Genomic DNA, 57,671 nt, shown 5'->3' with positions numbered 1-57,671 from the left:
CCTCGGCCTCACCGCCCACTTGCCCTACCTGATCAGCATGGCGTTGATGGTTTCCGGCGTAGGCACCTTCATCCAGGCACGCAGGCCGTTTGGCATCGGTGCCGGCATGATCTGCCTGCAAGGCACCAGCTTTGCGTTTCTCGGCGCCGTATTGTCAGCAGGCTTTCTGGTGAAGCAACGCGGTGGCAGCCCGGAAGACATTCTGGCGATGATTTTCGGCGTGTGCTTCTTCGGCGCGGCGGTGCAGATTGTATTGAGCCGCTTTATCAGCCAGTTGCGCCGCGTGATCACTCCCCTGGTGACCGGCATCGTAATTACGCTGATCGGCATCAGCCTGATCAAAGTAGGCATCACCGACCTCGGCGGTGGTTTCAATGCACCGGACTTCGGCGCTCCCGCCAACTTGGCGCTGGGCCTGTTCGTTGTATTGACGATCATCCTGCTCAACCGCTCGAACACGCCCTGGGTACGCTTGTCGGCCATCATCATCGGCCTGGCCCTGGGCAGCCTCGCGGCGTGGTTCAGCGGCAAACTGACTCCCCAGGCGTTGCCTGACCTGCCATTGGTCAGCCTGCCTAGACCATTCCGCTTTGGTTTCAACTTCGACTGGAGCGCCTTCCTGCCGATTGCGCTGATTTATCTGATCAGCAGCATCGAAACCGTCGGCGATCTCACCGCCAATTGCATGATTGCCCGCCAGCCCATCAGCGGCCCTTCTTATATAAGCCGGCTCAAGGGCGGCGTGCTCGGCGATGGGGTGAGCTGCATGATCGCCGCCACCTTCAGCGCCTTCCCCAACACCACGTTTGCGCAGAACAATGGCGTGATCCAACTCACCGGCGTGGCCAGCCGTTACGTCGGTTTGTACATCGGCGTGTTGCTGTTCTGTCTGGGCCTGTTTCCATTGATCGGCGCCGTGCTGCAGCAAATCCCCAAGCCGGTGCTGGGCGGCGCCACCCTGGTGATGTTCGGCAGTGTGGCCGCGGCCGGCGTGCGCATTCTCGCCCAGGCACCGCTGGATCGACGCAGCATGCTGATCATCGCCACCTCGTTCGGTGTTGGCCTGGGTATCGCCGCGCAACCTAACCTGCTGCACCTGATGCCGACACTGGTGCAGAACCTGTTCGACTCCGCCATCACCAGCGGCGGTATCACCGCCATCCTGCTGTGCCTGTTACTGCCGGAGGCCAAGGCAAGTACCGCCGCCGCAAACCACAGCCCGGAACGCGACAGCCTGGAGCCGCTTTGACGGTTTTATTGCATCAGGACTTGTCTGAGGCTTGAGGGTGGGTTATCTGTGCACACGTCGTCTCTATCGATCAGCACGGAAACCTCCATGAGCCTCGAAGTTCCTGCCCACAGCAACCACGGCGGTAAACCCGCCAGCCGCATTCGGCAAAAGAATGAACAAGCGATTCTCCAGGCTGCTGAAGATGAATTCGCGCGCCATGGCTACAAAGGCACCAGCATGAACACCATCGCTGCCAGTGCCGGGCTGCCCAAGGCCAACTTGCACTACTACTTCACCAACAAGCTGGGCCTGTACGTCGCGGTACTGAGCAATATCCTCGAACTGTGGGACAGCACCTTCAACGCGCTGACCGCCGAGGACGACCCGGCCGTGGCGCTCGCTCGCTACATCCGCACCAAGATGGAATTCTCGCGCCGCCAACCCCAGGCTTCGCGGATCTTCGCCATGGAGATCATCAGCGGTGGCGAATGCCTCACTGAATATTTCGGCCAGGACTATCGGGCCTGGTTCAGTGGCCGTGCCGCAGTGTTCCAGGCGTGGATCGACGCCGGCAAAATGGACCCCGTCGACCCTGTGCACCTGATCTTCCTGCTGTGGGGCAGCACCCAGCACTACGCTGACTTCGCCACCCAGATCTGCCGTGTTACCGGTCGCACCAAGCTGACCAAGCAGGACATGGAAGATGCTGGCACCAACCTGATCCATATCATTCTCAAAGGCTGCGGCATCAAGCCAGCCCTATAAACGAAGCGATTTATGTCTTTTACGCTCACCGGCTTTTGCGAGTTTCGTGAAGAAATACGCAAAAGTCGCTTTATCACCTTGGCGGCGCCGATTACCAGCCCGCAGGACGCCCAGGCGTTTTTCGAGCAACACAGCGACCTCAACGCCACGCACAACTGCTGGGCCTGGAAGCTGGGCGATCAATACCGCAGCAGCGATGACGGCGAACCCGGAGGCACCGCCGGGCGCCCGATTCTTGCAGCCATCGAGGCCCAGGGCTTTGATCAGGTGGCCGTCTTGGTGATCCGCTGGTACGGCGGCATTCAACTGGGCACGGGTGGATTGGCCCGCGCCTATGGCGGCGGGGCCAATAAATGCCTGCAAAATGCCGAGCGCATCGAGCTGATCAGCCGCGTCCCCCTGCGTTGCGCCTGTGGCTTCTCCGAACTGAACCTGGTGAAGCTGCGTGTCGCTGAACTCGGCGGGCTTGTGGTGGAAGAAACCTTTACCGCCAACGGCGTAGAACTGCAACTCGCCCTGGGGGAGGCGCACATTGACACCCTGCAAACCCAGCTCGCCGACCTGAGCCGTGGGCGCATCCTGCTCGAACGCTGAAACTGCTACTGTTATGCGCTGAACTCCCTGAACCGCGATTTCAAAGGAAGCCTTTCATGTCTACGCCAAAAACCGCACTGATCATCGGCGCCTCGCGCGGGCTGGGCCTTGGCCTGGTCAAGCAACTGCTCCAGGACGGCTGGGACGTGACCGCCACCGTGCGCGATCCGAACAAGGCCGATGCGTTGAAAGCCGTGGGGCCGGTGCAGATCGAGAAGTTGGACATGGACGATCAGCAAGCCGTGATCGCCCTGGCCCAACGCCTGAAAGATCGCACCTTTGACCTGCTGTTCGTCAACGCCGGCGTCAAAGGCCCGGCCAATCAGGAGCCCGGCCACGCGACCCTGGCGGAAGTCGGCCAGTTGTTCTTTACCAACGCCGTGGCGCCGATCAACCTGGCCCAGCGTTTTGTCGGGCAGATCCGCAAAGACACCGGCGTGCTGGCCTTCATGAGTTCAGTACTGGGCAGCGTGACCATTCCCGACGGCTCGGACCTGGCGCTGTACAAAGCCAGCAAGGCCGCCCTCAATTCGATGACCAACAGCTTTATCACGCAACTGGGCGAGCCCAAACCGACGGTGCTGTCGCTGCATCCAGGCTGGGTGAAGACCGACATGGGCGGCGAAAACGCCCACATCGACGTCGAGACCAGCGTGCGCGGCCTGGTGGACCAGGTAAATGCCTACACCGGCAAAGGCGGCCATCACTTCGTCGACTACAAAGGCGACACCATCGCCTGGTAAGTGGCAAAGGGTCGTTATCGACCAATTGCCGTCGATAACGATCCACGCGTAAACTGCCCTCCTCGCCCTCCCCGGCGACCCTGGATCAGCAGACAGGGCAACACTGAGCTGGCAAACCTGAACCCATCATTCAGAGGAGCCGGCCAATGCCTGCGACCCGTATCTGGTTAAAAAACCCCCTCGCGATTTTCACCGCCAATGGCCTCGATGCCCGTGGCGGCCTGGTGCTGCAAGACGGTGTCATCACCGAAGTGCTGGCCCAAGGGCAAGCGCCTGCGCAGCCTTGCGCGCAGGTGTTCGATGCCCGCGAGCATGTGGTGCTGCCTGGGCTGATCAACACCCACCACCACTTCTATCAAACCCTGACCCGTGCCTGGGGCCCGGTGGTCAACCAGCCGCTGTTTCCCTGGCTGAAAACCCTGTACCCGGTATGGGCGCGACTCACCCCGGAAAAACTCGCCCTGGCCAGCAAAGTCGCCCTGGCCGAATTGCTGCTCTCGGGCTGCACCACGGCGGCCGACCACCACTACCTGTTCCCCGATGGTTTGGAAAACGCCATTGATGTGCAGGTAGACAGCGTGCGTGAACTGGGGATGCGCGCCATGCTCACCCGCGGTTCCATGAGCCTGGGCGAAGCCGATGGCGGCCTGCCGCCGCAGCAAACGGTGCAGCAAGGCCAAGTGATTCTCGAAGACAGCCAGCGCCTGATCCGCGAATATCACCAGCGCGGTGACGGTGCGCAGATCCAGATCGCCCTGGCGCCGTGCTCGCCGTTTTCCGTCACCCCCGAAATCATGCAAGCCAGCGCCGAGCTGGCCAACCAGTTGGACGTGCGCCTGCACACCCATTTGGCGGAAACCCTTGATGAGGAAGATTTCTGCCTGCAACGCTTCGGGCTGCGTACCGTGGATTACCTCGACAGCGTCGGCTGGCTTGGCCCGCGCACCTGGCTGGCCCACGGCATTCACTTCAACCCGGACGAAATCGAGCGCCTGGGCGCAGCCGGCACCGGCATCTGCCATTGCCCAAGCTCGAATATGCGCCTGGCCTCCGGCATTTGCCCGACCCTGGACCTGCTCGCCGCCGGCGCCCCCATCGGCTTGGGCGTTGATGGTTCCGCCTCCAACGACGCTTCGAACATGATCCTTGAAGCCCGCCAGGCCCTGTACATCCAGCGCCTGCGCTACGGCGCGGAAAAGATCACCCCCGAAGGTGTGCTCGGCTGGGCCACCAAGGGCTCGGCGCAGTTGCTGGGGCGTACGGATATTGGCGAGTTGGCCGTCGGCAAGCAGGCGGATCTGGCACTGTTCAAGCTCGATGAGCTGCGCTTCTCCGGCAGCCATGACCCCATTTCCGCGCTGCTGTTGTGCGGTGCGGACCGGGCAGACCGGGTGATGATCGCAGGTCAATGGCGGGTGATCGACGGCCAAGTCGAAGGGCTGGATCTGAAAGGCTTGATCGCGGATCACAGCCAGGCAGCGCGCCAGTTGATCGCAGGCACCTAAGCCAGGCACCAATCAAAATGTGGGAGCGGGCTTGCTCGCGAATGCGCTGTGTCAGTCAGTACATCTGTGACTGAACCACCGCATTCGCGAGCAAGCCCGCTCCCACATTGGGTCTGCGGCGCCGTTCAAGTCGGGTTACAGCCCCAACAGCGACAGCATGATAAAGGTCGCAAACAACACAAAATGCGTCATCCCTTCTATCGCATTGGTTTCACCATCGTTGAGGTTGATCGCGCTGACGATCAGGGTGATAAACACCATCACCGTTTGCACCGGCGTCATCGCCATCTGGAACGGCTGCCCGGTGTAGAGCGCCATGGCTTCCATCACCGGCACCGTCAGGATCACCGTAGACAACGAAGCCCCCAGCGCGATGTTGACCACCGATTGCATGCGGTTGGCCAACGCGGCGCGCAGTGCCGTGAGGATCTCCGGCGCGGCCGAGATAGCCGCCACCACAATCGCGGTAATCACCGGCGGTGCGCCGGTCCCTTCCAGGCCCAGGTCGAGGGTCTTTGACATCACCTCGGCCAGCGCCCCAATCACGATCACCCCAAACACCAGGGTCGCAATGGAAAACGTCAGGCTGACAGACGGCGCGTGCTCGTCTTCCGGCTGTTTCTTACGGCGTTTTTCCGGATAGCTGTAGCTGAAGAAATAACTGTGCGGCCCCACCTGCATGCGCAGGAACAAGGTGTAAAGCACCACCATCGCGCCAATGGTGAAGGCCGAGTAAATTTTCCAGTCCGCTTCGGGGATAAATTCCGGCACCACCATCGACACACCCATGGCAGTAAGAATCATCACACTGTAGGTGCGCGCCGAGTCATCGTTGTAGGACTGTTCGCCATGCTTGATGCCGCCCATCAGCGCGGCCAGGCCGAGGATGCCGTTGATATCGAGCATCACCGCTGAGTAAATGGTGTCGCGCACCAGCGTCGGCGATGGCTCGTTGCTCATCATGATCGCCAGGATCACCACCTCCACCAATACCGCGGCGAGGGTCAGGATCATGGTGCCGTAGGGGTCACCGACTTTTTCCGCCAACTGCTCGGCGTGATGAGCCACGCGCATCGATGCCATCACGATAAACGCGATCAGCGCGAAGCCGGCCAGCAGCGCGACCAGTTGGCCGCTGTGGAGCATCCAGTGTTCCAGCGGGTAGGCGGCGATGGCGGCAATCAGCGCCAGCAGCATGAATTTTTCTTGCTTGAGGGATGTGAGCATTCCGGGCCTTTTCATACAGCGAATCAGTCATTGATGGGGTACAGACTGCGCCGAGCCACTAACGTTTCGTTACACCTTAGTTCAGGCCGCCCTTGCGTGAGTGACAGAAATACTCTCCTGCTGGTCAGGTTTTGCCGATTATTTCAGCCATGGCCTGTAGAATGCCGCCATTGCACCTGATGAGAATTTAAAAATGTACGATTGGCTCAACGCCCTGCCCAAGGCTGAATTGCACCTGCACCTGGAAGGCTCGCTGGAGCCTGAGCTGCTGTTCGCCCTGGCCGAGCGCAACAAGATTGCGCTGCCATGGAACGACGTCGAAACCCTGCGCAAGGCCTACGCCTTCAACAACCTGCAAGAGTTTCTCGACCTGTATTACAAGGGCGCCGATGTGCTGCGCACGTCCCAGGATTTCTACGACCTGACCTGGGCCTACCTGCTGCGCTGCAAGGCCCAGAACGTGATTCACACTGAACCGTTCTTCGACCCGCAAACCCACACCGACCGTGGCGTGCCGTTCGAAGTGGTGCTCAACGGCATCGCCGCCGCACTCAAAGACGGCGAGCAGCAACTGGGCATCACCAGCGGTTTGATCCTCAGCTTCCTGCGCCACCTGAGCGAAGACGAAGCGCAGAAAACCCTCGACCAGGCGCTGCCATTCCGTGACGCGTTCGTGGCCGTGGGCCTGGACAGCTCGGAAATGGGCCACCCACCGAGCAAGTTCCAGCGCGTGTTCGACCGTGCCCGTCACGAAGGCTTCCTGACCGTGGCCCACGCCGGTGAAGAAGGCCCGCCCGAGTACATCTGGGAAGCCCTCGACCTGTTGAAAATCCAACGCATCGACCATGGCGTGCGCGCCATCGAAGACGAGCGCTTGATGCAGCGCATCATCGACGAGCAGATCCCGTTGACCGTGTGCCCGCTGTCCAACACCAAGCTCTGCGTGTTCGACGACATGGCCCAGCACAACATCCTCGACATGCTCGAACGTGGCGTAAAGGTCACCGTGAACTCGGATGACCCGGCGTACTTCGGCGGTTACGTCACTGAGAACTTCCATGCGCTGCACACCAGCCTGGGCATGACTCAGGACCAGGCCAAACGCCTGGCGCAGAACAGCCTGGATGCGCGGCTCGTGAAGCCATAACTGAATAGACCTGGACTCAACCTGTGGGAGCTGGCTTGCCTGCGATAGCGGTGCATCAGCCAGCCTCTTATTACCTGACCTACCGCTATCGCGGGCAAGCCCGGCTCCCACATTGACCCCATCAGCTTCAAGCCTGTGTGAGTTCTTCCAGGGTCTTGCCCTTGGTCTCCATCCCAAACAGCCACACCACCAGCGCCGCCACCGCAAAGCACAGCGCACCCAAGGCAAATACCCCGCCCTGCCCGGTTATCGGGAATACCAGTCCGGTTACCAACGGCCCCAGCAACGAGCCCACGCGCCCAATCGCCGACGCAAACCCCGAGCCGGTCGCACGTGCCGAGGTGGGATACAACTCCGGCGTGTAGGTGTACAGCACCGCCCACATGCCAAACAGGAAGAACTGCATCAACAACCCCGAGGTGATCAGCAGGCTTACGTTGCCGCCAAACACTGCGCTCTGCCCATACACAAACGCCATCACCCCGCCGCCCAGCAAGGTCACCACGCACACGGGCTTGCGCCCCCAGCGCTCGACCAACCACGCGGCCATCAAAAAGCCTGGGATTCCGCCCAGGGAAATGATCACCGTGTAATACACCGACTGAGTCACAGCAAAACCCGATTGCTGTAACAACGCACTCAACCACGACGTCAGCCCGTAGAACCCAAGCAGGGCGAAGAACCACACACTCCAGATCATCATCGTGCGTTGGCGGTACTGCGCGGACCACAGCTGCTGGAACGCGGAGAAAAACGTCCCCGGCGCACTCTCGATCCGTGGCAGGGCAATCGGCTCCGGCAAGTCGGCGCGGCCCAGGGAATCGCGCACCTTCTGCTCGATGCCAAGCAAGACCTTGTCCGCCGCCTCATGGCGCCCAGCCTGTTCCAGCCAACGCGGCGACTCCGGAATAAAGAAACGGATGGCCAGCACAAACACCGACGGTATCGCCAACACCAGAAAGATGTCGCGCCAGCCAATCACCGGCAACAAGAAGTAAGACAACACGCCCGCGGCCACAAAACCCAACGGCCAGAAGCCATCCATCAAGGCGATGTAACGGCCGCGTCGCTTGGCGGGGATCAGCTCCGACAGCATCGACTGGGCAATGGGAAACTCCATGCCCATGCCAATGCCCAGCAGGATCCGGAACAACGTCAGCGTCTCCACCGTCTGCGCCATGGAACACAGGTAGCTCGCCAGGCCCCAGAGTACGATGCTCCACTGGAACACCGGCTTGCGCCCGAAGCGATCAGCAAGCATCCCGGACAGCGAAGCGCCCACCACCATGCCGAAAAAACTCGAACTGGCCAGCAACCCGGCCTGGGCCGTGCTCAGGCCAAACTCGGCTTTGATCGAGCCCAGCAGGAAGGTCATCATCGCCAGGTCCATGGAGTCGAAGAAAAACGCCAGGGCGATGATGATGAAAATGACTCGGTGGTAACCGCTGATGGGCAACCGTTCCAAGCGCTCCGCCGCGCTATAACCCTGCCTACCCATGCCGCACCCCTCGTATGAAAAAATCCCCTTGGCGAGTGTGCGGCATCGTTTACGCCGGCTATTGCTGAATGCGACCTGACGACAGCTGAGAGCGACGCCAGCACCTGTAGGAGCGAGCTTGCTCGCGAAGAACGTTAACGATAACGCGGGGCATCTGGATAAAACGCGGCGCCCTCAAGTTTTTCACGAGCAAGCTCGCTCCTACAGCTTGGCAACGCGACCTATGTGCTCAAGCCCCCCGTCATTGACCGACAGGGCCCGTGACTCGTTGATCACGCTGATCCAGTTCGCCTGCAAAAACAGCTGCATCAAGCCCGCCCCCAACGCACCGCCCAGATGGGGTTGTTGCTGGCTCCAGTCGAAACAGTCGCAGGCCAGCGGCGATGCCAATGCCTGGGTAAAAATGCCCAGTTCCGCCAACGCTTGCACGCCCTTGGGCGTCACCTCGGTACGCTGCTCATGGCGCTCGATCCATCCGGCCTCAAGCATCCGTTGATACAGCTGCGCCGCCAGTTCACCGCCGAGGTGGCCGTGGCACCAGCGGGCGCGGCGCAGCAACGGCGGCGCTCGCAGCGCCGGTGGCAAAACATCCGGGGTGCTGCGGGCCGCGCTGGCCATGGTGGTGCTGGCCAATGCATCAATGGCGGTGCTGACATCAGCGGCCGCTAGCCTAAACAGGCGCTGGCCTCGCCGTGCCTCGATCCGCAACAGGCCGCTGCCGGTCAGCCGCGCCAAGTGTGCATTGGCTGACGCCGGCGACAAACCGGCCAGCGCTGCCAGCTCGTCTGAAGATTTCGCCGAACCGTCCATCAAGGCCCAGAGCATGGCCGTGCGTTTAGGCTCGGCGAGCAAGCTGGCGATCTGGCTGATGCAAGGTGCTGCTCCCATGTATTCACTCCCTGTTAAACCATTTTTTCTGCTGCGGTTGACGCCCAAGTATAGGTGCGCGGGCAGTAGGTTCCGCGGCGTCTGACAGTGCAGATCAGGACAGGATACGAGTGAAACTTCCGAGCGTGGCGCAGGCTATTGACGGGAAACCATGCGTCCCGGTCGCTGCGCCGTCAATGTCGCACAGCGGGACACGAGCATGTCCCGCAGCAGATTGATGGGTTTACTCAATTGCGCACGGTGGGCGCACAGCAGGTTGAGCGGGGTGCGCTCGCCCTGCAGTTCCGGCAGGATCAAACGCAAGCGCCCGGCCAGCACATCGGTGCTCACATCCAGCCAAGACTTGTAGGCGATGCCCATGCCCGCCACCGCCCAGCGGCGCACCACATCAGCGTCATCGCTGAAGCGATCGCCGCTGACCGTCAGGCTTACGTGGCGCTTGCCATCGTAAAAACCCCAGTGGTCGTGGACGCGGCTGCCGAGCATGTACAGCAGGCAATTGTGCTGGGCCAATTGTTCCAGATGCCGCGGCTCGCCATGCCGGACGAGGTAACTGGGGGCGGCGCAGAGTACGCGAATATTGTCCGCAGCAATGGGCAGCGCAATCAGGCTGGAGTCTTCGGGTTCGCCGTAACGCAGGGCAATGTCCACGGGCTGACGGAACAAGTCAGCAATGCGATCACCGAGCAACAGGCGCACGTTCAGTTGCGGATGCTCCTGCTGGAACGCATCCAGCCACGGCAACAGTTGGTTGCGGCCAAAATCCGAGGGTGCCGACAATTGCAGCACACCACTGACGTGATCCTGGCCACTGGCCAATAGGCGCCGCCCTTCATCCAGCGCACTCAGTGACGCCCGTGCGTACTCCAGAAAGCCCTCACCTTCGGCCGTCAGCCGAAGGCTGCGGGTAGAGCGCACCAGCAAGCGCGTGCCCAGTTGCTGTTCGATACGCTTGAGTGCAGCACTGGCCACCGCCGGTGACAGGTCCATGACCCGCGCCGCGGCCGACAGGCTGCCTAAGTCCGCTGCCCGCACAAACAACTGCAAATCATCAAAACGCAGCATGCATACCCGCTCATTATCAATATTTGGTTGAAACAGCCTGCTGTTTTAGCCGCTTTTATCGGCGTGGGAAATAGCCAATCATCTGCCCATCCCGTTAGCCCGTGCCAGGAGTCGACTATGTCCACCGCTTTTAATGTCATCGCCACGCTGATCGCCAAACCCGGCCAGCACGCCACCCTGGAAACCCTGCTGCGCGGCCTGCTGGAACCGACCCGCCTGGAAGCCGGTTGCGAGCAGTACGACCTGCACCAGGACCTGCAACACCCCGAGACCTTCTACATGCTCGAGCGCTGGAGCGACGACGCTGCGCTGGCCGACCACGACCAGAGCGCGCATATCCAGAGCTTTCGCGCCAAGGCCGCCGATGTGATCGAACACTTCGAACTCAAGCGCCTGAAATTTCTCGCCTGATCCCGCCTTTTTTTAGGAGCGAGCTTGTTCGCGAAAACCCCAAGGACGGCGCGCGAAACCAGAAACACCGCGTCATCGTTAACGATCTTCGCGAGCAAGCTCGCTCCTACCTTGACCGTATTCACTTGGAGTCATCATGAAAGCCATTGCCTACTACGCCTCACTGCCGATCAACGATCCAGAATCCCTGCAAGACATCGAATTACCAGCCCCCGTTGCCGGCCCCCGTGACCTGTTGGTGGAAGTCAAAGCCATCTCGGTCAACCCGGTGGACACCAAGGTGCGCCAGAACGTCGCCCCGGAAAATGGCGCCGCCAAGGTGCTGGGTTGGGACGTGGCGGGTGTGGTCAAGGCGGTCGGCAGTGACGTGACGTTATTCAAAGTCGGCGACAAGGTGTACTACGCCGGTTCCCTGGTACGCCCAGGCGGCAACAGCGAACTGCACACCGTGGATGAACGCATCGTCGGCCATATGCCCCGAAGCCTGGGGTTTGCCGAAGCGGCCGCATTGCCGCTGACCGCTATCACTGCGTGGGAGCTGTTGTTCGAACGCTTGCAGGTCGCTGAAGGCAAAGACGATCAAGGCCAGAGCCTGCTGATCGTCGGCGCTGCCGGTGGCGTGGGGTCGATCCTGACTCAACTGGCTAACCAGCTCACGGCGCTGAAGGTCATCGGCACTGCCTCTCGCCCCGAGACTCACGCATGGGCCAAGGCCCTGGGAGCGCATGTGGTGATCGACCACAGCCAGCCGCTGAGCGAAGTGTTGAAACAGGCCGGGCACGGGCAAGTCACCCACGTTGCCAGCCTGACCCAGACCGAGCATCACTTGGACCAACTGGTCGAAGCGCTGCAACCCCAAGGCAAGCTGGCGTTGATCGACGATCCCAAGGCCCTGGATGTGAGCAAGCTCAAGCGCAAGAGCCTGTCGCTGCACTGGGAGTTCATGTACACCCGTTCGATGTTCGAGACCCCAGACATGATCGAACAGCACAACCTGCTCAACCGCGTGGCCGAACTGATCGACGCCGGCACCCTGAAAACCACGGTGGGCGAGCACTTCGGCGTGATCAATGCGGCGAACCTGCGCCGCGCCCACGCCCTGCTGGAAAGCGGCAAGGCCAAGGGCAAGATCGTGCTGGAAGGGTTCTGAAAAAACGGCTGTCAGTGTCGTCCGTTATCCACGTAGGTAATGGACGACACCATTAGTCCGAGAGTTGATCCTTGTCATATTTATGAGCCCGTTCAGGTTTATATTGGCCGCCTTTGCCACGATTCTTTTACGTGAGGAAGTCAGCAATGAAAATCCTGATAAAAGCGTTAGCAAAATCCCCCGGCAGCCAATGGCAAGTTCGTCTCGACGGCGAGGCCATCACCTTTCGCAGTGAAGCCGAGGCCCGCGCCTTCGCCGACACGCTGCAGGCCCGGATCCAGGCTCCCCACCGCTTCCCCCTCAACCAGCAACGTTCCGCTGGCTGAACCGAACGTCAGACCTGCGCCTGTACGGCCCTTGCCCGTTGCAGGCGCTGGGTCGCCATGGCGATGGTCACCGCCAGCACCCCGCAGAGGCAGATGACCATGGCCATCGGCATCGCCGTGCCGTCGTGCAACACACCGACCAACGACGCCGCGCCTGCCGCCACACCAAACTGAATGCAACCGAGCAACGCCGACGCGCTGCCGGCCCGAGCCCCCTGCCCGCTCATGGCGCAGGCCGAGGTATTCGGCAAAATGCAGCCCAGGCTGGCGATGCAGATAAACAGCGGCACCAGCAACGGCCATAGCGCCTCGGTGCGCAACGCGGCAATTCCCAACAGCGTCAACGCCGCCGCCACGTACACCCACACGGTGCGCGACAGCAAAAACGCGGGGCCGCGCTTGGCGAGCAATCTTGCGTTCAGTTGCGCCACCAGGATAAAGCCCGCGGCGTTGGAGCCGAACAACCAGCCGTAATGCTCGGCCGGCACGCCATAGAGCTTGATAAATACGAAGGGGGAGCCGGCGATGTAGGCAAACATCCCGGCAATCGAGATGCCGCCGGTCAAGGCATAGCCCAGGTACACCCGGTCTGACAGTAGCGAGCCGTAGCGGCGCAACGAGCCCGACAACGGCTGACGCGGCTGATCGGCCGGGAAGGTTTCCGGCAACCCGACCGCCACGGCGATGGCCGCCATCACGCTGAACAACGACAACGCCAGGAAAATCGACTGCCAGCCCCACACGCCGACCATCAGGCCACCGGCCAATGGCGCCAGGATCGGGGCCAGGCCGGTCACCAGCATCAGTTGCGAATACACCTTGGCCGAGCCCACGGCATCGCATTTGTCACTGACCACCGCCCGGGAAATCACCATGCCCGCACACCCGCCAAGGGCCTGCACGAAGCGTGCACCAATCAACCATTCCAGGGACGGCGCATACGCACAGGCGAAGGACGCGAGGGTAAACAGGGTGACGCCGCTGAGCAGCGGCACACGCCGGCCAAAGCGGTCGGCCAGCGGCCCGTAGATCAATTGGCCAATAGCCAGGCCCGCGAAATACACCGCCAGGGTCAGCTGGATATGTTTTTCATCAGTGGCGAAGGCCGTGGCCATTGCCGGAAAGCCCGGCAGGTAAAAGTCGATCGCCAACGGCGCGAAGGCGCTCAAGGCGCCCAGAATCAGGATTATGCGAAGGTTCATCAGACACCCAAGTGAGTCGGCAGCTCAACAGTCTAGCCGCGCTTGGGTGCCATGAACATTACGTTAGGTGGCTAACGATCAGAAAAATCACGCCAGCTTGGCGCTGTAGCCTTCTTCGGTTATCAGGCCGATCACGTCATCTGCAGATAAGCGGCTTTCCACACCCACTTCTTTCGCTGCCAAATCCACCTTTACACTCGCCGCCGGATCCTTGCTCTGTACCGCCTGGGTCACCGCTTTAACGCAGTGGCCGCAGGTCATTCCTTCAACGCTGAATATTTGCATGACATGACTCCTTTGATGAGGTTGAGCCCAGTGTCGAGCTTGCCATGATGGCAAGGTCAAGTTCTCAGTATTTCTGCCGGGCTGGTATTCGGCGGCGACGTCGGCCAAGCTTCAACCTTCCTAGCTGTGAACCACGGAGCATTCGCCATGCGCTGGTCGTTTTTTGCCCTTGCCGGCCTGATGAGTTTGCCTGCCGCTGCGCCCCAGGCCCTCGCTGCTGAAGATTATGCGGTGCTGATTATTTCCCGCGAACGCCTGGAAGTGCCGACCCACTGCGAGATCGGCCTGTATATCCAGGACCAACTGGCCGGGCGTCTGTTCCAGGAACAGGCCACCGCCTTCAACCTTCCCCCTGGCGATGTGTCGTTGCGCCTGAAAGTGTTGCCGAGCCAGGCCCCCGGCTGTCTGCCAGGCATGCTCGCGCCACCCGCGCAGAACATCACCTTGAAAGCCGGTGACGTACGCAAATTACGCATTGCCCAGGGCCCGGACGGCATGTACCTCAAAGCCGCGGCATTGGAATACTGAAGGGGCTTGACCTTCCCCACAGGTTAAGGTTGATCCTAGTGGCAACTTCTTCTGGAGGACTGCCCCATGAATGGATCCACCACCTTTGACCTGCCCATCGGCGGCATGACCTGTGCCAGCTGTGCCGGGCGGGTCGAACGCGCGCTGGGCAAAGTGCCGGGCGTGCAACGTGTCAGCGTCAACCTGGCCAATGAGCGCGCGCACATCGAAGTACAGGGCCAGATGGACCCCAGCGTGCTGATCGCCGCTGTCGACAAAGCCGGCTACACCGCCACCCTGCCCCAAAGCGAAACCGCCACCGACGCCGATCAAGCCCGACGCCTACGCCGCGAGCGCTGGTCGCTGGTGGCGGGCATTCTGCTGGCGTTGCCCTTGGTGCTGCCGATGCTGGTAGAACCCTTTGGCCTGCACTGGATGCTCCCCGCCTGGATACAGTTTGCCCTGGCCACACCGGTGCAATTCATCCTGGGCGCGCGCTTTTATGTCGCCGCGTGGAAAGCCGTGCGCGCCGGCGCCGGCAATATGGACCTGCTGGTGGCGATCGGCACCAGTGCCGGCTACGGCCTGAGTATCTATGAATGGCTCACCGCCGCCCCAGGCGTGACGCCGCACCTGTACTTCGAAGCCTCGGCGGTGGTGATCGCTCTGGTGCTGCTGGGCAAATACCTGGAAAGCCGCGCCAAGCGCCAGACCGCCAGCGCCATCCGCGCCCTTGAAGCCTTGCGGCCGGAACGGGCGATCCGCGTGCAGGACGGCCGCGAAGAAGACGTCGCCATCAGTGCGTTGAAGCACGGTGACCTGGTGCTGGTCAAACCCGGCGAACGCTTCCCGGTGGACGGTGAAGTGGTGGAAGGCCTGAGCCATGCCGATGAAGCGCTGATCAGTGGCGAAAGCCTGCCGGTGCCCAAACAACCCGGCGACGCGGTCACCGGTGGCGCCATCAACGGTGAAGGCCGTTTGCTGGTGCGCACCCTGGCCCTGGGCGCAGAAAGCGTGCTGGCGCGCATCATCCGCCTGGTCGAAGACGCCCAGGCCGCCAAGGCACCGATTCAGAAACTGGTGGATAAAGTCAGCCAGGTGTTCGTGCCGGCCGTGCTGGTATTGGCGCTGATTACCGTCGTGGGCTGGTGGCTATACGGCGCCTCCCTGGAAACCGCCATCATCAATGCGGTCGCCGTATTGGTGATCGCCTGCCCTTGTGCCTTGGGCCTGGCCACGCCGACCGCGATCATGGCCGGCACCGGCGTCGCCGCGCGCCATGGCATTTTGATCAAGGATGCCGAAGCTCTGGAACGTGCCCACGCCGTGAGCGCCGTGGTGTTCGACAAAACCGGCACCCTCACCTCAGGCGCGCCCAACATTGCGCATTTGGCGGCCGTGGATGGTGACGAAGTCCTATTGTTGCAACAGGCCGGCGCCTTGCAGCGCGGCAGTGAGCACCCACTGGCCAAGGCCGTGCTGGATGCTTGCCGCGAAAAAGGCTTGGACGTGGCCGATGTGAGCGCCAGCCAATCCCTCACCGGGCGCGGCATTGCCGGTACGCTCGACGGTCGGCCACTGGCGCTGGGCAATCGCCGCTTGCTGGAAGAAACCGGCCTGGACGCAGGCGACTTGGGCCCGCGTGCCAAGGAATGGGAAGCCGAAGGCCGCACCTTGTCCTGGCTGATCGAGCAAGGTGCGCAGCCGCGCGTGCTGGGGCTGTTTGCCTTTGGCGACACGCTCAAGCCCGGCGCGTTGCAAGCCGTGCAACAACTCAAGGCGCAGCACATCAGCAGCCACCTGATCACCGGCGATAACCACGGCAGTGCACGGGTGGTGGCCGAGGCCTTGGGCATCGACGATGTGCATGCCGAAGTACTACCCGCCTATAAAGCCGCTGCCGTGGCCGAGCTGAAAAAAACCGGCGTGGTGGCCATGGTCGGCGACGGTATCAACGATGCACCAGCCCTGGCCGCTGCCGATATCGGCATCGCCATGGGCGGCGGCACCGACGTGGCCATGCACGCCGCCGGTATCACCTTGATGCGTGGCGACCCGCGCCTGGTGCCGGCCGCCCTGGAGATCAGCCGCAAGACCTACGCGAAAATTCGACAGAATCTGTTCTGGGCCTTTGTGTATAACTTGATCGGCATTCCCCTGGCCGCCTTCGGCCTGCTCAACCCGGTACTGGCTGGCGCCGCCATGGCCTTGTCCAGCGTCAGCGTGGTGAGTAACGCCCTGCTGTTGAAAACCTGGAAACCCAAGGACTTGGAGGATCAACGCCCATGAACATCGGCCAAGCCGCCCGCACCAGCGGGCTAAGCGCGAAGATGATTCGCTACTACGAAGCCATTGGCCTGCTGAAAACCGCCCACCGCACCGACAGCGGCTACCGGGTGTACGGCCACGACGACCTGCACACCCTGACGTTCATCAAGCGCTCGCGGGACCTGGGGTTTTCACTGGAAGAAGTCGGCAAGTTGCTGACCCTGTGGGAGGACCGGCAGCGGGCCAGCGCCGACGTAAAAGCCCTGGCGCGCCAGCACATCGACGAGCTGAACCACAAGATTCGTGAGCTGGGGCAACTACGCGATACCTTGCAGGACCTGATGGAGCACTGCCAAGGCGATCACCGGCCCGATTGCCCGATCCTCAAGGAGTTGGCCGCGGGCAACTGCTGCGCCTGACAGACCGTACGCAATGATCGCTCCCAAGCTCCGCGTGGGAATGCCGCTTTCGACGCTCCGCGTCACGCTTTGGGACGCAGAGCGTCCAGGGATGCATTCCCACGCAGAGCGTGGGAACGATCAATGTGGGAGCTGGCTTGCCTGCGATAGCATCACCTCGGTGTCACTGATACACCAAGGTGCCTGCATCGCAGGCAAGCCAGCTCCCACATTGTGAGTTACTGCATCCAAGGCGGCGGCGGTGGCTCGTCCGGCACTTTGCTCGGTGGCGCGTCATCCGCTGCGCGAATCGCCTGGCGACGCTCTTCATCCAGCCGCGCCGCTTCGATTTCGCGGATCACACCGCCCACATCCGCCAGTTCTTCCGGTTCGTCGAACTCACCGGTCAATACACTGGCCGGGTGCAAGGTGCCGGCTTCATACAGCGCCCACATTTCCTTGGCGTACTTGGTTTTCTTCAACTCCGGGGCAAAACGCCCGAAGTAGGAAGCCATGTTGCCGACATCGCGCTCCAGCATGCTGAACGCGTGGTTGTTGCCCGCCGCATCCACCGCCTGGGGCAGGTCGATGATTACCGGGCCCGTAGGCGTGAGCAGTACGTTGAACTCGGACAGGTCACCGTGCACCAGGCCGGTGCACAGCATCAGCACGATCTGGGAGATCAGGAAGGCGTGGTATTCGCGCGCCTGGTCCGGCTCCAGCACGACGTCATTCAGACGCGGCGCCGCATCGCCGTATTCGTCGGCCACCAGTTCCATCAACAGTACGCCTTCGAGAAAGTCGAACGGCTGGGGCACACGAACGCCCGCACCGGCCAGGCGAAACAGCGCCGCCACTTCCGCGTTCTGCCAGGCATCTTCGGTTTCTTTCTTGCCGAACTTGGAGCCCTTGGCCATGGCTCGTGCCTGGCGGCTGTTACGGACCTTACGGCCTTCCTGGTATTCGGATGCCTGACGAAAACTTCGTTTATTCGCCTCCTTGTAAACCTTGGCGCAACGCAATTCATTGCCGCAGCGCACCACATAAACAGCTGCTTCTTTACCACTCATCAGAGGGCGCAGCACTTCGTCGACCAGACCGTCTTCGATCAGGGGTTCAATGCGTTTAGGAGTCTTCATCAGCTTTTATTGTGGGTCCTGTATTACCAAACACGCGTGTGGAACTCGTTATACGGCAATCGGCTCGCCGGGGGGAGAGGCTACTGACCTCTGACCCCTTGAGAATGCATTCAATGGGCCAATTTTGTCGGCAATCAGCGTTCGATAATCGCCGTCACGCCTTGGCCACCGGCGGCACAAATGGAAATCAGCCCACGGCCCTTGCCCGCCGCATCCAACAATTTAGCCAAGTTGGCGACGATCCGCCCACCGGTGGCGGCAAACGGATGGCCCGCCGCCAGGGAACTGCCCTTGACGTTGAGCCGGCTGCGGTCGATCGACCCCAGCGGTGCGTCCAGGCCCAGGCGGGTCTTGCAATAGTCGGCGTCTTCCCAGGCCTTGAGCGTGCACAGCACTTGGGCGGCGAAGGCCTCGTGGATCTCGTAGTAATCAAAGTCCTGCAAGGTCAGGCCGTTGCGCGCCAGCAAGCGTGGCACCGCATACACCGGCGCCATCAACAGACCCTCGGCGCCGTGGACGAAATCCACCGCCGCTGCTTCGCCATCGCGCAGGTAAGCCAGGATCGGCAGGCCGCGCTCCTTGGCCCACGCCTCGCTGCCCAGCAGCACCAGAGAGGCACCATCGGTCAGCGGCGTGGAGTTACCGGCGGTGAGCGTGCCCTTTTCGCTGCGCTCGAAGGCCGGCTTGAGGCTGGCGAGTTTTTCCAGAGTCAGGTCGGGGCGCAGGTTGTTGTCGCGGGTGAGGCCGAGAAAGGGCGTGAGCAAATCGTTGTGCCAGCCTTCGGCGTAGGCCGCCGCCATCTTCTGGTGGCTCTCCAGCGCAAGCTGGTCCTGCTCGGCGCGGGGGATCTGCCAGGTCTGGGCCATCAGCTCGCAGTGCTGACCCATGGACAAACCGGTGCGCGGTTCGCCGTTGCGCGGCAGTTCCGGCTTGAGGTGATGAGGACGAAGTTGTAACAGGAGTTTTAATCTATCTCCCAGGGATTTGCTGCGGTTGGCTTGCAGCAGGATCTTGCGCAGCCCTTCATTCACACCAATCGGTGCATCCGAGGTGGTGTCCACCCCGCCGGCAATGCCGCATTCGATCTGGCCCAGGGCGATTTTATTGGCCACCAGCAGCGCCGCCTCCAGCCCCGTGCCACAGGCTTGCTGAATGTCGTACGCAGGGGTTTGCGGTGACAGGCGCGAGCCGAGCACGCATTCACGCGTCAGGTTGAAATCACGGGAATGCTTGAGCACCGCGCCGGCGGCCACCTCGCCCATGCGCAGGCCGTGCAGGTTGTAGCGCTCGATCAGGCCCTCCAGCGCGGCAGTCAGCATCGCCTGGTTACTCGCCGTGGCATAGGGGCCATTGGAACGGGCGAAAGGAATGCGGTTACCGCCAATGATCGCTACACGGCGCAATTGAGTCATGGAAAGCTCCCTTGTGGTGGTGGGTGGAATCATCAAGCCTAGCCTAGGCTCAATCGAACGACTGCCACCCCAGGGTGGTCAACCTTTGAACCCCAGCCTTCGGAGAGCGTTCCATGTCTGACCGTTATATCGACTTCGCCAACTCAAGCCTGGGCCATCGCCTGGTCGCCGCCATTGGCCTGCCGTCACCGGTACGCCTGGAACGCTGGCAAGCCGGACGCCTGCGCCCGGTCGAAGGCGCCCTGCTGCTGGGCGGTGGCGCATTGGCAACCCAGGTGCTGGCATTTGCCAACCGACTCACCGACGCCGTCTACAGCTACGGCGCCGAAGCCTCGACAGCGCCCGCGTGGATTCCAGGACACGGCCCCAAGCTCAAGGCGGTGGTGTTCGACGCCAGTGCTTTGCAACACACCGAGCAGCTCAAGCAACTGCGCGAATTCTTCCAACCGCTGCTGAAAAATCTCGACCACAGTGCACACCTGGTAATCCTTGGCCGAGCGCCGGAAAGCCTCAGCGACCCCTTCGCCGCTAGCGCCCAGCACGCCCTGGAAGGCTTCAGCCGCTCCCTGGCCAAGGAGCTGCGCAGCGGTGGCGTGCTGCAGTTGCTGTACGTGGGCGACGGCGCCGAAGATCAGTTGGAAGGCGCGCTGCGGTTTTTCCTCTCGCCCAAAAGCGCTTATATCTCCGGCCAGGTGATTCGCCTGGCGGCCTGCGATACCCCGGTGCAAGATTGGACGCGCCCGCTGGCCGGGCGCAAGGCATTGGTTACCGGCGCCGCTCGAGGCATCGGTGCCTCCATCGCCGAAACCCTGGCCCGCGACGGCGCCGAGGTCATTGTGCTCGATGTGCCCCAGGCCAAGGCCGACCTTGAAGCCCTGGCCGCACGCCTGAATGCGCGCACGGTGGTGCTGGATATCTGCGCTGAAGATGCCGCACGCCAACTGATCGAGCACCTGCCAGACGGGCTCGACATCCTGGTGCACAACGCCGGCATCACCCGCGACAAAACCCTGGCCAACATGACCCCGGAATACTGGGACGCAGTGCTGGCGGTCAACCTCAAGGCTGCGCAAGTGCTGACCAAGGCCCTGCTCGACAACGACACACTGCAAAACAACGCTCGGGTGGTGTTGCTGGCCTCCATCAGTGGCATCGCCGGCAATCGTGGGCAAACCAACTATGCCGCAAGCAAGGCCGGATTGATCGGCCTGGCTCAAGCCTGGGCGCCGCTGTTGAAGGAACGTGGGATCAGCATCAACGCCGTTGCGCCTGGGTTTATCGAAACCCAGATGACCGCGCATATCCCCTTCGCCCTGCGTGAGGCCGGGCGCCGCATGAGTTCCCTGGGTCAAGGTGGCTTGCCCCAGGATGTGGCCGAAGCCGTCGCCTGGCTGAGCCAGCCGGGCTCCGGTGCGGTCAGCGGCCAGACGCTGCGAGTGTGTGGGCAAAGTCTTCTGGGAGCGTAAGCATGCAATGGCAAACGTTGGACAGCACCCCATCTCTACTGCCGCTGTATTGGCGCGCGGCACTCAAGCGCAAGATCACCGGCAGCACATTGCCCGAACGTGGGTTGCGCTGCCGGATGAGTGTCAATCCCGGCGCGGTTGCGGCTTATCGCAAGGTATGCGGCTTTGCTGACAGCCCGATGCTGCCCGCGACTTATCCGCATATCCTCGCGTTCGGCCTGCAACTGCAATTGCTGACGGACAAGACTTTTCCATTTCCGCTGCTGGGGTTGATCCACCTGCGCAATCGCATCCGTATTCATCGGCCTTTGGGTGGAGTCGGTGACGTGAGTGTCGGTGTCTACGCACGCAATCTCAGCCCCCATCCCAAGGGGGCCACCTTTGACATCGTCACCGTTATAGAGGATGCCCTTGGGCTCTTGTGGGAAGCCGAAAGCCAAATGTTATGCCGGGGCGTGAAGCTGGAAGGCGAAGCCCTGGAGAGCGGATTGCAAACCCCAGGCACGCTCACCGAATTGACGCGCTGGAAAGCGCCCACTGACATAGGCCGCCGCTACGCACGCGTGTCTGGCGACTACAACCCCATCCACCTTAGTGCGCCTACCGCCAAGCTGTTCGGTTTTCCCCAGGCCATCGCCCACGGGTTGTGGAACAAGGCCCGCACCCTCGCGGCGCTGGCAGAACACTTGCCGGCCGCCAATATTGAAATTGACGTCGAGTTCATGAAGCCGGTGCGCCTGCCCAGTGAAGTGATATTAATAAGTAGCGCGGCCGGTTCCAGCGGAGGGTGGGAACTCAAAGGCGCTGGGGATATTCAACACATGCGGGGCAACTGGCAGCCGATTTCCTGAAAACCCCCTGATTAATTGTATATATACACCCTAAGTTATAGCGGACCTTGAGAGGTCCGCCGCTTTTTTACAAGCCTTTGATTTTAATCATCTAAACAATCCGAAACACCCTCCCATTACACCTTTGGTATTAGTTCCTAAGCCGACTAAGCCCGGGTGTATATAAATCGTTAATACCAAGTTGAGCATTGCGTGAAAGAGTGCCCTGGCCTGAGATAGCCACACGGACAAACCTATCGTTATCCAAAGAAATAACGAGGGTTTGAAACAACCAAGGTTGTACCAGGTGCAAGGAACTCAATCATGAAAACTCAAGTCGTGTTTTGGAAAGCAAGTACCGCGCTGGCCCTCGTTCTGGCAATGAGCCTGGGCGGCTGCAGCAGCGGTGGTGGCGGGCATAAATCCAGCGTGGCGGCGTCATCGCCGGATGCGGGTGCAGGCGCCGGAGGCGGCACAGGTGGAGGTACTGGTGGCGGTGATGGCGGTACAGGCGGTGGGACCGGTGGTGGCACAGGCGGCGGTGACGGCGGCACTGGCGGTGGAACCGGTGGTGGCACGGGCGGCGGTGACGGCGGCACTGGCGGTGGAACCGGTGGTGGCACGGGCGGTGGTGACGGCGGCACTGGCGGTGGTACTGGTGGCGGCACTGGCGGCGGCACCGGCGGCGGTACTGGCGGTGGTACTGGTGGCGGCACCGGCGGCGGCACTGGCGGTGGTACTGGTGGCGGCACCGGCGGTGGTACTGGTGGCGGCACTGGTGGCGGCACTGGTGGCGGCACTGGTGGCGGCACTGGTTCGACAACCACCCCACTGGTCACCGGCCAGATCGCCGGCACCCTTGGCACCACAGTCGGCAATGTCGGTACAGCGGTCGGTAACCTGGGTTCGACGTTGAATGGCGTACCCATCGTCGGCGCAACCGCTGGCGGCCTGGTCACCTCGGCAGGCACCGCTGTTAACAGCATCGGCACTGGCGTAACCGCCGGCTTGGGCTCACTGGGCACCAACACCAACTCCCTGGGCACCACGGTAGCAGGCGTAGGTAATGGGGTGGCCGATTTGGGCGGCGGCCTCTCGACCACCGGCCAATCTCTGTCAACCACCCTCGGGGGAGTTCCCGTCGTCGGCGGTGTGACAGGCGGAGTAGGCACTGCGGTAGGTGGCGTTGTGGATAAAGTCGGCACCACCGTCACCATGCTCGGCGATACCCTCAGCACGGCCAGCACCACGGGCCCACTGGGTTCATTGACCAATACCTTAGGCAGCAAAGTAGTGGTGCCTGTAGTGTCGCTGGTGGAAAACACCACCGGCAACCTGGGCAACGCAACCGGCTTGGGCGCTCCACTCAATGGCGTACTGGATAAAGTCGGTTCGGCTGTCACTGGCCTGGGTACTCAAGTCGCCAGCACTGGCGGCACGGGCAACCCGGTCACCGGTATTGTCGGCACCGTGCTCACTGGCGTCGGTGGCACACTGGATAAATCGGGCGGTTATGTGGCCCCAACCGGTGGCACCTCGGCTCCCGGCATTCCAGAGCTGGTGGGTGGCCTGGTGGCTAACGTAGGTACCGGCCTGAACGTGGGCAACACCAACGGCACCGTCAGTGCAGCGGGTGTGACCGGTGGTGCAGTCGGCGGCACCGTTGCGTCGCTGGGCACTGTGCTGGGTGGCACAGGTGTAGCAAACACCGCGGCTACCGCACCGGTCGCCACCGTGGCGGCCAATGTCGGCGCAGCGCTCAATCCTGTGACCAGCGGCGTCACCAACCTGACGCAAACCATCGGCACGACTACCGGTGTGGGTGCTCCGGTGAATGGTTTGGTCACTCAAGTCGGCGGCGCAGTCAGCAGCTTGGGTACCAACCTGACGGCGGCCAACGCCAACCCGATCACCAACGCGGTAGGCACCACCGTCACAGCGGTCGGCGGCACCGTCGCCTCGGTGGGTGGCCTGGTGACGGGCGGCACCACTGGCGGCACCAGCGGTGGTTTGCTCGGTGGCCTGAATATCGGCACCACCGCCACAGCAACCGGCACGGCCACAACCACAGGCGGCACTACGGCCACTGGCGGTCTGGGCGGTTTGTTGAACGGCCTGACCGGCAAATAGAAATGCACCTGGCCGATTAGACGGCCTCCCCTACAGCGCCTACGCTTGGTTGAGACGAGAGACCTTTAATAAGTCTCTCGTCTTTTTTATGGGCGGCGACACGCTTTATCAATCGCCACCCTCCCGAACCGAGTCCCAGAACCCGGCGGGCCCGAAGCGCTGCTGCAGTTGACCATGGAGTGTCCTATGCGCGTGTTGACGCCGTTGTTATTGCTCACCCTCAGTGCCTACGTCCAGGCCGAGACCCTTCCCAGCTTTCTTAACAGCAACGACACTGTCCGCACCCTGCCGGTGCCCAACCTGCCCGCCGACGCCTACCGACCACCCTCGTCGAAAACCCAGGTACCTGAAGCGCCACCGACTGCCGGTCAGCCGCTGTTGATGGACACCAAGGTCACTATTCGAAAGTTGCAGATCGAAGGCGGAACGGTCTACCCGCTCGCCGAGACGGCACAGGTGTATGCGCCGTTGATTGGACGAGAAACCAACCTCGCCCAACTGATTGAAGCGACCCGTGGGATCACCCGCCGTTACCAGGAGGATGGCTACCTGCTGTCCTACGCGTTCCTGCCGCAACAGAATTTCGAAAACGGCCTGGTCCGCGTGGTACTGGTGGAGGGCTACATCAAGGACTATCAACAAACCGGCGACATCGGTTCGGTGTCGGCCTACGTCGATAAACTCGCGCAGAAGCTCCTGGCTGAGCGCCCGCTGACCCGCAAGACTTTCGAGCGCTACACCACGCTGATGAGCCGCATCCCCGGCCTCAGCGTACAGGCGCAAGTACCGCCACCGGGCACCACTGATGGCGCCACGCACATGCAGATCCAGGCCAGCCGCAAACCTTTCACCACCAGCATGAGCCTGGTGCAAAAAAGCCGTGGCGGCACGCAAGCGTTGCTGAGCGCCACCAGCAATTCCCAGACGTCCATGGGCGAGCAGCTCAGCGTCAGCGGCCTGTTCCCACCCGGCGAGGACAAAGAACACTACTACCGTGTGGACTACAACCAGTTCATCAACGCCGAGGGCACCCAACTGGCGCTCGCCGCCGAACGCTATCGCGCCGACCCCAACAGCAGCGTGCAACTGGACGGCGGTTTCGAACTCAAGCCGCACCAGTCCATCGACCGCTACTCCATTGGCCTGAGCCATCCGTTCATCGCCTCCCCCACCGAGTCGCTCACCCTGGGCACGCGCCTGTACGCGGTCGACCAGACCACGCGCTATAAACTGGTGGGCTACCCGCTGCGTTTCGACATCGAATCCAACCTGCGCGCCCTGGCCTTCGAAGGCGATTGGCGCAAAGCCGACGCGCAACGCCTGCGCATCATCAGTGGTGGTCTGTACCAGGGCATCGACGGTCTGGGCGCCAAGGCCCGCAGTGACCTGGGCGTGGCCAAACCCGACCTCGACTTCTTCCGCCTGCGCCTTTCCGGCGTGCAAAGCGACAAGTTCTTCGACAACTGGCAAGGCGTGTTGTCGGGTGCGCTGTACTGGAGCGACAACACCCTGCCCGACAGCGAACGCGCGACCTTCGGCGGGCAGAATTTCGGCCGTGGCTACCCGGACGACCAAGGCTCGGGCGACAAGGGCTGGGGGGTGGCGTACGAGGTCAACTACAGCTTCAACCGCACCGGCAACTGGGTGAAGATCCTGCAACCCTACGTCGTAGTCGACCGCGCCAAATCCTGGTTCAACGACCTGCCGGTCAAGGCCAACGACATGTCCTCGGCGGCGGTGGGTTTACGTTTTGGCGACAAGAAGTACTACAACATCGCGCTGGAGGCGGCCAAGCCAATGTCGGATATCGCCCTGGACAGCTTTAATCGCAGGCCGCGATATACGCTGAGTTTCAGTTATCAACTGTGATGAGGGCACCTGTAATCAACGTGGGAGCGGGCTTGCTCGCGAAGGCAGTGTGTCAGTCAATGAATCTTTAACTGAACCACCGCTATCGCAGACAAGCCAGCTCCCACAAGGGTCTGTGTTGCTCACAGAATCAGTGCCCGACACAGATCCCAGCGACCTGACAGCCGAACCCCCTCTACCTGAGCCCCCGCAATCAAACGGTGGGAGCTGGCTTGCCTGCGATGAGGGCCGGACAGTCGGCGACTAAGTGCCTGGCACCCCGCGAGCCAAATGTGGGAGCGGGCTTGCTCGCGAAGGCAGTGTGTCAGTCAATGAATCTTTAACTGAACCACCGCTATCGCAGGCAAGCCAGCTCCCACAAGGGTCTGTGTTGCTCACAGAATCAGTGCCCGACACAGATCCCAGCGACCTGACAGCCGAACCCCCTCTACCTGAGCCCCCGCAATCAAACTGTGGGAGCTGGCTTGCCTGCGATAACGGCCGGACAGTCGGCGACTAAGTGCCTGGCACCCCACGAGCCAAATGTGGGAGCGGGCTTGCTCGCGAAGGCAGTGTGTCAGTCAATGAATCTTTAACTGAACCACCGCTATCGCAGGCAAGCCAGCTCCCACATTTGATAAGCGGTGCCGGTCCGTTACCGACCAGGTGTAGAGAGGGGAAACAGGCTATTGAGGGTATCGAGCAAGCGAGCCAGGTAGATCGGCTTGCGAAACAGATCCAGCACCTGCAAGCGCAGCATATCGCTGACATCATCCATTTCCGCATGGCCAGACATCACGATCACAGGCAAATGCGAGCGTGAGGTGTGTTCGCGCAGGCGCTTGATCAAGGAGATACCGCTTTCCTCGGGCATGCGCAGATCGGTGATGACCAGGGCGATATCGGGGTTAAGTGTCAATTCTTGCAAGGCGAAGGTGACGGAAGTCGCGGTAAAACAGACGAATCCCTCGTTTTCGAGGGATTCGGCCAACTCGATCAGCGCATCCTCCTCGTCATCCACCAATAGGATTTGTTGGCGGGATGACAAAAGGGTGCTCATGGGCGGTACCTGATAAATGAGACCACCAAGAGAACAATCGAAAGCATCGACGGTTAGGCCGCTGGCGTTAATGCAACGACTACCTTATCTAAAACGCCTTTAATTTTTTCGCCAAGCCCAGTGCCAACACCCACTATTACCAACGCAACTATCGCCACAATAATCACATATTCAATGGCCGACGCCCCGTCTCTACGGCGCAGGAATAACTGAGCGTGAATGTAAAATTTCAAGAACAGGTCAAGGATCATATGAGATCTCCTTCATGCGCCACAAAGCGCCGATACAGCTGACCCGCACAATGATTGCCGTGTGCCACTAGAGCATTGTCAACAAATTTAACACTCACAACTGTAAGAACGAATTAATCATAAAGTATTAGTCGCCGCGCCAGCCCCACAAATCCGTTATTTACAGCCCTCGCTTTAACCGCGCAGATAAATTTTTCATTCAGTAATGGCAATTTGTCCTAGCTGGGCTACCTTCAAATAGCCAAATCGTTAGTTGTTCATCACAGCCCAGTTGCGAATTTAACTCGTTTGGATTAACGGGAATAAAAGCAGTGCAACAGGATAGGGAGCGCCGTCATGAACAGTCGTATCAGCATGGTCCTGGCTGGCTTGCTGCTTATCGGAGCCCTGGTTGCAGGGTATTGGGGCCTGGTGCTGAGCCGTCCGCCGGCACCCGCCGTAGCGCCCTCGCCAGCACCTGTCATTTCCGTTGAAAAAACCGTTGCTGTCGTGGAAGACCAGACCCGCCAGCCGGTCGTGGTGCTGGTGCACGCGGTTGCGCCTTTTGTGCCCCTCACCGCTGCCGATGTCGCCGTGGAAAAACTGCGCACCGTGCCGGCTGGCAGCCTGACCAGCGTTGACCAGGCCATCGGCCGCACGCCCTTGCGGGCCCTGGGTGCCGGCACCTGGCTCAATGATGAGAGCTTCACCGCCGGCGGCCCCCTGGCCCGCATGATTCGTACAAACGAACGCGCACTGGCCGTCGCCGTCGATGAGGTCATCGGTGCCGGTGGCCAGTTGAGCCCCGGCGATTACGTGGATGTCTTGCTGTTCTTGCGCCAGGACAATGCCAATGCCGAGCAGTCGGCGCAGGTGGTCATCCCAGCGATTCGCCTGCTCAGCGTCGGCGACCAGTTGGGCTTGGCCAACGACGGCACCCCGGCCGTACCGCCACCCGCCACCGCCGAAGAACGCGCCCAGGCTGCCCAACGCCGCACTGCCGCGCGTAGTGTGGTGCTGGCGGTGCCCGAACCCTTGCTGAGCCGACTGATGCTCGCCTCCCAAGCCGGCACGCTGCGCCTGGCCGTGCGCAGTGCCGACGAACAATTGCTCAGCCGCTACTGGGCCGGCGAAAGCGACACCCCGGACAAGGTGCAAAGCGCCAACCGCGATCTCTACCAATTCACCCAATTGGCCCTCAGCGGCCCGCCGAAAAAAATCACCCCCGCGGTGGCCGACACCGGCCAGCGTCGGGGCGTCGAAGTGATTCGCGGCGCGGCGGCGGCACAACCTACCCCCTGATTGAACAAGGATGCCTTGAATGAGCCAACGCTACGCTCAATTGGCCTTGGCCTTGATGCTGCCGTGCCTGCCCCTGGGCATGGCGATGGGCGCATCGGGCAACTGCAACACCCTGGGCCAACTGCCCGCTGTGATCGAGGTGGGCGAAGGCTTGCAGACCGAGCTGCAATCGCCGGTAGCGATTACGCGCCTGGCTATCGGCGATCCGAAAATCGCCGACGTGCGGGTCAACGGCGACCGCCACTTTCTGCTCACCGGTGTCGGCAGCGGTGCCACCAGCCTGATGGTGTGGACCGGCTGCTCGACCACGCCGCGTCAGAGCATGGTGTTCGTTAAAGGCAAGGCCACCTCGGCGCTGACCAGCCAATCGCTGTCGCCCTCCGAAGACCCGACGCTGCCCAGCCAGGTGCAGACCGATATTCGCTTCGTCGAGGTCAGCCGCACCAAGCTCAAGGAAGCCAGCACCAAGATCCTGGGCATGGGCAACAATTTCTTCCTCGGCAGCCCAAGCTTGCTGTCCCCTTCAGAGGGCATCTTCAAATTGCCGGTGAGCGCTGACAGCTTCAACATCGGTTTTGGCGGTGGCCGGGTCAAGGCGCTGATCAACGCCCTGGAAAGCAGTGGCTTCGCCTACACCCTCGCACGCCCGAGCCTGGTGGCCATGAGCGGCCAGAGCGCAACCTTCCTGGCCGGCGGCGAAGTGCCGATTCCGGTGCCCAGTGCCGGCAGCGATACCATCACCATCGAGTACAAGGAGTTTGGCATTCGCCTGACCCTCACGCCCACGGTCATCGACCACAACCGCATCGCCTTGAAGGTCGCCCCGGAAGTCAGCGAGCTGGACTACAACAACGCGATCCGGATTGAGGGCATCCAGGTGCCTGCCCTGACCGTCAGGCGCACCGACACCAGTGTGTCACTGGCCGATGGCGAAAGCTTTGTGATCAGCGGCCTGATCAGCAGCACCAACCGCTCCACCATCGCCAAGCTCCCGGGCCTGGGCGATATCCCGATCCTTGGTGCGTTTTTCCGCGACTCCAATATCAACAGCGAAGAAAAAGAACTGCTGATGATTGTCACGCCGCATCTGGTCCAGCCACTGGCTGCCAATGCGCAGTTGCCGTCGCTGCCCGGCGAAAAACTGCGCACCTATGACCCGAATTGGTTCCGGCTGTTCTTCCTGGAAAACGGCAACTTCGACCGTCGCAGTGGACTTTCCCAATGAGCGATAGCCTGAGCCAGACCTTCCTGGCAATCACCCGCAACAGCACCGACCTGGAATGGCTCCAAGGTGCACTGGCGCCCCTTGGCCAAGTGATCAGCGTGGGCGGCGGCAGCCTGGATGAATTGTTGGCACTGGTGGACGTGACCTTCGCCAACCTGGTGTTCGTGGGTCTGGACCGTGAACACCTGGTGGCCCAGAGCGCCTTGATCGAAGGCGCCCTGGAAGCCAAGCCGATGTTGGCGGTGGTGGCCTTGGGCGACGGCATGGACAACCAGTTGGTGCTCAACGCCATGCGTGCCGGTGCCCGGGATTTTGTCGCCTATGGCTCGCGCTCCAGCGAAGTGGCCGGGCTGGTGCGGCGCCTGAGCAAGCGCTTGCCGCCCACCGCGCCGAACGCCCACCTCGGCGGCCTCACCGTGCTCTACGGTGCCCAGGGCAACACCGATGGCGCCTTGCTGGCAAGCCACTTGGCGATGGTGGTGCAAAAAAGCGGCCAGCAGACGCTGATGCTCGACCTCGGCCTGCCCAGGGGCGACAGCCTGGCGCTGCTGGGCCTGGACAGCACCTTCAATTTCGGCGACGCCTTGCGCCACCTGCGCCGCCTGGACGCCACGCTCATCAACAGCGCCTTCACCAGCACCGACGACGGCCTGCGGATCCTTGCCTACGCCGCCAGCGATGAACCCTTGGAAATGACCAGCGCCGCCGAGCTGTACATGTTGCTCAGCGCCTTGCGCCAGCACTTCCAGCACATCGTGGTCAACCTCACCGGGCAAGCGGACAGCGAAGCCCTGCGTACCTTTGTCAGCCACTGCGACAAGTTGCTGTGGTGCACCGACCAGGGCGTGCTCGACTGTCGGCGTAACCTGGCGGTGCTGAACCTGTGGCGCGAAAAAGGCATGAAGCTCGACCATGCCAAGCTGCTCGTCGATCGCTACATCAAAGCCTGTGCCCCCGACACCGAAGCCCTGGAAAAAAGCTTCGGCCTGGAGTGCATCGCCGTGCTGCCCCTGAGCCCAGAAGTGCGCCTGAACGCCAAAAACCAGGGGCAAAGCCTGTTCACCCTGGCCCCCCGCGAAGCCTTGACCCAAGCCCTGCGTCACCTGGGCGAGCGCCTGGCCAAACGTACCGAAGGCTTGGATAAACCCTCGACACGCTGGTTCGAACGCCTGCTGGGGGCGAGTCGATGAACGGCGAAAAACTCTTCGGCGCCCCGGCCCGTGGAAGCGCCGCGCACAACGACCATGATGGCCTGAAACTGGTGCTGCATCGCTACATCATCGATGCCATCGAAGAGTCGGGCCAGAATCTGCTGGAAGGCTCGCGCCAATCCCTGGCGCAATTTGTCATCGACAAAGTGGCCGAATACATCACGCGCATGCACCTGGCGATCTCGCGCTATGAAATGGAGCGCCTGGCCGAGGAAATCGTCGACGAGCTGACTGGCTTCGGCCCGCTGGAAGTGCTACTGCGCGATGTGTCGATCACCGAGATTCTGGTCAACGGCCCGCACCGGGTGTTTATCGAGCGTGACGGAGTACTCCATCAGAGCGATCTGCGTTTTATCGACGCGCACCATGTAGAACGCGTCATGCAGCGCATTCTCGCGCCCCTTGGAAGGCGCCTGGATGAGTCGTCACCGATGGTCGATGCGCGCTTGCCAGATGGCAGCCGGGTCAATGCGATCATCCCGCCGATTGCCATGGACGGTCCCTGCCTGTCGATCCGCAAGTTTCGCAAGGACATGCTCAAGAGCAGCGACCTGGTGGCGATGCAGACCATCGACCACCCTATTTTCGAGTTCTTCCAGGAAGCGGTGGGCAAGCGCTGCAATATCCTCATCAGTGGCGGCACAGGCACCGGCAAGACCACGCTACTCAATATCCTCAGCCAATTGATCAACCCCCACGAACGCCTGGTCACCATCGAAGACGTGGCCGAGCTGCAACTGGGCCACCCCCACGTGGTGCGCCTGGAAACCCGCCCGCCCAATGCCGAGGGGCATGGCGAGGTCAAGGCCAGCGACCTGATTCGCAACGCCCTGCGGATGCGCCCGGACCGCATCATCCTTGGCGAGATCCGTGGCGTCGAAGTGCTCGACGTAATGACGGCCATGAACACCGGCCATGACGGTTCCATGAGCACCGTGCACGCCAACAATGCCCAGGACGCGCTATTGCGCCTGGAAACCCTGGTGGGTCTGACCGGCCGTGTGGTGGCGGAGAAAACCCTGCGGCAGATGATCTGCGCCGCACTGGATGTGGTGATCCAGTTGACGCGCCTGCCCGATGGGCGCCGTTGCGTCAGCGAGGTGGTAGAAGTGGTGGGCGTGCGCGACGACGTGTATGTCACCAACACCCTGTTCCGCCTCGACCGCCGTACCGGTTTTGGCTTCCTGCGCGAAGCGCTCAACCCGGCCGGCGACAAGCTGCGGCGTGAATCGGCATTGCCGTTGTAGAGAGGGCTTATGACCGGACTTGTCTTGCTGCTCATTTGCATCCTGCTGATCAGCCTGTCCGTCTGGCTGTTCCAGCGAGGGCTGCGCCAGGCCGGTACCGATCGGGTGCTGGAGCGGCTCTCCGATGGCCAGCCGGTAGCCCAGGAGCCGAACGGCAGCTGGGTTGCGCTGGAGCGCATGTTCCAGCGCGCCGGCCTGGGCAAGCCCACCGACCGCCTGGGGTTGTGGCTGAGTGGCTGGACCGCGGGCATGTTGCTGGGCTATCTGCTGGCCGGCGGGCTGGGACTGTTGGCCATGCTGATCCTGCCGCCGCTGCTGCTGCGGGTGTATATCGCCTGGCGCTACCAACGGCGAGTGCAGCGCATGGTCGAACAATTGCCGCAGCTGCTGGACCACAGCGTGCGCAGCCTCAAGTCTGGGCGCACCCTGGCGGACGCTGTGCTGGGTGCGATCGACAGCACCGAAGCGCCGCTCAAACAGGCGATGAGCCGCATCCAGCGTAACGTGCAAATGGGCGTGAGCCTGCCGGAGTCGGTCAGCGACTTTGCCGAGTTTTACGAACGCGATGAGTTCCGCCTGTTTGCCCTGGGCCTGAAGGTCAACCACCGCTACGGCGGCAACGCCAGCGAGCTGCTGGAAAACCTGATCAAGATGATCCGCGAGCGCGAACAGGGTGCGCGCCAACTCAAGGCCATGACCGGCGAAACGCGCATGACCGCCTATGTGCTGGCGGGCTTGCCCATCGCCATGGTCGGCTACTTTTTGATGGTCAACCCAGGCTACCTGATGAGCATGTGGAACGACGGTACAGGGCGCTACCTGCTGCTGGCCGCGGTGGCGCTCGACATCACGGGCACCTTCGTCATGTGGCGCATGTTGCGGAGTATTTGAGATGGCCATCCTGATCTGCATCCTGCTGTCGCTCGCCGCCGTCGCCTTGATCGTCGGCAACCTGCTGGAGCAGAAGCGCCGTCAACGCCTGGTCAGCCAACGCCTGCAAGGCCAACTGACCCGCGAGGACAAACTCGGCAGCCTGATGCGCCAGTTGGGCGCCAGCGCCGTGGCCCAGCGCTCGGTCAGCCTGGACAACGAAACCCAGACCCTGCTCAACCGCGTCGGCTGGCGCAAAGCCAACCAGCGTTCCATGTTTGCGGCTTTCCAGATCGGCGTGCCCATCGTGCTACTGGGCTTGACCCTGCTCGGCCAGCAACTGCTGTTCCCCCATGCTGGCTCGCCCTGGATTGCCCCGGCAATTGCCCTGGGCATCGGTTACCTGCTGCCCAAACGCATCCTGGCCCTCAGCGCGAAATACCGCCAGGAGCGCATCGCTCGGGAAATTTCCACCTTCATTCCGTTGCTGCGCATCCTGTTCGAATCCGGCATGGCAGTTGAGCAATCGCTGCGGGTGTTGAGCACCGAAGCCCAGCGCTTGCTGCCAGACCTGACCCATGAACTGCGGCTGGTCCTGGCAAGGGTCGACTCGGGTCTGGAACTGTCCGAAGAGTTGGGCAAGACCGCACGCCTGCTGGCCGTGGATGAGTTCACCGACACCTGCATCATCCTTCAGCAGTTGATCCACCAAGGCGGCGGTGCGATGAAATCCCTGCTGGCCCTCAAGCAGTTGCTCGACGACCGCCGCCTGACCCGCCTGCAGGAATACATTTCGAAGATGTCCGCGAAGATGTCCGTGGTGATGATGGTGTTCCTGTTTCCCGCCTTGCTGATCGTGCTGGGGGGGCCGGCCATGATCGCCATCTCCCGAGCCTTGAATAATTTTTGAGGAGCCTGCCATGAAACCACTGATCGTCGCCTTGAGCCTGCTGATGCTGGGCGGTTGTGCCAGCAATGGCCAGGTTCCGTGGGCCGGGTTGCTGGCGCCGGGCAGTTGCCCCAAGCCCAGCGCCGACCAGGAGCTGTCGCTGAACCTGGCCGATGACATGGCCAACGAAGGCAAGCTGCACGCCAGCCTCGCCAACCTGCAGAACCTGCCCAGCACCCTGCCCCAGGTTCGTCAACGCCAGGCCCGTGCCTATCGCTTGCTGGGCCGTGCTGACGCCGAGCCGTTGTACCGCAGCCTGCTGGGCACCTGCCTGGCCGCCGACGGTGAGCACGGCCTGGGGCAACTGGCATCGGCCAAGGGCGACAACGGCCAGGCCATGGCTCACCTGCAACGTGCGGCACGGCTGGCGCCCACCGACGAAAAAATCCGCAATGACCTGGGCGTGGTGTACCTCGATCAACGGCGCCTGGACGACGCACGCTTTGAATTCATGACCGCCATCGAGCTCAAGCAAAGCGATCAACTGGCGGCAGTGAACCTGGTGACCTTGCTGATCTATCAGGACAATTGGGAGCAGGCCGCGAAAGTGGTCGGCCAACTCGGGTTGAGCCCTGATCAGGTGACCCGGGCCCAGGCACGGGCGCAACACCTCAAGGAGGCTGGCACGGCACCGCAGCGTCCAGTCAAAGATCAGGTAGCGGCGGTCAGCGACACGCTGCCGGCCTCTGTGAAATAGGGAGTCGATGATGAAATTCCACCACCTTGCCGGCCTTGCCTGCCTGGCGCTGCCCCTCCTTGCTTCGGCCATCGAAGCGGGGCCATCTTCACCCCGGCAGGCAGAAACGGAAAACTGGATGGCGCTGCAACTGAGCGGGCGTGCAGCCTCGGCCAACCCGCAAAAAACCACGCCGGCAGAACGCGAACAGGCGCTCAAGCGCTGGCTGGACAGCAACAAGCATCCAATCCCGGAGTTTTTTGATCAGAAAGTAGGCGGGACTGCGCAGGGCAGCAAATAAAATCCCCCCTGTAGGAGCGAGCAAGCTCGCTCCTACAGGGGGCGGTGCTAGTGCGCCGTTACTCGCTGGCGCATCGCCGAGTTGTTCGGTGACAACGCCAGCGCCAACTGCGTGCGGTTGTGCATATGGGTCAGGCGTAATACCTGGGACACATACAGCTTGACCGTGTTCTCGGTAATCCCCAGCTCACAGGCAATCTGGTAGTTGGTCTGGCCCTTGCCCACCAGGCGGGCCACATCCAACTGGCGCGGTGACAGTTGATTGAAGATCGCCGGGATCTCCAACGGCCCGGTTTCATCGGCCGAAGGGTCCCCGTCATGGTCCTGGGGCGTCGGGTTTCGGCGTACCTTGTCCAAGTCCATATACAAGTCGTTGATGGATTCGGACAGGTACTGCAACTTCTGGTTGAGCGTGCCCAGCTGCAGGTCTTTCTGCCGCTCCTCCAATGCCGCTTCCTGGCGCTTGAGGCCCTCGAGCAATTCATCGAGGTTGATCGGCTTCTGGTAGTAATCAGCGATGCCCGCACGCAGGGCCTTGATCACATCCTGCTTGTCGGCGCGCCCGGTAAGCATGATCGCTTCGAACGCGCGATGTTTGCCGGCGATGCGTTGCAGCGCCTGCACCAGCTCGATGCCGTCCATGTCCGGCATATGCAGGTCACACAGCACTAAACCAATCTGAAGGTCTTCGCCAAAACGCTGGATAGCTTGCTGGCTGGACTCGCACGGGACACAACGGTACCCGCTGCTTTCAAGAAATTCACAGAGCTCCTCTACGATTAAGGGTTGATCGTCGACTACGAGCACTTTTACTGCGGACGTAAGCTTGTTCACGCGCTACTCCATGCCTGGCAAGCCAAATGATGACCTATCCTTTCTGACGAAAATTCCTACACAACTCCTGATTAAACGTAGACGTACTTTCCGACTATGTACATAGCATTAATCAACTCGCGCGACTGATGGATCCAAAACCAGCTGCCGGCAAAACCTGTCAAAACGAAGGGCGCAAAAGGCTGTTTTGTTGACGCTTGCCCTCCCCGCTCAACGCGGTTTGAGCTAAGCCCTTGATGCATAAGTGTCCAGGCCACCATGGCGATGCCCGCACCGATCAACGCCCCCAGCAGGTACTCGATATTGGAGGCCAGCCCCAGGGCGGCGAGCAACTTCACATCTCCCGCGCCAAAGCGGCCCAACGCATAACCCGGCAAAGTCAGCACCAACGCCAAGGCCAAGGCCAGCCCCCCCTCGCTGCGAGGCGCGCCCAGCCACGTCGACCCCGCCCACAGCAGGTAGATCAACGCCAGCAGCCCAACGCCCAGGGTCAGCGTATTGGCAATCTGGCGCTGGCGAATATCCTGCACGGCACATACGCCCAACCACAGCACAATCACTAGCGTCTGGATCACGTAAAAAACATCCCTTTTGGCTGAATGATTCTATGCTGATATCAAGTACTCGCCTCAGGGTAGACGCAGTCATGAAATCGAGCCTCCCGAGAAAGCAAAAAGGTGCTGCGGCGATCGAGTTTGCCTTGGTCTTCGTGATTTTCTTTGCGGTGTTCTACGGCATGCTCAGCTACAGCTTGCCATTGCTGTTGATGCAGTCATTTCACCAGGCGGCGGCTGAAGGGGTACGCCGCAGTGTGTCCCTGGACCCAATCACTGCAGGTGCAGGCTATTCGGCCCTGGTTGTGCAACGCGCCAAGGATGCGACCCAGGCCCAATTGAACTGGATCCCCGGCTCACTGAAATTCTTGCCCGGCTATATCACCGCCACCTACACCAATAATTTGCTGACGGTGAAGATCACCTACCCCTCGGCCAATATCAAAGCGGTCCTGCCGGCCCTGGTATTGCCCGGGGTGGGCACCGTACCCAACCTGCCCACCAACCTCACTGCTACCTCGAGCCTTCAGTTTTGACGACGGGGGATAAATTGTTCGCACGCCTGCGCGGACGCAGCAGCGCCCTGGCCTTGGACGCGCCAGCAACACCCGCGCCGGGCCTGCAAGTGCAATTGGACAACCTGGGTCGGGTGCTGAGCATCTCAGGCACCTTGAGGCCTTTGCTTGCCCAGCATCTTGCCAACGCGCCCAACCCGCCCTTGCAGACCTTGCTGTGTGCCGATAGCGCACTGAGTGTCGAGGGCACGCCGCAGGAGTGGCAACGACACGGCCTGGACCTCGACTTTCAGGGCGCTGCCGGCCAGGTCCTGCATACCCGCGGCTGGATCGAGCCGGAGGGTGACGGCTGGGCCCTGCACCTGCTGGACATCACTGACCTGCTGGCCGACCGAGTACGGGTGCAGCAACGCGAACAGAACCACCAACTCGCCGCCCTGATGAGCGAACAGCTGCGCGTGTGCAGCCTCAACCGCTTACCCCAGGTGTTCAGCGAACACCTGCGCAGCGTGGCCCAGCGCTGGCGCATCCCCTGCGTCGCCATGGCACTGCTCGACGAAGATGACCAGGGCTGGCGCATCTACAGCCACTACGCCGCCCACGACGCCCCGGCCTTATGGCAAACCGGGCAACACCTGGGCACCAGCCTGGACAGCATCAACGGCAACACGCCACTGAGCCTGGACATTGTCCAGGGGCGCAGCGACAACCCGCGCCTGCACGGTGTATTTGGCAACGCCGACGGCTTCCTGGTGCCGTACCGCGACAGCCATGGCGCCGCCGCGTGGCTGCTGTGTGGTTTTTATAACGGCCAGGCACACCACACCGGCGAGCGTGACTGGCTGAACCTGTGCGCAGCACTCGCCGCGCCGCTGCTGGGCCGCCTGCGCGAACAGCGTCACCACCAGCAACTGGAACGGGTTGAAGCCCTGCAAGGCCTGCTCGGCACTGGCTGGTGGGAACTGTTGCCCGCCACCCAGGAGATCCAGCTGGCGCCACAATTGCTGCGCAACCTGAGCCTGGACGAAGGCCCCACCCGCCAACCTCTCGGCACTTGGCTCGAACTTATCCACCCCGCCGACCGCCAGGCCCTCGACAGCCGCCTGCAAGACCTGCAAGCCCTGGGCAAGCCACTGCTGACCAGCGTGCGCCTGCAACGCACCGAGCCTGAGCAGTCGCCCCTGTGGTACCGCATACAAGGCCAAGTGCTGGGCGCCGGCAATGAACGGCGCTGGATCGGCTTCATGCTCGACATCAGCGACATCCAGAACCAGCAACTGCAAGCCGCCGCCGCCCATGCGCGCCTGGACAACCTGATCGCCAGCTCACCGGCCGTCATCTATGTGCAGCGCTACGTCAACGGCGCGCTGCACCCGGCGTTTTTCAGCGCCAGCCTGTTGCCGCTGCTGGGCTGGACCTTGGCCGATTGCAACCACGACACCCTGGCGGCGCTGATTCACCCCGACGACCGAGAACGCTACTTCGAACGCACCCGCCAACTGCTGCGCGAAGGCAACGTGCGCAGCCGCTACCGCCTGCGCGATAAACAAGGCAACTACCACTGGCTGCTCGACGAAGCCAAGCTTTTGCGCGACGACCTCGGCCTGCCGGTGGAAGCCGTAGGCCTGTGGCTGGACGTCACCGAAGCGACCCTGGCCGCCGAGCAGGTGCGCCAAAGTGAAGAACGCTACCGCATCCTGGTAGAAGACTCGCCAGCGATGATCTGTCGCTACCGCCCCGACCTGATCCTCACCTTCGGCAACACGCCGCTGGCCAATTACCTGGAATGTCGGCCCGAGCAATTGCCAGGCATCGACCTGGGCCAGTGGCTGTCGGATGAACAACGCGCCGCCTTTGTACAGCGCATCCAGCAACTGACCCCGGAATTCCCGGTGAGCACGGCGGAAATCAGCCTGCAACTGCCGGGGCGCGAACATGCCTGGTGGGTGTGGTCGGACCGTGGCGTCTTCGATGAACAAGGCGCCCTGATCGAGGTGCAGGCCGTGGGGCGCGACAACACCGAAGTACGCCGCTCCCAGCAGCAACTGACCCAAAGCGCGAAAATGGCCACCCTCGGCGAAATGGCCACCGGCCTGGCCCATGAGATCAACCAACCGCTGAACGTGATGCACATGGCCGTCGTCAACGTGCTCAAGCGCCTGGGCAATGGCGATGTGCAAATCGACTACCTCACGGAAAAACTCCAGCGCATCGACGCCCAGGTGCAACGTGCAGCACGGGTGGTCGACCATATGCGCGTGTTCGGCCGCCGCTCGGAAATCGAGCAGCAACCGTTCGACCCGGCGCAGGCGCTGGAGGGCACCCTGTCCCTGCTCAGCGAAGGCCTGCGCGGCAAAGGTGTGGACGTGCGCATCAGCCCTGCGGACTTCTCGGTGCAGGTCAAAGGCTATGTCGACCAGCTGGAACAGGTGCTGATCAACCTGATGGTCAACGCCCGTGACGCCCTGCTCAGCCAGCGAGAAAAAGACCCTGCCCTGCGCCCCTGGATTGCCCTGCACAGCGAGCACGACAGCCGCCATGTGCGTATCTGGGTCGAAGACAACGCCGGAGGGATAGACCCGCGCTTGCTGGAGCGGATTTTCGAGCCCTTCTTTACCACCAAGCCAATCGGCGTCGGTACCGGGCTGGGGCTCTCGGTGAGCTATGGGATTGTGGAAAACATGGGTGGGCGCTTGAGCGTTACCAACGGCGAGGCCGGCGCGAAATTCTGCGTCGAGTTACCCATCGCGCAGAACTCAATCAGCTAACCACGATGCGAAGCGAGCCGCTGTAAAAGCGGAACCCTAAGCGGCCGTTACCGCAGGTGGATATGTATTCGGTATAGGTATAACTGTGTCGACTGGCAGGCCGCTATCGCAGGCAAGCCAGCTCCCACATTTGGAACGCGGTGCGTCAGATAGACCAACAGGCTAAATCACCAGATAAGCCCGGCCCATATGGCAGGTGAGATTGGCGCCGACTTCGGCGTTGCCCAGGTTAATGCCCAAGGCGCTGAGCAAGCCATCCACAATCGGGTCTAGTATTGGCGACAATACGCTTTTGATCGCGGTGACCAGCGTATTGGTGATGGTGGAGAGTAAACCCGAGACCGCCGGCAGGATTCCACCCGGAGAGCTTCCGGCTGGGGGAACGTAATTCACTTGAATAGCCCCTAAGGTATTGACCAATCCTTTGACCACTTCTGTCGAGGGAGGAACAGATTTATAAGTGGGTGTCAGATTCATATCGTTGACTGGAGAAAACACTAGAGCTTGCTCCCCCCCGCCAACCTTTGCGTGAACAACCGATAAGGATAAGCTCCCACCTACACCAGCCTTACGTGGGCCACAGCCGAATATTCCCTTGCATGTCTGCACACCGATATCAACAAGTGCTACTGGTTTCACATCAGCTTCCACTGCTGAGGAAAATGCCTGTACCGGATCCACTTTCCCTACCGACACATCTGCAAGCGCAGTCTCAACCTGAACGGTCAGTGATTTCGCCGCATTGCTCGCACAATTGAAATCCGTGACATGACTCTTCGCGCTCGCCACCTCGATATTGATGTCCAGGCCGCTCAACAACTGAACATCCGTATGGTCACAAGGCTTTAAAATCAGGCACAAGAGTGGATCCAGCAGGCTCACCAAGTTTAAATGCAGCAAGTTATTCACGACACCTGTCACCGGCGTCGTTATAGCGGAGACCGCAGACGTCAATCCATTGATACCGTTCAGCACGGGCAGTTGAACAGACACCAAAGTCCGCACTTGCGCAGTGCGTACAAAAATCTGATCGGTCGGCGGGCTCTTTTTCAAACCTTCCTTGGCCAACAACGGATTGCCAATCGCCGACAGCTGCGGTGGCTCAATCACTTTAGTCTGGATCGAAACGTTACCGACCAACGGAATGTTCAGTTGCGCCGCCGCACTCACCGCATTCTTGCTACTGGACAACTGCGCTACCGCTTCCAGCAGTTGAAACAATTGCACGTTGCTGTTCAGCGCCGCTGTCGGCGTGCCGGTGGCGATGTCGACCAGGTCTCCCACCGTTAACAGCTTGCTGTTAGGTGCAATGGCTTGAATCGAAATCACGTCATTGATGACCGCCGTGGCCGCCGCGCCGTTTTTCTGCAAGACCTTCACAGCAGCGTCGATCAGTTGAGTCGCCGAGACCGCGGTACTGAGCAAGGCATCGTAGTCACCGGCCTTCACGTTCAGGTTGATCGCTAGTTGGTCGAAGTAACTGAGCAGGTTGACGTTGGTCTGCAGCAAGCCGTTCCAACCCGCCGCCGTGAGCGAAAGGTTGCCGCCGAGCAGGTTGCCGATCACCAGGTTGAGCAGCGGGGATTTGCCTGAATCGACGCTGGCCAGGCTGCTGCGGATCGACAACTGCGCCACGGGCGGCGGTGTCGCCGCGACGGCGGTGGCGCTCAAGTTGATCTGCGGGTTGATCGGCGCGCCGCTGAACAGGTTCCACAGGCCATTGGCGATGCTGGTCAGGACGGTGCGCGAGGCCACCACGCGGATTGCGTCACTCTTGGTGGCATCGGCGCTGAACACACGGGTGTTGAGGGCGTTGGTCGCCAGGGTGCCGCATGTCACCGCCAGGGTGCTGCCATTACCGACCACAAAACCGTTGCGCGCCGCATTTTGCGTGGCATAGGCGTTCGCGGTGGTGTTGGTACCGCACTGGCCACCCAGACCAGCGGCTTCCAACGCCGAGGTGTCGGCGACGGATTGCAGCTTGCGCTTTTCCAGATACAAGCGCCCGCTGTCGACCGCCAGCAACGTGAACACCAGAGCCAAGGCCAAGGTGCCTGCCGCCATCAAGCCTATTGCACCACGCTGTCTGGAACCGAATCGGGGAGACATCGAAGCACTCCTGCGCTAACTCTCCGTTGCACTGGAGTGTAGACAAGGCTTCGACAGGTTGCTGGCAACTCGCCACATTGGCGACTGGCGGAGATGCCCTAGTACTGTAGGAGCGAGCTTGCTCGCTCCTACAGGGAGATCAGCGCGGCGGGTAGTTGGAGAGGATCTTGGTCACAGTGCTGCGGATGGCCTTGTTGCGATCCTCGGGGTTTGGCGTGCTGGCCATCATTTGTTCGTCGCTGCCGCGCCACACCAGTTTGCCGTCCTTGCCGTCGAGCAGGTCGATCTGGATGGTCGCCACTTTGTAGGTGATATTGCGCGTTTCGTTGTACATCGGCGCGCCCCAATAACCATTCCACGGGCCGCCCCAGGCACCGCCATAGTTGGTGGTGACTTGCTGCTGGCGGTCTTCGACAATCAAATAGGCCTGCACATTCAGGTCTGCCTTGGTACCCGCCGCCGCAGGACGCAAACCGCGCTGATCCAGCTGTTCGCCCACGGCCTGGCGGATGCGTTGCTCGGTGAGGTCGCTCTTGATTCGTGGGTCATCGGGACGGTACTGCAACGCCGGGTCTTTCCAGGCCCAATTGCGATAGGCGCCGAAGTCTCGGCTGGCGTCGAAATCATGGTTGACCTGGTTGCTCTGGCAACCGCCCAGCAACATGACAACAGCAAGTGCAGCGATGCGACGAAGCATGGTGTTCTCCAAAAAACAACGTGGGCCTGTAATGAGAATAGCTGCTAACTGGGCGGATAGGCGGCCATTGCCTTCTGCATCGCCTTGCGCAAGCTATCGGCGCGTTCGCTCAGGCTGCCCTGGCTGGTGGTTTCGGCGCTGGTGCTCCACACCGGCTGGCGGGTGCGCGCATCGAACAGGCTGATACGCGCCACGGCCACTGTCACTTCATAGGTACGCACCACCGGCACGCTGTTGTACATGCCATAACCATTGCCATAACGGTTGTAGCCACCGTAGCCATACCCGTAATCATCCTGGACCTGGCGCAGGCGTTTTTCCAGGCGTACATCGGCGCTCACCAGCAGGTCGGGCGCACGCTTGTCATGCAAGGGACGCAAGCCACGCTGGTCGAGAGCGCCGCTGACCGCCTCGGCAATCTGCGCCGAATCGGCCCAGGCCGTACCCGCCGGCAACTGGCCGTTGAGCCAGCCCCAACTGCGGTAGGCGCCATAGTCGCGTACCGGCGCGGGGTAGGCGCTGGCATCAAAGGTAGTGGCCGCCTGGGCGGGCGCCGGCGGCATCGGTGCCGAACTGGCGACGTAAGGGTTGGGGCTCGAACAAGCCCCAAGACCTAAAGACAACAGGATTAAACCGAGACGACGCATGTCGACCTCCCACGCTGGGCCGCTTAAACCGGGCGGCAGATCCAGTGCAAATATCGCCCAAGCCCGGCAAAGCTTGGGTGACGACGGTGAGCGAGCTCCATCTCCAACAAGTCCTGCAGGTTGGCGCGCGCCTGGAATTCCACCGGCATATAGTCGTGGAACACCCGCACGCCACTTTGGCTTTCGACCTGCCACAGCCCTTCGAGTTGCGTCGCCAACTCCCGTGGGTCCAGGGGTTGTTGCGGCGTCAGGCTCTGCTTTTCGCCGGCCATGTCGTTCTTGCGCATTTTGCGGAAGTGGCCTTTGAGCAGGTTGCGGTAGATCAACGCATCACGGTTGTAGAAGGCCAGGGACAACCAGCCCCCCGGCAGCGTCAGTTGGTGCAGCACCGGCAGGATGGCGTGGGGCTCGGCCAACCACTCCAGCACGGCATGGCACAGCACCAGATCGTAAGGCTCGGTGAGTTGGCCGAGCAAGTCCTGCCACGGTGCATGAATAAAGGTCGCGGTCTGGCCGGCGTCAGCAAAGCGCTGACGCGCCCCTTCAAGCATCGGCGCAGCGGGTTCGGCCAGGGTTACCTCGTGGCCCTGCTCGGCCAGCCACAGCGACATATGCCCCAGGCCTGCACCGATATCCAGCACGCGCAATGGGCGTTGCGGCAAGGCTTCTACCAGGTCGGCCTGGAGCACCGCCAGGCGAATCGCGCCCTTGGCGCCGCCGTAGATTTTTTCGGCAAAGCGCGTGGCCAACTGGTCGAAATGACGATCACTCATGGGCAAACCGCCGTTCGCTATCGGCCAGTTTGGCGCGCACCACTTCGTTCATATCCAGGCCCAGTTCACTGCACAGCAGCAGCAGGTACAGGACGATATCACCGACCTCCTGGCCCGCATGGGCGAGTTTATCGGCGGGCAGTTGGCGGGATTGGTCTTCGGTGAGCCATTGGAAGATTTCCACCAGCTCGGCCATTTCCACGCTGGCAGCCATGGCCAGGTTTTTCGGGCTGTGAAACTGTTTCCAGTCATTGGTATCGCGAATGCGGTGCAGGCGTTCGGTGAGGTGTTCGAGGTTCATGCGCGGGCTCCTGAATGGGTATAGCTTACCCCATGACGGGACGCGGAGCGTCCCAGGCGGCGTTCCCACGCAGAGCGTGGGAACGATCAGCAACGATCAGTCGACAACGCTGAATTCGAGCCTGGCGGTTTGACCGGCTTCATCCAATACGCTGAGCTGATAGCGGCCCAGCCGTTCAAAACTGGCATTGATGCTGTCCTGATTGGCGCTGTCGCCCAACGGCGCACCATTGAGGAACCACCAACGCCGGCCACTGCCGCCCAGGGCGGAGATGTTCAGGCGCAAGGCTTGCTGACTGGCAGCGGGCAGACGCAATTGATCGCCCTCGCGTACGCCTACGATGGACAACGGCGATGACGCGGCCAGCGCCGGTGGCGGGCAGTCCGGGTCAGCCGCCGGGATGCGCGCTTCGCGGCGTTCAACCCTGGGTAACCAAGGCTCCAGCGGTGCCGGCCATAGGGCAATGCTTTTGGAGGTTGCGCCAGGACAATGGGCATCGACCCGCAAGCCTTTGGTGTTAACCCAGATGCTTTCCATCAAGCCCACACTCAAGGGTTGATCCAATGCCTGCAAGGTCGGCGGCGTGGTGTTGTCCAGGGTCCAGGCAAAACGCTGGCGGCGGCAGTTGGGGTCGCTGCGGCTCATGGGCTGGCCCAGCGGCCAACAGATCGCCGCCACGCCGATATTGGCAGGCACCGGTTTGACCGGCGCACTGATGCCGCGCTGGCTGTCGCGGTTGGTCAGCACGTCGTGCACCTGCAGCATCAACGGCGCTGCCGACGCCAGGCCGAATTGCCCGGGTACCGGCGTGCCATCGGGCCGGCCGATCCATACGCCGATCAGGTAACGCGGGCCTACGCCAATCGCCCAGGCATCGCGAAAGCCATAGCTGGTACCGGTCTTCCACGCCAGCACCGGGCGTTGGACCAGCTCGGCACGCGGGTCGCGGTCGGGCCGCGCCTGGCCGCTGAGGATGCGCCGCACAATCCAGGCGGCGCCGGGCGACAGCAAAGGCCGCTCCCTGAGCGCATCGTCCGGTTGCAACCGCAGGGTGGCGCTCTTGCCATCGCGGGCCAGGGCGCTGTAGCCACTCACCAGGTCCTCCAGGCGACTGCCCGCACCGCCGAGGATCAGCGCCAGGTTCGGCTCGGCCAATGCCGGCAACGCCAACGGCACGCCACCGATGCGCATCTGCGCGGCAAAGCGCTTGGGCCCGTAGGCTTCCAGCAGCTGCACCGCCGGCAGGTTCAACGAGCTGGACAACGCCGTGCTCGCCGGCACTGCCCCGGTAAAGCCCATGGAAAAGTTGCCAGGGCGGTAGTCACCATAACGTCGAGGCACGTCCTGCAACAGCGATTCGGAGTGAATCAGGCCGTCGTCCAACGCCATCCCGTAGAGAAAAGGTTTCAAGGTGGAACCGGGCGAACGCAGCGCGCTGATCATGTCCACATGGCCAAAGCGCTTGGTGTCGTTGATATCCACCGACCCCAGGTAGGCGCGCACCGCCATGCTTTCTTCTTCCACCACCAGGATGGCCGCCGAGGTGTGTTCCGGCAGGCGTGCGCGCCAGCCCAGCAACAGGTCTTCCAGACGGCGTTGCAAGGTGGCATCCAGGGTGGTGCGGATCAGCGGCGGGCTGTCGGGGCGGTTCAGCCGGCGTGCGAGCAGAGGCGCCAGGCTAGGTTCCAAGCGTGGGGCGAGCAGCAGGGGTTCTTCCAGGGCTTCATCAACCGCCGATTGCGGCCATACCTGAAACTCGGCCAGGCGGCGCAGCACTTTGTCGCGGGCCTCCTGGGCGCGCTGCGGATGACGGTCCGGGCGCAAACGGCTTGGCGCCTGGGGCAACACCGCGAGCAACGCGGCTTCGGCGTGAGTCAGCTGAGACGGTGACTTGCCCAGGTACGCCCAGCTTGCCGCCGCCACGCCCTGCAGCGTGCCGCCGAAAGGTGCGCGGTTCAGGTACAGGTTGAGGATTTCGTCCTTGGACAGGTGCCACTCCAGCTGCGCGGTACGCCACAGCTGGCGTAACTTGCCGTGCAGGGTGCGTGAATGTGGGTCGAGCAGGCGCGCAACCTGCATCGACAAAGTGCTGCCGCCGGACACCACCCGCGCGCCGCTCAGGTTTTGCCAGGTCGCACGCACCAGCGCCAACGGGTTTACGCCGGGGTGTTGGTAGAACCAACGGTCTTCATAGGTGAGCAACGCGTCGAGGTAATAAGGCGATACTTCGCTGGTGTGTACCGGGTAGCGCCATACGCCATCGGCATCGGCGAATCGCCACAGGGGGGTGCCATCTTCGGCCAGCACTACCCGGGCCAGGTCGTCCTGCGGCAGGGGCAAGGGCCAGATACGATCGGCCAGCCATAGCAGGGCAACCACCAACACCACACAACCCAAAGCCCAGCGCAATAACTGTGGGAGCTGGCTTGCCTGCGATAGCGCAGGATCAGTCAACTTATCCACAACTGCCCCACCGCTATCGCCGGCAAGCCAACTCCCACATTGGGCCGCGTACATTCGGACGTGATTAAACTAAAACTCAAACGGGCAAACCTCTATGCTTGCAGGGAACTCGCCTGCGTTATCGACAACCAAAGGCACAGTTACGCCCACCTTCTCATCAGGACACGCACATGCAGGTAGAAAGCTTTTTCGAATGGTTGGGCCAGGCGCTCGGTTCCGTCATCCGTTTTATCGTCGACGGGCTCAGCGGTTTGTTCGGGGCATTGACCCACGCCGGCGGCAACTTTATCGACGGCCTGTCACGCACCTTGGGCATGGACACCTCGATCATCAGCATCATTACCCTGATCGTCGGGTTGTTGTTCCTCTACTCGGCGGTACGCGCCTTTATGCGGGCCTCGATTATCGTGGGGATCATCTGGCTGATGCTGGGGCTGTGGTTGCTGAGTTGGGTTGTGCACTGACGGGCAAACGCTCGATTCCCCCTGTAGGAGCGAGCTTGCTCGCTCCTACAGGGATTCAACCATTGTCTTTCAGCGGCCCTTGATCACCATATCCACCGGCGTCTCGCCCACCGCCTGCCAGTTCGGCCGATACATCGACTCTACCTGCGGCGGCGGCACGCGGTAGGTTCCCGGTGTCACCGCGCGCGCCAGGTACAGCAAGTGCGTGGTGCCATAGCCATCCAGATTCATCGCGGCCACATAGCGATCGTCCCTGAACTCCTGATGCTTGAGCGAGGCATTCTGCATCGACTCACGCCACTCCTTCACCTGGCTGCTGGCGTTCTCCAGGCTCGCCGCGCTTTGGGCCAGGTTCTGGTTTTCCAGTTCCAGGCCGGCAGGCAACAGGTCGACCACCAGGGCATCCGGCACCCGTTGCTTGGCGCTGACCGCCAAGTGCACCAGCACCAGATCACCGCTGTTGAGGTTACGCAGGTTCAACGGCTGGCCGTTCATGCCCAGGTATTCGCGGCGGATACTCAGGTTGTTGCCACCGGCCGCTGGCGGCACGTGTGGATAACCCGAGACCGTCAATTGCTGGTACACCGGCGCTTCACCCTGATTGGTCAAGGCCAGGTCGCTGGACAACAACTTACCGTCCAACTCCAACGTCGATTGCTGGTTGTTCAACTCGCGTACGCCACCACTGCCGGTGAGCGACACTTGCCAGTTCGCTTGGGGCTTGGCGAACCCGAGGCGCCCGGCCAGGAACAGGGAATTACGCTCCTGGGTCGACAGGTACGGGCTGGCGGCCAACTGATCCGACAAGGTGAACAACCGCTCCTCGCGCTGGCCCTTGGCCAAGTCGTTCTCCTCCAGCAACGCCAGGATCATCGCCTGGTCGCGCAGCGGGCTACCGTAGTCGGCCAGCCACTCATTGGCATTGCGCTGCGCCGCCAAGCCGGCCAACAACGCCTGATCCGCACGGGGCTGGTCACCCATTTTCTGCAGGGCAATGGCCAACTGCACCAGCGGTAAGCCGGAGCGTGCGTCGCTGCGCCGTTCGAACAGGCTGCGCAACGCGCCCAATGGCGCCTGCTGACTGCGCGCCAACACCATGCCGGCATACGCCTGCACGGCAAACCGGGTGTGTTCGGCGTTGTCGCTGTAATCCACCTCGATCAGATTACGTTCCTGCACATACCGCAACAGGCGCTCGCTGGCCTTCTTCAAGGCTTCAGGCGGGACGGCAAAACCCTGGTCGCGGGCGCGCAGCAGGAAGTCGGTGACATAGGCGGTCAGCCAATATTCTTCCTCGCCATCGGCGCCCCACAAACCAAAGCTGCCGTTGTAGCGCTGCATGCCCAGCAGGCGCTCAATGCCCAACTCGATCTTGCGCTTGCGCTCGGCATCCGGCTCGCCCTTGATACTCAGGCGCTTGAGCAACGCGTCGTCGGCGTACAGCGACGGGTACAAGCCACTGGCGGTTTGCTCCAGGCAACCGTAGGGGTACGCCTTGAGTGCACTGATCTGCGCGCCCAGGTTCAACGGCGGCCGGCTCGACAGGCTCAACAACGCCTCACGTCCCGATGCATCGAATTGATCCAGTGCGCCCGACGGCAAGCTCCACGGCTGATCCTTGAGCACTGCGCGGTAATGCTTGAGCAAGGCCGGGTACGCCGGGCGTACGCCCAAGGTCCATTCGCGGCTGAACGGCGGCAGGTTTTCACCCGGCAAGTCCAGGCCGTTGACGGTGACCGTGACCTTGCCCTGGCCGAGCCCGCCCCAGGCTTGTACCGGAATACGCAGGGTGGTGCGCTGACCTTGCTTGAGCTCAACCGATTGCGCGCCACTGTTGACCAACTGCAGCTGACCTTGCGCGGTCAATTGCACATCGAGTTTCTGGGCCTTGCCCGACAGGTTGGAGAGGTCCAGGGCCAAGGTGGTCTGGTCGCCTCCTGCCAGGAAGCGCGGCGCCGACAACTCGGCAATCAGCGGGGCGGCGATCACGGTCTTGCCTTCGGCCATACCGTAGCGATCATCGCTCCAGGCTTGGGCCATCAGGCGCAGTTCGCCGTTGAAGTCGGGAATATTGACGCTGACTTCACCCTCGCCTTTGTCGTTCAGAGTCACCGGGGCGCTTTGCAGGGCAACGATGGTCACGCTGGTGTCCGGGCGCTTGCCGCCTTTGGCCAATGCCGCGTCGCCACCAAATGCCAGGCTGGCCAGGCGCCCTTGACCGGCTTCGATCAGTTGCCCATAGATGTCGAATTGGTCGACGCCATAGGCTTTGCGGCCAAACAGGCTGGCGTACGGATCGGGCGTTGGGTATTCGGTGATATTGAGGATGCCCACATCCACCGCCGCCAGCAGTACGTGCACCTGTTGGGGCACGCTGCCATCGGCGTTTTTGGCGGCGATCTTCACCGTCAGCGGTTGTTTGGGGCGCATTTTTTCTGGCGCGGTGAGGGTCAGGCCGAGTTTGCGCTGGGTACGATCCAGCGACAGGTGCAGCAAGCCCACGGCGCGTTTAGGCGTGATGTTGGCTTTGCGCTCGCCCGGACGAATCACCAGGGCGCTTACATACAGATCGTGGCGCGACCATTTCGGGTCGAGCTTCACCGCAAAGCTTTTGCCTTCGGCCGGCACGTCGATTTCCTGCCACCACAGCGGACCTTCGGCAGACTCCACCAACAGGTAGCCTTTACCGGCAGCCGGTGGCGTGACGGTGACGTTGGCGGTGTCGCCATCACCATAGGCGGGTTTGTCCAACGCCAGCTTGACCTGGTCGGGGCGCACGGCACCGCCTTCGGTGTTGTCCTGGGCCTGGTAGCCGGCCCAGAAACGCAGGCTGCTGACCAGCCCGGTCTGCGGGTCTTCGACCTCCACGCGGTAAGGGCCCCACTCCACCTGGAAGCTGACCTTGGCGGTGTCGCCAGCCTTGATGTTCAGGCTCTGCTCATCGAGATTGAGGAATTTCTCGTTGAAATGGTAGCTCCAGCCGTCATTCTCCGAGTAGTTCCAGTAGTAGTCGCGGCGCTCACGCACCAGGCGCACCTTGAGGTCTTGTGCGGCCAGTTTCTGACCGTCCTGGTTGGCCACCAGCACTTCGAATTCCACCGGGCCATCGCCGTTGGTTTCCTTGCCATCAAACAGGCCACGCAGGCCCGGCAACTGCTCGGCCGGCCAGATCGGCTGCACCAGGCGCCGGGTAATCGGCCGCCCGCCGGACTCTTGCAGGCTGGCTTGCACGATCAGTTGCAACGGCGATTTGGCCTCGGCCCACTTGCTTTCCAGGGTCAGCGCTTGCTCGCCATTGGCGTCGAGTACGCTTTCGTCCAGCTCGAAATCCTGGCTCAGCTCTTCTTCCGTGACGGAACCGAACTGGTAGCCCGGCAGGGATTTGACCGCCTCACGCAGTGGGCGCACGTACACCTGGCCACTGACGCGGTTACCGGACGCGGGCGCGCCGTAGAGGTAACGACCGTTGACCTGGATGACCGGGTTATCCGCCGGGCTCAACGCCGTGTCACTGCCCTTGAGTTCCAGCGCCAGGCGTTCGGGCAGGAAGTCTTCGACGAGAAATTCATACAGTTGCGGCTTGCCGTCACCGAGGTCGAATACCAACTGCCAGCGACCGGTCGGCGCCTCGCCGGCCAGTTGCAACGGGTATTGATACAGGCCGGACGCGTCGGCCTCCCACACGAACTTGCGGCTCACCTGTTCATCCGGGCGCCGTACTTCGACGCTGACCGGTTGCGGCTTTACCGCCTTGCCATCCTTGTCACGCAACAGCGCGTTGAGCAGCACGGTTTCGCCGGGGCGATACAGGTCACGCGGGCCGAACACAAAGAACTGCAACGGGTGGGAGGGCTGCCCGCCGATATCGAACTCGGCGAGGTCCAGCGCGGCGCTGTCCAGGCGCAGCAGGCTGGTTTGCTCGCCCTGCTTGGCCAGTAACACCTGGGCTTTTTTCGGCAGTGGCAACTCGGCGTGGCCACCGTCTTCGGTCTTGCCCTGGCCGAGCACGCGGCCTTCGGCATCGAGGATTTCCAGTTCGACGCCGTTGAGCGCCTTACCGCCTTCCAACGCCTGGGTAAACACATCCAGGCGATTGGCATAGCGGTGCACCGACAGACCGATATCACTCAAGGTGAACAGGGTGGCCGGTTGCGAATAGTTGTAGGTGCCCGAAGCACGCATCACCGCCAGGTACACGCCCGGCTGCTGCAACTGCTTGAGGCCGGCAATCGGCAGCAGCAGGGTTTCGCGGGTATTGCGCGCCGGGTTCAGGTCGAAACGCCCGCCGTAGACCAGCTCGGCCATTGGCAGCAGTTCACGGGACTCATAGCTTTGCAGGCTGGTATTACGCCCCCACTGCGCCAGGAATGACGGCAGGGATTCGGGTTTGATCCGGAAGAATTCCACGTCGATCTTGTCGACGTTCAACGCGATCACCGGCAGGCCCTCGGCCAGGCGCGTCGGCAACAGGGTGCCGCGGCTGGCGAAGCCGACGGTGGCTTGCAGGTCGCGGGTTTCCAGGCGGGCGCTGTATTCGGCGGCGAGGGTGTTGCCGTTGACTGCCTTCACCCCGGCGTCCACGGTCAGCACCAGCTTGCGCTGCGGCTCAAGGTGGCGCAGGCGCAATTCCATCAGGTTATCGGACAGTTCCCAGGCGCCATCGACCTTGCCGGACTTGCTGTCTACCAGGTGCAGCTTGTCGGCGAACTTCTGATCCGGATCCAGAGGAATGGAAAAGCTCACCGACAAGGTGCTGGCCCCGTCCAACTGCACCTCGGACACGTCCACCACGCTCAGCTCGCGCCCGGCATAGCGTTGCTTCAACGCTGCCACGTCCACCGCAGCTTTCACCGGCTTCGGCGCTGCCGCCACAGTGGGCGCAGGCGGTGCAGCGGGTTTATCGGAAGAATCGCAAGCGCTCAGCAGGGCCAGCGCGCAGGCCAGGAACAGTCCTTTGTTAAGCATGGGGCACTCATAGTCAGAGGGAACCGAGGGGTGAACTATATATCAGCGCCGACCAAGCCGCTGCGGCACCGGTCACATTGACCGACGGAGGGGCGGTTGGTTCTTGGTGGAGCATGAAGCCAAGCCAAATCCCACAACCATTGGCGATCAAGATCAAAATGTGGGAGCTGGCTTGCCTGCGATAGCGGTGGGTCAGTCACCGGATGAGTTGGCAAAGAGTCCGTCATCGCAGGCAAGCCAGCTCCCACATTGGGCCTGCTGTACAACTGATGGCCGGGTACAATGCCGCTCCCCCGAAGGAGACTGCATGTCCACCTTATTGTCCGACTGGCGCCACCGCCCTACCCATCGCCGCGTCTGGGCCCTGGCCGCGCCGATGATCCTGTCGAATATCTCGGTGCCCTTGGTGGCCCTGGTGGACAGCATGGTCATCGGCCACCTGCCCCACGCCCATCAACTGGGCGCCGTGGCTGTCGGCGCCAGCCTGTATACCTTCCTCGCCTGGGCCATGGGTTTCCTGCGCATGGGTTCCACCGGCTTCGCCGCCCAAGCCGCCGGGCGCAACGATGGCGCGGCGCTGCGGCAAATCCTGTTGCAAGGCCTGCTGTTGGCGCTGGGGTTGGCGATGTTGCTGGGCACGGTCGGTATTCCCCTGAGCCACCTGGCTTTGGAATGGATGCAGCCCTCCCCTGAATTGAACCAACTGACCCGCGAGTTTTTCCACACCCGTCTGTTCGGTCTGCCCGCCGCCCTCGCCAGCTATGCGCTGGTCGGCTGGTTCCTCGGCACTCAGAATGCGCGGGCGCCGTTGGCGATTCTGCTGACCACCAACCTGGTCAACATTGCGCTTAACCTGTGGTTTGTACTTGGCCTGGACTGGGGCGTGGTCGGCTCCGCCCGTGCCTCGGTGATCGCGGAATGGACCGGCGCCCTGCTCGGCCTGGCGCTCACGCAAAAAGCCCTGCTCGCCTATCCGGGGCATATCGCCTGGGCCGCGTTGAAACTGTGGCAAAGCTGGCGCCCATTGCTGGCGGTCAACCGCGACATCTTCATCCGCAGCCTGGCGTTGCAGTCGGTGTTTTTCATGATCACCGTGCAAGGCGCAAGGTTGGGCGATGCCACCGTGGCAGCCAATGCGCTGCTGCTTAACGGCCTGTTACTGACGGCTCACGCATTGGATGGCTTGGCCCACGCGGTCGAAGCCCTCTGCGGCCACGCCATCGGCGCCCGTGACCGGCAGGCGTTGCGTCGCTCATTAGTCGTGGCCTGCGGTTGGTCACTGATCGCCAGCATCGGCTTCGCCCTGCTGTTCACCTTCGGCGGCCATCTATTTATCGCCATGCAAACCGATATCCCCAGCGTACGCGAAACCGCCGATATCTACCTGCCCTACCTTGCGGTATTGCCGTTGATTGCGGTGTGGAGTTATTTGCTCGATGGCTTGTTTATCGGCGCAACGCGCGCGCGGGAGATGCGCAATGGGATGTTGCTGACGGTGCTGCTGGTACTGCCGATTGCCTGGGCGTTGCAGGGCATGGGTAACCACGGATTGTGGATCACCTTCCTGCTGTTCATGGCGGTGCGCAGCCTGACGCTGTGGGCAATTGCCTGGCACTTGAATCGGCAAGGGCTGTGGCTGGGCGGGAACTGAAGGAACGCAGACCCAGATGTGGGAGCTGGCTTGCCTGCGATGGCGGTGGGTCAGCCCCCTAACGGTTGCCTGACACTCCGCCATCGCGGGCAAGCCCGCTCCCACATTTTTATTACGAGGACAGGTACGAAGAACGGGTCAGGCCCAGGCGCAACGCATCCAGGAACTGGGTGCGCTCCGAGGCCGAGATCTTCGCACTGGCGCACTTGTCCCGGTAATGCGTCATCAACTCTTCCGGCGACAAGTGCACATAGCGCAGCATGTCTTCGATGGTGTCGTGGGTCTCGATCCCGGCGCTGTACACCGAACCGTCTTCACGCTGGTAGATGTTCACCGAGTCGGTGTCACCGAACAGGTTGTGCATGTCGCCCAGGATTTCCTGATAGGCGCCGACCAGGAAGATCCCCAGCAGGTAGTCCTCGCCTTCGTTCAAGCCGTGCACCGGCAGGCTGGTTTCGATGCTCTGCTCGTCGACGTACTGCTTGATCTTGCCGTCGGAGTCGCAGGTCAGGTCTTGCAGCACGGCGCGGCGCAGCGGCTCTTCGTCGAGGCGGTGCAGCGGCAGAATAGGCAGGACCTGGCCGATGGCCCAGGTATCCGGCAAGCTCTGGAACACCGAGAAGTTGCAGATGTACTTGTCGGCCAGCTTGTCGTTGAGTTCGTCCAGCACCTGGCGGTGCGAACGCTGGCGGGCTTTCAACGAGTTGTGCAGGCGACGGCACACCGCGAAGTAGCACTGTTCGGCCAGGGCTTTTTCGGCCAGGGTCAGCTTGCCGTCGGCGTACTGGGCCGCCACATCGCTCATGTAGTGGGTGGCGCGCCAGTAGGTTTCGGTGACCATCTCGATGTCGGTCGGGCCCAGCAGGTCCACCAGCCATTGCACGGTTTCGGGCAGGCTTTCCTTGTTTTCAATGGTCGGGATTTCGTCGTTGTGCTTCTCGACGTCAGTGACCTGTACCACCAGCATGGCGTGGTGAGCGGTCAGGGAACGGCCGCTTTCGGAGAAGATGTTCGGATGCGGCAGGCTCTGCGCGTCGCAGAATTCCTTGAGCATGCCTACTACCACGCCGGCGTAGTCGTCCATGTCGTAGTTGATCGAACTGGCGTTGCGCGAGTGGGTACCGTCGTAGTCCACGCCCAGGCCACCACCGACGTCGATGTGGTCCACCGGCAGGCCGAGGTTGCGCAGTTCGCCGTAGTAACGAATGGCTTCCTTGAACCCGTGCTGGTAGTCGGCCAGGTTGGCGATCTGCGAGCCCATGTGGAAGTGCAGCAGGCGGATGCCCTGGTCCAGGCCGGCCGCGCGGAAGCGCTCGACCACTGACAGCAGCTGCGCTGCGGATAAGCCGAATTTGGATTTCTCGCCACCGGTGTCCGCCCACTTGCTCGATGCCAGGGACGACAGGCGCACACGCAGGCCCACCTGCGGCTTGACCTTGAGGCTCGCCGCCTCTTCGATCACCAGCCCCACCTCGGACTCTTTCTCGATCACGATGAACACGTTGTGGCCGAGCTTCTGGCCCATCAGCGCCAGGCGGATGAACTCACGGTCTTTATAACCGTTGCAGACGATGGTGCCGCCCTTCGGCGCCAGGGCCAGCACGGCCAGCAGCTCAGGCTTGGAGCCGGCTTCCAGGCCGATGGAGACGTTCTGGGTGGCAATGATGTTCTCGATCACCGCTTCTTGCTGGTTCACCTTGATCGGGTACAGCGCGGTGTACTTGCTCTGGTATTCCAGGCGTTCGATGTTGGCATCGAAGGCACCGGTCAATTGGCGCACGCGGTCTTGCAGGATATCGGGGAAGCGTACCAACAGCGGCAACGACAGGCCGCTTTTGCGCAGCTCATCGACTTGCTCGTACAGGTCGACGGGCGTGCTGTTCGGGCCGTTCGGACGAACTTCTACGCGACCGGCTTCATTGATCGCGAAATACCCGGCCCCCCAATGGCGAATCCCGTAAACACTGCGGCTGTCCGCAACTGTCCATTGGCTGCCATCGTCTTTGCGTGTGCGTCGTACGGACATCGAAGTCCCCTATAAATGAAGGCGAAGGCGCCACCTCTCGCGGAGGCTGGCGCAGTCTAAAGAATGAAAATGACGATTTGCCTGCAAGGGAAGTAGACCCCACTGGCAGGACAGAGTTTAGCCACAGGTTGGGAAGAGGCTTTCAGCCGCCGGACTTCTTGGCCTTGTACCCGAGCTTGATCAGCTCGGCCAACAGCAACTCGACGTGATCGCCCTGGATCTCGATAACCCCGTCTTTCAACGCGCCACCGGTGCCACAGCGCTTTTTCAGCGAGGTGGCCAATTCCTTCAGGGCCTCTTCAGCCAGGGGCACGCCGGTGATGGTGGTCACCGTCTTGCCGCCACGGCCTTTGCTCTCGCGACGCACGCGGGCAATACCGTCGCCTTCAGGGATCAGGGTCTGTTTGCAGGTGCACGAATCCACGGGCTGACGACAGTCCGGGCAGTGTCGACCTGCGTCGGTGGAAAATACCAGGCCACCAAGGGCGGCGAAGGATGCGGCTTTTTTGGCCACCGGCAATCCTCTTGGGAGGATGAAGACTGATCGGCGCCGCACAAGGCGGTGACCGACCGCGAAGCCCCACTCAGGCAGGGGCAGCGCTACCGAACCGCTAATGTGGTTCGGGTGAAAAGGCGCGCAGTGTAACGGCAAAAAGCCGACTTGCTAAGAGCCAAATGGCGCCATTTTTTGCAACTTTAGCGACGCGAGGCCAGATAGCGCCGCAAGCCTTCCTGGGCGTCCGGGCAGTAGGGCTTTTGTTCGGCCTCTTGCTGGATGATTTCGATGCTTAAAAACCGCGCTTCCATGACCTCCTCGGGCTGCAGGCGCAGGGGGCCGTCCCAGACGGCAGAGTAGGATTTGCACCAAAGCCGACTGTCGCCATCCTCAAAATAGAAATGGTCATGTTCGGTCAAGGGCACACCGCTGACGCCCAATTCCTCTTCCAGCTCGCGGGCTGCCGAAACGGCATAACTCTCACCTTCGGCCACCATCCCACCCGCCGCCGTATCCCAATACCCTGGATACAACGCCTTGCTAAGCGTGCGCCGGTGCACACACAACTCGCCTTTGGAATTGAACAGGAAGATAAACGTGCAGCGGCCAATCAAGCCGCGCTGGCGCAGGTCGGACCTGACCAGGTGGCCGAGCAGGTGGTCCTGCTCGTCGACCCAGCAGATCAGTTCAGCATCGGAAGCCGCTCGGTGTGCGGCCTCCTTTTGAGTAGCGTCCATCATCAACCCTGGTTGAGGAGCTGACGCAAGTCGATCACTGCAGCGTTTGCCCGGGAAATGTAGTTGGCCATCACCAGCGAATGGTTCGCCAGTACGCCGAAGCCACTGCCGTTAAGAATCATAGGACTCCATACCGGTTCCTGCGAGGCCTCTAGCTCACGAATGATCTGGCGCACGCTGACGGTGGCGTTTTTCTTGGCCAGTACGTCGGCAAAGTCGACTTCGATGGCACGCAACAGATGGGACAGGGCCCACGCCTGGCCGCGCGCTTCGTAGAACACGTTGTCGATTTGCATCCATGGGGTTTCCACCACTTCTTCATCAACCTGCGGCACTTCACCCGGCGCCAGCGCCTCGGTTTTCAGCGCAGTGTTCAACTTGACCCGGCCTACGCTGGCGGACAGACGCTGGGACAACGAACCCAAACGGGTGGCCACATCACCCAGCCAGTTGTTGAGGTTGTCGGCACGCGCATAAAACAGCGCGCCGCGCTGGTTCGGGTCAGACAGGCGCGCTTCGTAGCGGCTCAGGGAATTGATGCCTTCCTGATATTCCGACTCACTGGA

51 protein-coding genes (2 of these 51 only partly in view) are annotated in these 57,671 nt (G+C 61.8%); 28 read left to right on the top strand and 23 right to left on the bottom strand.

Features of this window, described 5'->3' with window-relative positions:
• The 5 genes from RHM69_RS24505 to RHM69_RS24485 all read left to right on the top strand — a co-directional run.
• Positions 1-1,249, top strand: the 3' portion of a protein-coding gene (locus RHM69_RS24505; RefSeq protein WP_200599560.1) for a uracil-xanthine permease family protein. It extends 146 nt beyond the left edge of the window; only the last 1,249 of its 1,395 coding nucleotides appear in the window; its start codon lies beyond the left edge, outside the window; the stop codon is at positions 1,247-1,249.
• 87 nt (positions 1,250-1,336) lie between these two features.
• On the top strand, positions 1,337-1,996 hold the full coding sequence (locus RHM69_RS24500) for a TetR/AcrR family transcriptional regulator (protein ID WP_060767985.1): 660 nt from the start codon (positions 1,337-1,339) through the stop codon (positions 1,994-1,996).
• A gap of 12 nt (positions 1,997-2,008) precedes the next feature.
• Positions 2,009-2,590: an IMPACT family protein gene (locus tag RHM69_RS24495; RefSeq protein WP_014716775.1), complete on the top strand. Its 582-nt coding sequence runs from the start codon at positions 2,009-2,011 to the stop codon at positions 2,588-2,590.
• A 56-nt stretch (positions 2,591-2,646) separates the two neighbouring features.
• Positions 2,647-3,333 (top strand): SDR family oxidoreductase, encoded by a 687-nt coding sequence (locus RHM69_RS24490; RefSeq protein ID WP_003188266.1) that lies wholly within the window; start codon positions 2,647-2,649, stop codon positions 3,331-3,333.
• A gap of 146 nt (positions 3,334-3,479) precedes the next feature.
• Entirely contained in the window at positions 3,480-4,838 is a 1,359-nt protein-coding gene (locus tag RHM69_RS24485; protein ID WP_020301940.1) for an 8-oxoguanine deaminase, read from the top strand.
• A 135-nt stretch (positions 4,839-4,973) separates the two neighbouring features.
• Here the strand turns inward: RHM69_RS24485 and RHM69_RS24480 are convergent, their stop codons facing one another.
• Positions 4,974-6,065, bottom strand: coding sequence for a calcium:proton antiporter (locus RHM69_RS24480; protein WP_003188263.1), 1,092 nt, complete (start codon positions 6,063-6,065; stop codon positions 4,974-4,976).
• 193 nt (positions 6,066-6,258) lie between these two features.
• Here RHM69_RS24480 and RHM69_RS24475 point away from each other — a divergent pair, with 193 nt between their 5' ends.
• The gene (locus RHM69_RS24475; protein ID WP_038448751.1) at positions 6,259-7,212 is read left to right on the top strand and encodes an adenosine deaminase; all 954 of its coding nucleotides are present in this window, start codon (positions 6,259-6,261) and stop codon (positions 7,210-7,212) included.
• A gap of 127 nt (positions 7,213-7,339) precedes the next feature.
• Here the strand turns inward: RHM69_RS24475 and RHM69_RS24470 are convergent, their stop codons facing one another.
• The 3 genes from RHM69_RS24470 to RHM69_RS24460 all read right to left on the bottom strand — a co-directional run bounded on the left by RHM69_RS24470 (position 7,340) and on the right by RHM69_RS24460 (position 10,663).
• On the bottom strand, positions 7,340-8,710 hold the full coding sequence (locus RHM69_RS24470) for an MFS transporter (RefSeq protein ID WP_198833881.1): 1,371 nt from the start codon (positions 8,708-8,710) through the stop codon (positions 7,340-7,342).
• Between the two features lie 201 nt (positions 8,711-8,911).
• On the bottom strand, positions 8,912-9,598 hold the full coding sequence (locus RHM69_RS24465) for an ArsR/SmtB family transcription factor (protein WP_019817875.1): 687 nt from the start codon (positions 9,596-9,598) through the stop codon (positions 8,912-8,914).
• Between the two features lie 135 nt (positions 9,599-9,733).
• Complete coding sequence (locus RHM69_RS24460; RefSeq protein WP_200599558.1) at positions 9,734-10,663, bottom strand: LysR family transcriptional regulator; 930 nt, start codon at positions 10,661-10,663, stop codon at positions 9,734-9,736.
• 117 nt (positions 10,664-10,780) lie between these two features.
• Between RHM69_RS24460 and RHM69_RS24455 the strand changes: the two genes are divergently transcribed.
• The 3 genes from RHM69_RS24455 to RHM69_RS24445 all read left to right on the top strand — a co-directional run bounded on the left by RHM69_RS24455 (position 10,781) and on the right by RHM69_RS24445 (position 12,550).
• The gene (locus RHM69_RS24455) at positions 10,781-11,074 is read left to right on the top strand and encodes a putative quinol monooxygenase (RefSeq protein WP_003188253.1); all 294 of its coding nucleotides are present in this window, start codon (positions 10,781-10,783) and stop codon (positions 11,072-11,074) included.
• Between the two features lie 136 nt (positions 11,075-11,210).
• The gene (locus RHM69_RS24450; protein ID WP_130175375.1) at positions 11,211-12,224 is read left to right on the top strand and encodes a zinc-binding alcohol dehydrogenase family protein; all 1,014 of its coding nucleotides are present in this window, start codon (positions 11,211-11,213) and stop codon (positions 12,222-12,224) included.
• Between the two features lie 146 nt (positions 12,225-12,370).
• Entirely contained in the window at positions 12,371-12,550 is a 180-nt protein-coding gene (locus tag RHM69_RS24445; protein ID WP_014716767.1) for a hypothetical protein, read from the top strand.
• Positions 12,551-12,558: 8 nt separating this feature from the next.
• Here RHM69_RS24445 and RHM69_RS24440 read toward each other — a convergent pair whose 3' ends face one another.
• On the bottom strand, positions 12,559-13,752 hold the full coding sequence (locus tag RHM69_RS24440; protein WP_020301944.1) for a multidrug effflux MFS transporter: 1,194 nt from the start codon (positions 13,750-13,752) through the stop codon (positions 12,559-12,561).
• An 87-nt stretch (positions 13,753-13,839) separates the two neighbouring features.
• Complete coding sequence (locus RHM69_RS24435) at positions 13,840-14,037, bottom strand: heavy-metal-associated domain-containing protein (RefSeq protein WP_014716765.1); 198 nt, start codon at positions 14,035-14,037, stop codon at positions 13,840-13,842.
• Between the two features lie 147 nt (positions 14,038-14,184).
• Between RHM69_RS24435 and RHM69_RS24430 the strand changes: the two genes are divergently transcribed.
• The 3 genes from RHM69_RS24430 (at position 14,185) to cueR (ending at position 17,231) form a co-directional block, all read left to right on the top strand.
• Positions 14,185-14,565 carry a hypothetical protein gene (locus RHM69_RS24430; protein WP_020301945.1) on the top strand — a complete coding sequence of 127 codons (381 nt, stop codon included), beginning with the start codon at positions 14,185-14,187 and terminating at the stop codon, positions 14,563-14,565.
• A 66-nt stretch (positions 14,566-14,631) separates the two neighbouring features.
• Entirely contained in the window at positions 14,632-16,833 is a 2,202-nt protein-coding gene (locus RHM69_RS24425) for a heavy metal translocating P-type ATPase (RefSeq protein ID WP_200599556.1), read from the top strand.
• Positions 16,830-17,231, top strand: coding sequence for a Cu(I)-responsive transcriptional regulator (gene cueR / locus RHM69_RS24420; RefSeq protein ID WP_014716762.1), 402 nt, complete (start codon positions 16,830-16,832; stop codon positions 17,229-17,231). Before RHM69_RS24425 ends, cueR begins: the two co-directional genes overlap by 4 nt.
• Positions 17,232-17,449: 218 nt before the next feature.
• On the opposite strand, the gene RHM69_RS24415 is transcribed toward cueR, so the two are convergent.
• Entirely contained in the window at positions 17,450-18,349 is a 900-nt protein-coding gene (locus tag RHM69_RS24415; RefSeq protein ID WP_014716761.1) for a PA4780 family RIO1-like protein kinase, read from the bottom strand.
• A gap of 134 nt (positions 18,350-18,483) precedes the next feature.
• Entirely contained in the window at positions 18,484-19,761 is a 1,278-nt protein-coding gene (locus tag RHM69_RS24410; protein ID WP_014716760.1) for an acetyl-CoA C-acetyltransferase, read from the bottom strand.
• Positions 19,762-19,874: 113 nt separating this feature from the next.
• Here RHM69_RS24410 and RHM69_RS24405 point away from each other — a divergent pair, with 113 nt between their 5' ends.
• The 4 genes from RHM69_RS24405 (at position 19,875) to RHM69_RS24390 (ending at position 26,056) form a co-directional block, all read left to right on the top strand.
• Positions 19,875-21,227, top strand: a complete 1,353-nt coding sequence (locus tag RHM69_RS24405; protein ID WP_014716759.1) for a 3-oxoacyl-ACP reductase — start codon at positions 19,875-19,877, stop codon at positions 21,225-21,227.
• Positions 21,228-21,229: 2 nt separating this feature from the next.
• Complete coding sequence (locus RHM69_RS24400; RefSeq protein WP_200599554.1) at positions 21,230-22,078, top strand: MaoC family dehydratase; 849 nt, start codon at positions 21,230-21,232, stop codon at positions 22,076-22,078.
• A gap of 303 nt (positions 22,079-22,381) precedes the next feature.
• Positions 22,382-24,187, top strand: coding sequence for a collagen-like triple helix repeat-containing protein (locus RHM69_RS24395; RefSeq protein WP_122365674.1), 1,806 nt, complete (start codon positions 22,382-22,384; stop codon positions 24,185-24,187).
• A 186-nt stretch (positions 24,188-24,373) separates the two neighbouring features.
• Complete coding sequence (locus tag RHM69_RS24390; RefSeq protein WP_020302458.1) at positions 24,374-26,056, top strand: ShlB/FhaC/HecB family hemolysin secretion/activation protein; 1,683 nt, start codon at positions 24,374-24,376, stop codon at positions 26,054-26,056.
• A 634-nt stretch (positions 26,057-26,690) separates the two neighbouring features.
• Here the strand turns inward: RHM69_RS24390 and RHM69_RS24385 are convergent.
• Together RHM69_RS24385 and RHM69_RS24380 are read right to left on the bottom strand one after the other, a co-directional pair.
• Complete coding sequence (locus RHM69_RS24385; protein WP_200599552.1) at positions 26,691-27,095, bottom strand: response regulator; 405 nt, start codon at positions 27,093-27,095, stop codon at positions 26,691-26,693.
• Positions 27,096-27,148: 53 nt separating this feature from the next.
• Positions 27,149-27,346, bottom strand: coding sequence for a Flp family type IVb pilin (locus RHM69_RS24380; protein ID WP_019818340.1), 198 nt, complete (start codon positions 27,344-27,346; stop codon positions 27,149-27,151).
• Positions 27,347-27,682: 336 nt separating this feature from the next.
• Between RHM69_RS24380 and cpaB the strand changes: the two genes are divergently transcribed.
• Genes cpaB through RHM69_RS24340 form a run of 8 tightly spaced genes read left to right on the top strand, consistent with a single transcriptional unit; the run spans position 27,683 to position 35,106 of the window.
• On the top strand, positions 27,683-28,627 hold the full coding sequence (cpaB, locus tag RHM69_RS24375) for a Flp pilus assembly protein CpaB (protein WP_014716754.1): 945 nt from the start codon (positions 27,683-27,685) through the stop codon (positions 28,625-28,627).
• Between the two features lie 19 nt (positions 28,628-28,646).
• On the top strand, positions 28,647-29,852 hold the full coding sequence (locus RHM69_RS24370) for a type II and III secretion system protein family protein (RefSeq protein ID WP_014716753.1): 1,206 nt from the start codon (positions 28,647-28,649) through the stop codon (positions 29,850-29,852).
• Positions 29,849-31,042, top strand: a complete 1,194-nt coding sequence (locus RHM69_RS24365) for an AAA family ATPase (protein WP_019818342.1) — start codon at positions 29,849-29,851, stop codon at positions 31,040-31,042. Before RHM69_RS24370 ends, RHM69_RS24365 begins: the two co-directional genes overlap by 4 nt.
• Complete coding sequence (locus tag RHM69_RS24360; protein WP_322255319.1) at positions 31,039-32,310, top strand: CpaF family protein; 1,272 nt, start codon at positions 31,039-31,041, stop codon at positions 32,308-32,310. Before RHM69_RS24365 ends, RHM69_RS24360 begins: the two co-directional genes overlap by 4 nt.
• 9 nt (positions 32,311-32,319) lie before the next feature.
• Complete coding sequence (locus tag RHM69_RS24355) at positions 32,320-33,201, top strand: type II secretion system F family protein (RefSeq protein WP_014716750.1); 882 nt, start codon at positions 32,320-32,322, stop codon at positions 33,199-33,201.
• Position 33,202: 1 nt separating this feature from the next.
• Entirely contained in the window at positions 33,203-34,090 is an 888-nt protein-coding gene (locus RHM69_RS24350) for a type II secretion system F family protein (RefSeq protein WP_019818343.1), read from the top strand.
• Between the two features lie 10 nt (positions 34,091-34,100).
• Positions 34,101-34,826 carry a tetratricopeptide repeat protein gene (locus tag RHM69_RS24345; RefSeq protein ID WP_019818344.1) on the top strand — a complete coding sequence of 242 codons (726 nt, stop codon included), beginning with the start codon at positions 34,101-34,103 and terminating at the stop codon, positions 34,824-34,826.
• 10 nt (positions 34,827-34,836) lie between these two features.
• Entirely contained in the window at positions 34,837-35,106 is a 270-nt protein-coding gene (locus RHM69_RS24340) for a DUF3613 domain-containing protein (protein WP_003188221.1), read from the top strand.
• A gap of 47 nt (positions 35,107-35,153) precedes the next feature.
• On the opposite strand, the gene RHM69_RS24335 is transcribed toward RHM69_RS24340, so the two are convergent.
• Positions 35,154-35,939, bottom strand: a complete 786-nt coding sequence (locus RHM69_RS24335; RefSeq protein WP_103452348.1) for a response regulator transcription factor — start codon at positions 35,937-35,939, stop codon at positions 35,154-35,156.
• Between the two features lie 71 nt (positions 35,940-36,010).
• On the bottom strand, positions 36,011-36,514 hold the full coding sequence (locus RHM69_RS24330; protein WP_014716746.1) for a prepilin peptidase: 504 nt from the start codon (positions 36,512-36,514) through the stop codon (positions 36,011-36,013).
• 71 nt (positions 36,515-36,585) lie between these two features.
• Here RHM69_RS24330 and RHM69_RS24325 point away from each other — a divergent pair, with 71 nt between their 5' ends.
• Positions 36,586-37,029, top strand: coding sequence for a TadE family protein (locus RHM69_RS24325; protein WP_014716745.1), 444 nt, complete (start codon positions 36,586-36,588; stop codon positions 37,027-37,029).
• Positions 37,026-39,776 carry a PAS domain-containing sensor histidine kinase gene (locus tag RHM69_RS24320; RefSeq protein WP_014716744.1) on the top strand — a complete coding sequence of 917 codons (2,751 nt, stop codon included), beginning with the start codon at positions 37,026-37,028 and terminating at the stop codon, positions 39,774-39,776. The genes RHM69_RS24325 and RHM69_RS24320 overlap by 4 nt, the downstream gene beginning before the upstream one ends.
• A 162-nt stretch (positions 39,777-39,938) precedes the next feature.
• On the opposite strand, the gene RHM69_RS24315 is transcribed toward RHM69_RS24320, so the two are convergent.
• From RHM69_RS24315 to pbpC, 6 genes are all read right to left on the bottom strand, one after another.
• The gene (locus RHM69_RS24315; protein WP_200599550.1) at positions 39,939-41,885 is read right to left on the bottom strand and encodes a pilus assembly protein TadG-related protein; all 1,947 of its coding nucleotides are present in this window, start codon (positions 41,883-41,885) and stop codon (positions 39,939-39,941) included.
• A gap of 139 nt (positions 41,886-42,024) precedes the next feature.
• Positions 42,025-42,582: a DUF4136 domain-containing protein gene (locus RHM69_RS24310; protein ID WP_014716741.1), complete on the bottom strand. Its 558-nt coding sequence runs from the start codon at positions 42,580-42,582 to the stop codon at positions 42,025-42,027.
• A 44-nt stretch (positions 42,583-42,626) separates the two neighbouring features.
• A complete protein-coding gene (locus RHM69_RS24305) occupies positions 42,627-43,229 on the bottom strand; it encodes a DUF4136 domain-containing protein (protein WP_003188213.1) in 603 nt (200 codons plus the stop codon).
• A 23-nt stretch (positions 43,230-43,252) separates the two neighbouring features.
• Positions 43,253-44,002, bottom strand: coding sequence for a methyltransferase (locus tag RHM69_RS24300; protein ID WP_014716739.1), 750 nt, complete (start codon positions 44,000-44,002; stop codon positions 43,253-43,255).
• On the bottom strand, positions 43,995-44,303 hold the full coding sequence (locus tag RHM69_RS24295) for a MazG-like family protein (RefSeq protein WP_003188211.1): 309 nt from the start codon (positions 44,301-44,303) through the stop codon (positions 43,995-43,997). Before RHM69_RS24295 ends, RHM69_RS24300 begins: the two co-directional genes overlap by 8 nt.
• A gap of 96 nt (positions 44,304-44,399) precedes the next feature.
• Complete coding sequence (gene pbpC / locus RHM69_RS24290; protein ID WP_200599564.1) at positions 44,400-46,712, bottom strand: peptidoglycan glycosyltransferase PbpC; 2,313 nt, start codon at positions 46,710-46,712, stop codon at positions 44,400-44,402.
• Positions 46,713-46,936: 224 nt separating this feature from the next.
• Here pbpC and RHM69_RS24285 point away from each other — a divergent pair, with 224 nt between their 5' ends.
• Entirely contained in the window at positions 46,937-47,230 is a 294-nt protein-coding gene (locus RHM69_RS24285) for a hypothetical protein (RefSeq protein ID WP_003188208.1), read from the top strand.
• Between the two features lie 69 nt (positions 47,231-47,299).
• Here the strand turns inward: RHM69_RS24285 and RHM69_RS24280 are convergent, their stop codons facing one another.
• Complete coding sequence (locus RHM69_RS24280) at positions 47,300-52,195, bottom strand: alpha-2-macroglobulin family protein (protein ID WP_200599548.1); 4,896 nt, start codon at positions 52,193-52,195, stop codon at positions 47,300-47,302.
• Between the two features lie 307 nt (positions 52,196-52,502).
• Between RHM69_RS24280 and RHM69_RS24275 the strand changes: the two genes are divergently transcribed.
• Entirely contained in the window at positions 52,503-53,846 is a 1,344-nt protein-coding gene (locus RHM69_RS24275) for an MATE family efflux transporter (RefSeq protein ID WP_166405738.1), read from the top strand.
• A 112-nt stretch (positions 53,847-53,958) separates the two neighbouring features.
• Here the strand turns inward: RHM69_RS24275 and speA are convergent, their stop codons facing one another.
• The 4 genes from speA to RHM69_RS24255 all read right to left on the bottom strand — a co-directional run.
• A complete protein-coding gene (speA, locus tag RHM69_RS24270) occupies positions 53,959-55,872 on the bottom strand; it encodes an arginine decarboxylase (RefSeq protein WP_003188203.1) in 1,914 nt (637 codons plus the stop codon).
• Between the two features lie 142 nt (positions 55,873-56,014).
• Entirely contained in the window at positions 56,015-56,386 is a 372-nt protein-coding gene (locus tag RHM69_RS24265) for a translation initiation factor Sui1 (RefSeq protein ID WP_003188201.1), read from the bottom strand.
• 182 nt (positions 56,387-56,568) lie between these two features.
• The gene (locus RHM69_RS24260; protein WP_014716735.1) at positions 56,569-57,105 is read right to left on the bottom strand and encodes an NUDIX hydrolase; all 537 of its coding nucleotides are present in this window, start codon (positions 57,103-57,105) and stop codon (positions 56,569-56,571) included.
• Between the two features lie 2 nt (positions 57,106-57,107).
• Positions 57,108-57,671 carry the 3' portion of a DUF2333 family protein gene (locus RHM69_RS24255; RefSeq protein WP_003188197.1) on the bottom strand. The gene runs 504 nt beyond the window's last position, so only the last 564 of its 1,068 coding nucleotides appear in the window; its start codon lies off the right edge, out of view — the gene reads right to left on this strand; it ends in the stop codon at positions 57,108-57,110.

This window comes from Pseudomonas sp. CCI1.1, assembly GCF_034348165.1.
Taxonomy (GTDB): domain Bacteria; phylum Pseudomonadota; class Gammaproteobacteria; order Pseudomonadales; family Pseudomonadaceae; genus Aquipseudomonas; species Aquipseudomonas paracarnis.
The sequence above is the reverse complement of the archived record's forward strand: the minus strand, read 5'-3'. Positions and strand labels throughout refer to the sequence as shown.

Excerpts from the sequence above, each read along its gene's own strand:
- RHM69_RS24415 (WP_014716761.1), bottom strand. The coding sequence starts at position 18,349 with ATGAAGACTCCTAAACGCATTGAACCCCTGATCGAAGACGGTCTGGTC.
- RHM69_RS24400 (WP_200599554.1), top strand. The coding sequence starts at position 21,230 with ATGCAATGGCAAACGTTGGACAGCACCCCATCTCTACTGCCGCTGTAT.
- RHM69_RS24500 (WP_060767985.1), top strand. The coding sequence starts at position 1,337 with ATGAGCCTCGAAGTTCCTGCCCACAGCAACCACGGCGGTAAACCCGCC.
- RHM69_RS24425 (WP_200599556.1), top strand. The coding sequence starts at position 14,632 with ATGAATGGATCCACCACCTTTGACCTGCCCATCGGCGGCATGACCTGT.
- RHM69_RS24440 (WP_020301944.1), bottom strand. The coding sequence starts at position 13,752 with ATGAACCTTCGCATAATCCTGATTCTGGGCGCCTTGAGCGCCTTCGCG.
- RHM69_RS24395 (WP_122365674.1), top strand. The coding sequence starts at position 22,382 with ATGAAAACTCAAGTCGTGTTTTGGAAAGCAAGTACCGCGCTGGCCCTC.
- RHM69_RS24405 (WP_014716759.1), top strand. The coding sequence starts at position 19,875 with ATGTCTGACCGTTATATCGACTTCGCCAACTCAAGCCTGGGCCATCGC.
- cueR (WP_014716762.1), top strand. The coding sequence starts at position 16,830 with ATGAACATCGGCCAAGCCGCCCGCACCAGCGGGCTAAGCGCGAAGATG.
- RHM69_RS24435 (WP_014716765.1), bottom strand. The coding sequence starts at position 14,037 with ATGCAAATATTCAGCGTTGAAGGAATGACCTGCGGCCACTGCGTTAAA.
- RHM69_RS24340 (WP_003188221.1), top strand. The coding sequence starts at position 34,837 with ATGAAATTCCACCACCTTGCCGGCCTTGCCTGCCTGGCGCTGCCCCTC.
- RHM69_RS24490 (WP_003188266.1), top strand. The coding sequence starts at position 2,647 with ATGTCTACGCCAAAAACCGCACTGATCATCGGCGCCTCGCGCGGGCTG.
- RHM69_RS24325 (WP_014716745.1), top strand. The coding sequence starts at position 36,586 with ATGAAATCGAGCCTCCCGAGAAAGCAAAAAGGTGCTGCGGCGATCGAG.
- RHM69_RS24480 (WP_003188263.1), bottom strand. The coding sequence starts at position 6,065 with ATGCTCACATCCCTCAAGCAAGAAAAATTCATGCTGCTGGCGCTGATT.
- RHM69_RS24285 (WP_003188208.1), top strand. The coding sequence starts at position 46,937 with ATGCAGGTAGAAAGCTTTTTCGAATGGTTGGGCCAGGCGCTCGGTTCC.
- RHM69_RS24260 (WP_014716735.1), bottom strand. The coding sequence starts at position 57,105 with ATGGACGCTACTCAAAAGGAGGCCGCACACCGAGCGGCTTCCGATGCT.
- RHM69_RS24495 (WP_014716775.1), top strand. The coding sequence starts at position 2,009 with ATGTCTTTTACGCTCACCGGCTTTTGCGAGTTTCGTGAAGAAATACGC.
- RHM69_RS24475 (WP_038448751.1), top strand. The coding sequence starts at position 6,259 with ATGTACGATTGGCTCAACGCCCTGCCCAAGGCTGAATTGCACCTGCAC.
- RHM69_RS24360 (WP_322255319.1), top strand. The coding sequence starts at position 31,039 with ATGAACGGCGAAAAACTCTTCGGCGCCCCGGCCCGTGGAAGCGCCGCG.
- RHM69_RS24445 (WP_014716767.1), top strand. The coding sequence starts at position 12,371 with ATGAAAATCCTGATAAAAGCGTTAGCAAAATCCCCCGGCAGCCAATGG.
- RHM69_RS24430 (WP_020301945.1), top strand. The coding sequence starts at position 14,185 with ATGCGCTGGTCGTTTTTTGCCCTTGCCGGCCTGATGAGTTTGCCTGCC.
- RHM69_RS24310 (WP_014716741.1), bottom strand. The coding sequence starts at position 42,582 with ATGCTTCGTCGCATCGCTGCACTTGCTGTTGTCATGTTGCTGGGCGGT.
- RHM69_RS24350 (WP_019818343.1), top strand. The coding sequence starts at position 33,203 with ATGGCCATCCTGATCTGCATCCTGCTGTCGCTCGCCGCCGTCGCCTTG.
- RHM69_RS24470 (WP_198833881.1), bottom strand. The coding sequence starts at position 8,710 with ATGGGTAGGCAGGGTTATAGCGCGGCGGAGCGCTTGGAACGGTTGCCC.
- speA (WP_003188203.1), bottom strand. The coding sequence starts at position 55,872 with ATGTCCGTACGACGCACACGCAAAGACGATGGCAGCCAATGGACAGTT.
- RHM69_RS24365 (WP_019818342.1), top strand. The coding sequence starts at position 29,849 with ATGAGCGATAGCCTGAGCCAGACCTTCCTGGCAATCACCCGCAACAGC.
- RHM69_RS24410 (WP_014716760.1), bottom strand. The coding sequence starts at position 19,761 with ATGACTCAATTGCGCCGTGTAGCGATCATTGGCGGTAACCGCATTCCT.
- RHM69_RS24390 (WP_020302458.1), top strand. The coding sequence starts at position 24,374 with ATGCGCGTGTTGACGCCGTTGTTATTGCTCACCCTCAGTGCCTACGTC.
- cpaB (WP_014716754.1), top strand. The coding sequence starts at position 27,683 with ATGAACAGTCGTATCAGCATGGTCCTGGCTGGCTTGCTGCTTATCGGA.
- RHM69_RS24460 (WP_200599558.1), bottom strand. The coding sequence starts at position 10,663 with ATGCTGCGTTTTGATGATTTGCAGTTGTTTGTGCGGGCAGCGGACTTA.
- RHM69_RS24380 (WP_019818340.1), bottom strand. The coding sequence starts at position 27,346 with ATGATCCTTGACCTGTTCTTGAAATTTTACATTCACGCTCAGTTATTC.
- RHM69_RS24280 (WP_200599548.1), bottom strand. The coding sequence starts at position 52,195 with ATGCTTAACAAAGGACTGTTCCTGGCCTGCGCGCTGGCCCTGCTGAGC.
- RHM69_RS24295 (WP_003188211.1), bottom strand. The coding sequence starts at position 44,303 with ATGAACCTCGAACACCTCACCGAACGCCTGCACCGCATTCGCGATACC.
- RHM69_RS24385 (WP_200599552.1), bottom strand. The coding sequence starts at position 27,095 with ATGAGCACCCTTTTGTCATCCCGCCAACAAATCCTATTGGTGGATGAC.
- RHM69_RS24355 (WP_014716750.1), top strand. The coding sequence starts at position 32,320 with ATGACCGGACTTGTCTTGCTGCTCATTTGCATCCTGCTGATCAGCCTG.
- RHM69_RS24275 (WP_166405738.1), top strand. The coding sequence starts at position 52,503 with ATGTCCACCTTATTGTCCGACTGGCGCCACCGCCCTACCCATCGCCGC.
- RHM69_RS24370 (WP_014716753.1), top strand. The coding sequence starts at position 28,647 with ATGAGCCAACGCTACGCTCAATTGGCCTTGGCCTTGATGCTGCCGTGC.
- RHM69_RS24300 (WP_014716739.1), bottom strand. The coding sequence starts at position 44,002 with ATGAGTGATCGTCATTTCGACCAGTTGGCCACGCGCTTTGCCGAAAAA.
- RHM69_RS24450 (WP_130175375.1), top strand. The coding sequence starts at position 11,211 with ATGAAAGCCATTGCCTACTACGCCTCACTGCCGATCAACGATCCAGAA.
- RHM69_RS24455 (WP_003188253.1), top strand. The coding sequence starts at position 10,781 with ATGTCCACCGCTTTTAATGTCATCGCCACGCTGATCGCCAAACCCGGC.
- RHM69_RS24485 (WP_020301940.1), top strand. The coding sequence starts at position 3,480 with ATGCCTGCGACCCGTATCTGGTTAAAAAACCCCCTCGCGATTTTCACC.
- RHM69_RS24465 (WP_019817875.1), bottom strand. The coding sequence starts at position 9,598 with ATGGGAGCAGCACCTTGCATCAGCCAGATCGCCAGCTTGCTCGCCGAG.
- RHM69_RS24345 (WP_019818344.1), top strand. The coding sequence starts at position 34,101 with ATGAAACCACTGATCGTCGCCTTGAGCCTGCTGATGCTGGGCGGTTGT.
- RHM69_RS24305 (WP_003188213.1), bottom strand. The coding sequence starts at position 43,229 with ATGCGTCGTCTCGGTTTAATCCTGTTGTCTTTAGGTCTTGGGGCTTGT.
- RHM69_RS24315 (WP_200599550.1), bottom strand. The coding sequence starts at position 41,885 with ATGTCTCCCCGATTCGGTTCCAGACAGCGTGGTGCAATAGGCTTGATG.